50 protein-coding genes (2 of these 50 only partly in view) are annotated in these 57671 nt (G+C 71.1%); 25 read left to right on the forward strand and 25 right to left on the reverse strand.

The window, feature by feature from the left end:
• Nucleotides 1–656: the 3' end of a phosphoglucomutase (alpha-D-glucose-1,6-bisphosphate-dependent) gene (gene pgm / locus AB0259_RS08005; protein ID WP_366222438.1), read on the forward strand. Its footprint begins 985 nt before the window's first position; 656 of the gene's 1641 nt are visible here — the last part of the coding sequence; the start codon falls outside the window, past its left edge; it ends in the stop codon at nt 654–656.
• Nucleotides 657–704: 48 nt separating this feature from the next.
• Complete coding sequence (gene galE / locus AB0259_RS08010; protein ID WP_251578207.1) at nt 705–1682, forward strand: UDP-glucose 4-epimerase GalE; 978 nt, start codon at nt 705–707, stop codon at nt 1680–1682.
• Between the two features lie 25 nt (nt 1683–1707).
• On the opposite strand, the gene AB0259_RS08015 is transcribed toward galE, so the two are convergent.
• Nucleotides 1708–2646: a LacI family DNA-binding transcriptional regulator gene (locus tag AB0259_RS08015; RefSeq protein ID WP_366222716.1), complete on the reverse strand. Its 939-nt coding sequence runs from the start codon at nt 2644–2646 to the stop codon at nt 1708–1710.
• Between the two features lie 139 nt (nt 2647–2785).
• On the opposite strand from AB0259_RS08015, the gene galT reads away from it, so the two are divergent.
• From galT to AB0259_RS08030, 3 genes are all read left to right on the forward strand, one after another.
• A complete protein-coding gene (galT, locus tag AB0259_RS08020) occupies nt 2786–3931 on the forward strand; it encodes a galactose-1-phosphate uridylyltransferase (RefSeq protein WP_366222714.1) in 1146 nt (381 codons plus the stop codon).
• Nucleotides 3928–5106, forward strand: coding sequence for a galactokinase (gene galK / locus AB0259_RS08025; protein WP_251578203.1), 1179 nt, complete (start codon nt 3928–3930; stop codon nt 5104–5106). The genes galT and galK overlap by 4 nt, the downstream gene beginning before the upstream one ends.
• Before the next feature lie 71 nt (nt 5107–5177).
• Nucleotides 5178–6839: an ABC transporter ATP-binding protein gene (locus AB0259_RS08030; RefSeq protein WP_366222435.1), complete on the forward strand. Its 1662-nt coding sequence runs from the start codon at nt 5178–5180 to the stop codon at nt 6837–6839.
• 187 nt (nt 6840–7026) lie between these two features.
• Here AB0259_RS08030 and AB0259_RS08035 read toward each other — a convergent pair whose 3' ends face one another.
• The 3 genes from AB0259_RS08035 to AB0259_RS08045 form a co-directional block, all read right to left on the reverse strand.
• Nucleotides 7027–7986: an ABC transporter permease gene (locus tag AB0259_RS08035; RefSeq protein WP_251578200.1), complete on the reverse strand. Its 960-nt coding sequence runs from the start codon at nt 7984–7986 to the stop codon at nt 7027–7029.
• Nucleotides 7983–8987, reverse strand: a complete 1005-nt coding sequence (locus AB0259_RS08040) for an ABC transporter permease (protein ID WP_366222432.1) — start codon at nt 8985–8987, stop codon at nt 7983–7985. Before AB0259_RS08040 ends, AB0259_RS08035 begins: the two co-directional genes overlap by 4 nt.
• 85 nt (nt 8988–9072) lie before the next feature.
• Complete coding sequence (locus tag AB0259_RS08045) at nt 9073–10743, reverse strand: ABC transporter substrate-binding protein (RefSeq protein ID WP_366222430.1); 1671 nt, start codon at nt 10741–10743, stop codon at nt 9073–9075.
• Between the two features lie 149 nt (nt 10744–10892).
• On the opposite strand from AB0259_RS08045, the gene AB0259_RS08050 reads away from it, so the two are divergent.
• The 3 genes from AB0259_RS08050 (at nt 10893) to AB0259_RS08060 (ending at nt 12904) form a co-directional block, all read left to right on the forward strand.
• A complete protein-coding gene (locus AB0259_RS08050; protein WP_251578194.1) occupies nt 10893–11756 on the forward strand; it encodes a spermidine synthase in 864 nt (287 codons plus the stop codon).
• An 88-nt stretch (nt 11757–11844) separates the two neighbouring features.
• Nucleotides 11845–12372 (forward strand): hypothetical protein, encoded by a 528-nt coding sequence (locus tag AB0259_RS08055; protein WP_064003759.1) that lies wholly within the window; start codon nt 11845–11847, stop codon nt 12370–12372.
• Nucleotides 12373–12415: 43 nt separating this feature from the next.
• Nucleotides 12416–12904 (forward strand): SprT-like domain-containing protein, encoded by a 489-nt coding sequence (locus AB0259_RS08060; protein ID WP_251578190.1) that lies wholly within the window; start codon nt 12416–12418, stop codon nt 12902–12904.
• On the opposite strand, the gene AB0259_RS08065 is transcribed toward AB0259_RS08060, so the two are convergent.
• Nucleotides 12891–13550 (reverse strand): 2-phosphosulfolactate phosphatase, encoded by a 660-nt coding sequence (locus AB0259_RS08065; protein WP_251578188.1) that lies wholly within the window; start codon nt 13548–13550, stop codon nt 12891–12893. The two genes, AB0259_RS08060 and AB0259_RS08065, sit on opposite strands and share 14 nt — an antisense overlap.
• A complete protein-coding gene (locus AB0259_RS08070; protein ID WP_366222428.1) occupies nt 13547–16006 on the reverse strand; it encodes a glycoside hydrolase family 3 N-terminal domain-containing protein in 2460 nt (819 codons plus the stop codon). The genes AB0259_RS08065 and AB0259_RS08070 overlap by 4 nt, the downstream gene beginning before the upstream one ends.
• An 89-nt stretch (nt 16007–16095) precedes the next feature.
• Between AB0259_RS08070 and AB0259_RS08075 the strand changes: the two genes are divergently transcribed.
• The gene (locus tag AB0259_RS08075; protein WP_366222427.1) at nt 16096–16599 is read left to right on the forward strand and encodes a hypothetical protein; all 504 of its coding nucleotides are present in this window, start codon (nt 16096–16098) and stop codon (nt 16597–16599) included.
• 57 nt (nt 16600–16656) lie between these two features.
• On the opposite strand, the gene AB0259_RS08080 is transcribed toward AB0259_RS08075, so the two are convergent.
• The 6 genes from AB0259_RS08080 to AB0259_RS08105 all read right to left on the reverse strand — a co-directional run bounded on the left by AB0259_RS08080 (nt 16657) and on the right by AB0259_RS08105 (nt 22343).
• Entirely contained in the window at nt 16657–18036 is a 1380-nt protein-coding gene (locus tag AB0259_RS08080; RefSeq protein ID WP_366222713.1) for an FtsX-like permease family protein, read from the reverse strand.
• Between the two features lie 86 nt (nt 18037–18122).
• Entirely contained in the window at nt 18123–18884 is a 762-nt protein-coding gene (locus AB0259_RS08085) for an ABC transporter ATP-binding protein (protein WP_251578182.1), read from the reverse strand.
• Nucleotides 18885–18986: 102 nt separating this feature from the next.
• On the reverse strand, nt 18987–19628 hold the full coding sequence (locus AB0259_RS08090; protein WP_366222425.1) for a response regulator transcription factor: 642 nt from the start codon (nt 19626–19628) through the stop codon (nt 18987–18989).
• Between the two features lie 19 nt (nt 19629–19647).
• Nucleotides 19648–20811, reverse strand: coding sequence for a histidine kinase (locus tag AB0259_RS08095; protein ID WP_366222424.1), 1164 nt, complete (start codon nt 20809–20811; stop codon nt 19648–19650).
• A gap of 59 nt (nt 20812–20870) precedes the next feature.
• Entirely contained in the window at nt 20871–21818 is a 948-nt protein-coding gene (locus tag AB0259_RS08100; RefSeq protein ID WP_366222423.1) for a diacylglycerol kinase family protein, read from the reverse strand.
• A gap of 66 nt (nt 21819–21884) precedes the next feature.
• The gene (locus tag AB0259_RS08105; RefSeq protein ID WP_251578174.1) at nt 21885–22343 is read right to left on the reverse strand and encodes an Lrp/AsnC family transcriptional regulator; all 459 of its coding nucleotides are present in this window, start codon (nt 22341–22343) and stop codon (nt 21885–21887) included.
• A 117-nt stretch (nt 22344–22460) separates the two neighbouring features.
• Here AB0259_RS08105 and AB0259_RS08110 point away from each other — a divergent pair, with 117 nt between their 5' ends.
• Nucleotides 22461–23870, forward strand: a complete 1410-nt coding sequence (locus AB0259_RS08110) for a DUF6421 family protein (protein ID WP_366222422.1) — start codon at nt 22461–22463, stop codon at nt 23868–23870.
• A 42-nt stretch (nt 23871–23912) separates the two neighbouring features.
• Here AB0259_RS08110 and AB0259_RS08115 read toward each other — a convergent pair whose 3' ends face one another.
• A complete protein-coding gene (locus tag AB0259_RS08115; protein ID WP_251578170.1) occupies nt 23913–24557 on the reverse strand; it encodes an Atu4866 domain-containing protein in 645 nt (214 codons plus the stop codon).
• Between the two features lie 75 nt (nt 24558–24632).
• A complete protein-coding gene (locus tag AB0259_RS08120) occupies nt 24633–26048 on the reverse strand; it encodes an MFS transporter (protein WP_366222420.1) in 1416 nt (471 codons plus the stop codon).
• A 66-nt stretch (nt 26049–26114) separates the two neighbouring features.
• On the opposite strand from AB0259_RS08120, the gene AB0259_RS08125 reads away from it, so the two are divergent.
• Nucleotides 26115–27182: a low specificity L-threonine aldolase gene (locus AB0259_RS08125; RefSeq protein WP_366222419.1), complete on the forward strand. Its 1068-nt coding sequence runs from the start codon at nt 26115–26117 to the stop codon at nt 27180–27182.
• A 3-nt stretch (nt 27183–27185) separates the two neighbouring features.
• On the opposite strand, the gene AB0259_RS08130 is transcribed toward AB0259_RS08125, so the two are convergent.
• Entirely contained in the window at nt 27186–27812 is a 627-nt protein-coding gene (locus tag AB0259_RS08130) for an NUDIX hydrolase family protein (RefSeq protein WP_251578166.1), read from the reverse strand.
• Nucleotides 27813–27904: 92 nt separating this feature from the next.
• Here AB0259_RS08130 and AB0259_RS08135 point away from each other — a divergent pair, with 92 nt between their 5' ends.
• Nucleotides 27905–28561: a dienelactone hydrolase family protein gene (locus AB0259_RS08135; RefSeq protein WP_366222418.1), complete on the forward strand. Its 657-nt coding sequence runs from the start codon at nt 27905–27907 to the stop codon at nt 28559–28561.
• Between the two features lie 3 nt (nt 28562–28564).
• On the opposite strand, the gene AB0259_RS08140 is transcribed toward AB0259_RS08135, so the two are convergent.
• Entirely contained in the window at nt 28565–29650 is a 1086-nt protein-coding gene (locus AB0259_RS08140; RefSeq protein ID WP_366222417.1) for a PucR family transcriptional regulator ligand-binding domain-containing protein, read from the reverse strand.
• 173 nt (nt 29651–29823) lie between these two features.
• Between AB0259_RS08140 and codB the strand changes: the two genes are divergently transcribed.
• The 5 genes from codB to AB0259_RS08165 all read left to right on the forward strand — a co-directional run bounded on the left by codB (nt 29824) and on the right by AB0259_RS08165 (nt 40191).
• Nucleotides 29824–31155, forward strand: a complete 1332-nt coding sequence (gene codB / locus AB0259_RS08145) for a cytosine permease (RefSeq protein WP_251578160.1) — start codon at nt 29824–29826, stop codon at nt 31153–31155.
• Nucleotides 31152–32687 (forward strand): amidohydrolase family protein, encoded by a 1536-nt coding sequence (locus tag AB0259_RS08150; protein WP_366222415.1) that lies wholly within the window; start codon nt 31152–31154, stop codon nt 32685–32687. Before codB ends, AB0259_RS08150 begins: the two co-directional genes overlap by 4 nt.
• Before the next feature lie 326 nt (nt 32688–33013).
• Nucleotides 33014–34651 (forward strand): ABC-F family ATP-binding cassette domain-containing protein, encoded by a 1638-nt coding sequence (locus tag AB0259_RS08155; protein ID WP_366222413.1) that lies wholly within the window; start codon nt 33014–33016, stop codon nt 34649–34651.
• Between the two features lie 59 nt (nt 34652–34710).
• Nucleotides 34711–39408, forward strand: coding sequence for an ATP-dependent helicase (locus AB0259_RS08160; protein WP_366222411.1), 4698 nt, complete (start codon nt 34711–34713; stop codon nt 39406–39408).
• Nucleotides 39409–39417: 9 nt separating this feature from the next.
• A complete protein-coding gene (locus AB0259_RS08165) occupies nt 39418–40191 on the forward strand; it encodes a DNA-formamidopyrimidine glycosylase family protein (protein WP_251578153.1) in 774 nt (257 codons plus the stop codon).
• Between the two features lie 11 nt (nt 40192–40202).
• Here the strand turns inward: AB0259_RS08165 and AB0259_RS08170 are convergent, their stop codons facing one another.
• Entirely contained in the window at nt 40203–40502 is a 300-nt protein-coding gene (locus AB0259_RS08170) for an antibiotic biosynthesis monooxygenase (RefSeq protein WP_251578152.1), read from the reverse strand.
• The gene (locus AB0259_RS08175; protein ID WP_251578150.1) at nt 40502–41167 is read right to left on the reverse strand and encodes a YitT family protein; all 666 of its coding nucleotides are present in this window, start codon (nt 41165–41167) and stop codon (nt 40502–40504) included. The genes AB0259_RS08170 and AB0259_RS08175 overlap by 1 nt, the downstream gene beginning before the upstream one ends.
• A 96-nt stretch (nt 41168–41263) precedes the next feature.
• Here AB0259_RS08175 and AB0259_RS08180 point away from each other — a divergent pair, with 96 nt between their 5' ends.
• From AB0259_RS08180 to AB0259_RS08195, 4 genes are all read left to right on the forward strand, one after another.
• On the forward strand, nt 41264–41671 hold the full coding sequence (locus AB0259_RS08180; RefSeq protein WP_251578148.1) for a transferase: 408 nt from the start codon (nt 41264–41266) through the stop codon (nt 41669–41671).
• Between the two features lie 66 nt (nt 41672–41737).
• On the forward strand, nt 41738–42256 hold the full coding sequence (locus AB0259_RS08185) for a thermonuclease family protein (RefSeq protein WP_251578146.1): 519 nt from the start codon (nt 41738–41740) through the stop codon (nt 42254–42256).
• Between the two features lie 25 nt (nt 42257–42281).
• Nucleotides 42282–42971: a LysR substrate-binding domain-containing protein gene (locus AB0259_RS08190; RefSeq protein ID WP_251578144.1), complete on the forward strand. Its 690-nt coding sequence runs from the start codon at nt 42282–42284 to the stop codon at nt 42969–42971.
• A gap of 42 nt (nt 42972–43013) precedes the next feature.
• Nucleotides 43014–43739: a GMP synthase gene (locus tag AB0259_RS08195; protein ID WP_366222409.1), complete on the forward strand. Its 726-nt coding sequence runs from the start codon at nt 43014–43016 to the stop codon at nt 43737–43739.
• Nucleotides 43740–43828: 89 nt separating this feature from the next.
• Here AB0259_RS08195 and AB0259_RS08200 read toward each other — a convergent pair whose 3' ends face one another.
• The 7 genes from AB0259_RS08200 to AB0259_RS08230 form a co-directional block, all read right to left on the reverse strand.
• The gene (locus AB0259_RS08200) at nt 43829–44650 is read right to left on the reverse strand and encodes a tryptophan-rich sensory protein (protein ID WP_251578140.1); all 822 of its coding nucleotides are present in this window, start codon (nt 44648–44650) and stop codon (nt 43829–43831) included.
• Nucleotides 44651–44726: 76 nt separating this feature from the next.
• Nucleotides 44727–46445, reverse strand: coding sequence for a malto-oligosyltrehalose trehalohydrolase (gene treZ, locus AB0259_RS08205; RefSeq protein WP_251578138.1), 1719 nt, complete (start codon nt 46443–46445; stop codon nt 44727–44729).
• Nucleotides 46442–48790 (reverse strand): malto-oligosyltrehalose synthase, encoded by a 2349-nt coding sequence (gene treY, locus AB0259_RS08210; protein ID WP_366222406.1) that lies wholly within the window; start codon nt 48788–48790, stop codon nt 46442–46444. The genes treZ and treY overlap by 4 nt, the downstream gene beginning before the upstream one ends.
• Nucleotides 48790–51000: a glycogen debranching protein GlgX gene (gene glgX, locus AB0259_RS08215; RefSeq protein WP_366222404.1), complete on the reverse strand. Its 2211-nt coding sequence runs from the start codon at nt 50998–51000 to the stop codon at nt 48790–48792. The genes treY and glgX overlap by 1 nt, the downstream gene beginning before the upstream one ends.
• Before the next feature lie 69 nt (nt 51001–51069).
• Nucleotides 51070–51546, reverse strand: a complete 477-nt coding sequence (locus AB0259_RS08220; protein ID WP_366222403.1) for a glutaminase — start codon at nt 51544–51546, stop codon at nt 51070–51072.
• A 5-nt stretch (nt 51547–51551) separates the two neighbouring features.
• A complete protein-coding gene (locus AB0259_RS08225; protein ID WP_251578130.1) occupies nt 51552–52235 on the reverse strand; it encodes a GTP pyrophosphokinase family protein in 684 nt (227 codons plus the stop codon).
• Between the two features lie 9 nt (nt 52236–52244).
• Nucleotides 52245–53267 carry a LacI family DNA-binding transcriptional regulator gene (locus tag AB0259_RS08230; RefSeq protein WP_251578129.1) on the reverse strand — a complete coding sequence of 341 codons (1023 nt, stop codon included), beginning with the start codon at nt 53265–53267 and terminating at the stop codon, nt 52245–52247.
• A 151-nt stretch (nt 53268–53418) separates the two neighbouring features.
• Here AB0259_RS08230 and AB0259_RS08235 point away from each other — a divergent pair, with 151 nt between their 5' ends.
• The 4 genes in view from AB0259_RS08235 to AB0259_RS08250 are tightly spaced (at most 8 nt apart) and all read left to right on the forward strand, a layout consistent with a single transcriptional unit that may run on beyond the window.
• Nucleotides 53419–54708, forward strand: coding sequence for an extracellular solute-binding protein (locus AB0259_RS08235; protein WP_366222401.1), 1290 nt, complete (start codon nt 53419–53421; stop codon nt 54706–54708).
• A gap of 2 nt (nt 54709–54710) precedes the next feature.
• Nucleotides 54711–55724 (forward strand): sugar ABC transporter permease, encoded by a 1014-nt coding sequence (locus AB0259_RS08240; protein WP_366222399.1) that lies wholly within the window; start codon nt 54711–54713, stop codon nt 55722–55724.
• Between the two features lie 8 nt (nt 55725–55732).
• Nucleotides 55733–56608: a carbohydrate ABC transporter permease gene (locus AB0259_RS08245; RefSeq protein ID WP_251578987.1), complete on the forward strand. Its 876-nt coding sequence runs from the start codon at nt 55733–55735 to the stop codon at nt 56606–56608.
• Between the two features lies 1 nt (nt 56609).
• On the forward strand, nt 56610–57671 hold the start of the coding sequence (locus AB0259_RS08250) for a glycoside hydrolase family 3 N-terminal domain-containing protein (protein ID WP_366222397.1). 1230 nt of this gene lie beyond the right edge of the window; 1062 of the gene's 2292 nt are visible here — the first part of the coding sequence; its start codon is at nt 56610–56612; the stop codon falls past the right edge of the window.

Here is a 57671-nt window from a genome sequence, read left to right on the forward strand (position 1 = left end):
CGATCGACTACCTCTACCGCCACCGCGAGGGCTGGCCGCAGGATGCTGCGATCGGCAAGACCCTCGTGTCGTCGATGATCATCGACCGGGTCGCCGCCTCGCTCGGTCGCACGCTGCTCGAGGTCCCCGTGGGCTTCAAGTGGTTCGTGCCGGGTCTGCTCGACGGTTCCGTCGCCTTCGGCGGCGAAGAGTCCGCCGGCGCGTCGTTCCTCCGCAAGGACGGCACGGTCTGGACGACGGATAAGGACGGCATCCTCCTCTGCCTGCTGGCGGCGGAGATCCTGGCCGTCACCGGCAAGACCCCGTCGCAGCGGTACGCCGAGCTCGAGGCCGAGTTCGGCGCATCCGCCTATCAGCGCGTCGACGCCCCCGCCTCGCCCGAGCAGAAGGCCGCTCTCTCCAAGCTGTCGGGCGACGCCGTCTCGGCGAGCGAGCTGGCCGGCGACCCCGTGACGGCGAAGCTGTCGCACGCGCCCGGCAACGGGGCGGCGATAGGCGGACTCAAGGTTCAGACCGAGTACGCCTGGTTCGCCGCACGCCCGTCCGGCACCGAGGACGTCTACAAGCTGTACGCCGAGAGCCTCAAGGGACCCGAGCACCTCGCACAGGTGCAGGAGGAGGCCCGGACGGTCGTCGCGGCGGCGCTGGGTTCCTAGGGCTGCGCGCGTCGGGAGCGTCCGTCCCGCGCCAGTAGGCTCGGCACCATGAGTTGGCTCGTCACCGGAGGCGCTGGGTACATCGGCGCGCACATCGTCCGCGCTCTCGCCGAGGCGGGTCTCGACCCGGTGGTCCTCGACGACCTGTCGAGCGGGCACGCGTCGTTCGTGCCCGAGGGGGTCCCCTTCGTCCAGGGCACGATCCTCGACCAGGCGCTCGTCGCGGACACCCTCCGGAACCACGGCGTCGAGGGCGTCATCCACGTCGCAGGTTTCAAGTACGCGGGCGTCTCGGTGCAGCGCCCCCTGCACACCTACGAGCAGAACGTCGAGGGCACCCGTGTCGTCCTCGCGGCGATGGCGGATGCCGGGGTCACGAACATCGTGTTCTCGTCGAGCGCGGCCGTCTACGGCACGCCCGACGTCCCGCTCGTCACGGAGGACCTGCCGAAGCGTCCCGCCTCGCCCTACGGCGAATCGAAGCTCATCGGCGAGTGGCTCATCGCCGCGCAGGGCGTCGCGACCGCGGCATCCGATACACCCCTTCGCCACACCTCGCTGCGGTACTTCAACGTCGTCGGCTCGGGCGACCCGTCCGTCTACGACACGAGCCCCCACAACCTCTTCCCGATCGTCTTCGAGATGCTGCTGAAGGGCGAGACCCCGCGCATCAACGGCGACGACTACGACACCCCCGACGGCACGAACGTGCGCGACTACGTCCACGTCGCCGACATCGCGGCCGCACACGTCGTCGCCGCCCAGCGCCTGCGCGCGGGCGAACCGGTCGAACCGGCCTACAACCTGGGTTCGCAGAACGGCCTGTCGGTGCGCGAGATCATGGATGCCGTCGCCCGCGTCACCGGCATCGCGTTCACCCCCGAGATCGCACCGCGCCGGGCCGGCGATCCCGACCGCATCGTCGCCACCGGCGAGCTCGCCGCCCGCGACCTCGACTGGAAGATGCGCTACACCGTCGACGAGATGGTGCGCACGGGCTGGGACGCGCGTCGCAACGCGGGCTGAGCCGCGCTGATCGTCGCCGACCGCGTCAGCCCGACGCGCGGGCGATGAGCCTCGTCGGGACGACCGTGCGCGTCGGCGCCTCGCCGTCGAGCGTCGCGGCGAGAGCGGCGACGGCGGCCTCGCCGAGCGCGGCGAAGTCCTGGCGGACGGTCGTCAGCGGTGGGCGGTAGTCCGCGGCATCCGCCACATCGTCGAACCCGATGACGGCGACGTCGTCGCGTCCGGCCTCGGCGAGCGCGCGCAGGACACCGAGCGCCATCTGGTCGTTCGCGGCGAACACGGCGTCCACGCCGGGGTCCGCGGCGAGGACGACACCCGCCGCGTGTCCGGATGCCGCGCCCCAGTCCCCGCGCAGCGGCTCTCGCGGCGTCAGCCCCTCGAGCGCGCTTCGCCAGCCGCGCTCGCGCTCCGCGGCGGCGAACGAACCGGTCGGACCGGCGACGTGCGCGATCGTACGGCGGCCGGCATCCTTCAACCGGCGTGTGGCCGCCTCGGCTCCGCCCGCGTGGTCGGACTGGACGGTCGCGAACCCACCGCCGGGCGAATCGACGGCGACGAGCGCGAGCCCCGTCGGCGGGCTGACGCCCTCGGCGATCGCGGTCGCCTCGTTGAGGACGATCGCGCCGTCCACCCCGAGGTCGTGCAGCCGGTCGAACGCGTCGGCGATCTCCGCGCGTTCGGCCAGGGAGACGAGCGTGACCGCCAGGTCGCGCCGGGCGGCGGCGGACGCTACGGCCTCGAGCATCCGGGAGTTCCCGACGGTCGCCAGGGTCGCAACGATCACGCCGATCGTGCCGGAGCGCCCGGTGCGCAGCGCCCGGGCGGCGCGATGCGGGCGGTAGCCGAGGTCGGCCATCGCCGCCTCGATACGGGCCCGGGTCTCGGGATCGACCCGCGGGCTGCCGTTGACGACCCGCGAGACGGTCTGTCCCGAGACGCCCGCAGCTGCGGCCACGTCGGCCATCGAGACGCGTCGCTGCACGGCATCCTCCCGGTGCGGCCCCGGCACCGACTCCGGAGATCCGCGTGATGTTGACGATAACACGACCCTCGGCTACCGTGTTGACGTGAACACGACGGAGTTCGAGCCCACGCCCGCGGAGATGACCGAGCTCGGCGCCGGCGTCGTCAAGCGCAGCACCCGCCTCGCCGACGGCCGCGAGCTGATCTACTTCGACGACCCCGGCACGGCCCTCGGCCCCGAGCGCGCCGTCGACGCCCGCGACCTCGGCGCGCGGCCGGAGACCGCCACGATGCGCCAGGACGTCCTCACCGGGGACTGGGTGTCGGTGGCGGCCAACCGGCAGAACCGCGCGTTCCTGCCGCCCGCCGAGCTCGACCCTCTGGCACCGCAGTCGGACACGAACCCGTCCGAGATCCCGTCGGTGTACGACGTCGCCGTCTTCGAGAACAAGTCGCCGTCGTTCGGCCCCGCCCTCGCGGAAGCGACCGATGACGTGCCCGCGGCGACCGACCCACCGCGCGGGCTCGACGACCTGGCCCACCTCGGGCTCGGCCGCACCCGCACGAGCGTCGGCCGCACCGAGGTCGTCTGCTTCTCCCCCGCGCGCACCGGCTCGTTCGGTACGCAGACCGTCACCCGCGCCCGCACCGTGATCGAGGCCTGGGCCGACCGCACCGCCGCCCTGTCGGCCCTTCCCGGCATCGAGCAGGTCTTCCCCTTCGAGAACCGCGGCGAGGCGATCGGGGTGACGCTGCAGCATCCGCACGGTCAGATCTACGCCTACCCGTACGTCACCCCGCGCACGACCCGCCTGCTGGATTCGATCGACCGGACCGCTCCCGACCTCTTCCAGCGCATCCTCGAGTTCGAGCAGGCCGGTCCCCGCGTCCTGCTGCGCGGCGAGCACTGGACGGCTTTCGTGCCCTTCGCCGCGCGCTGGCCGCTGGAGATCCACATGCTCCCGCACCGTCACGTCGCCGACTTCGCGGCGCTCTCGGAGCCCGAGAAGGACGAGCTCGCGCCGCTGTACCTGCGCCTGCTGCGCGGCGTCGACGCGCTCTACGACTCCGAGACCCCCTACATCGCCGCCTGGCACCAGGCGCCGGTCCACGTCGGCCGCGACACCGTGCGACTGAGCCTGCAGCTCACGAGTCCCCGTCGCGCCGCCGACAAGCTCAAGTTCCTCGCCGGATCCGAGGCCGCCATGGGCGCCTGGATCGGCGACGTCCCCCCGGAGGACGCCGCCGCGCGCCTCCGCACCGCCATCGAAGGGATCACCCTGTGACCGCTGCCGGCGAGGCCCACGGCCTCTTCTCGACCCTCACCGGCAGCGAGCCGGTCGGCCTCTGGTCGGCGCCCGGGCGCGTCAACCTGATCGGCGAGCACACCGACTACAACGACGGGTTCGTCTTCCCGTTCGCGACGCCCCACCGCACGCACGTCGCGCTCGGCCGTCGCTCGGACGGCCGCATCCGCGTCGTCTCCACCTTCGACACCGAGCCCGTCGAGGTGGCCCTCGCCGACCTCGACGCGCTGTTCCCCGGCCGCCGCGACGAGGTCGTCGAGTGGGCCCGGTACCCGCTCGGTGTCGCGTGGGCGCTGCTGCAGGCGACCGGGACGGATGCCGCATCCGTCACCGGCGTCGACCTGGCCTTCGCGTCGGACGTCCCCGTCGGCGCCGGTCTGTCGTCGTCGGCGGCCATCGAGGGAGCGACCGGATCTGCCCTCAACGACGTGTGGGGGCTCGGCCTCGACCGCGTCGCTCTCGCGCAAGCCGGACGCCGCGCCGAGAACGAGGCGGTCGGCGCCCCGACCGGGATCATGGACCAGATGGCGTCGATGCTCGGTGAGACGGATGCCGGCACCTTCCTCGACTGCCGAAGCCTCGACGCCCAGGTGGTCGCCCTCGGCTTCGACGCCGCGGGGCTGGAGCTCATGGTCATCGACACGCGCGTCGCGCACGCGCACTCGACGGGCGGTTACCGCGAGCGGCGGGAGGCCTGCGAGCGCGGCGCGGCGGCGATGGGTGTTCCCGCACTGCGCGACGTGAGGGTCGATGAGCTGCCCCGGGTCGAAGAGCTCGTGGACGAGGTCACCTACCGCCGCGTGCGTCACGTCGTCACGGAGGACCAGCGTGTGCTCGACACCGTCCGCACCCTCCGTGAGCAGGGCCCCCGCGCGATCGGCGAGCTGCTGTATGCGTCGCACGCCTCGATGCGCGACGACTTCGAGATCTCGGTGCCCGAGCTCGACCTCGCCGTCGAGACGGCGCGCGAGAACGGCGCGATCGGCGCACGGATGACCGGCGGCGGCTTCGGCGGCTCCGCGATCGCACTCGTCGAGCGTGCCGCCGTCCCGGCTGTGCGCGACGCGGTGCTCGCTGCCTTCGCCGCGGCCGGGTACACCGAACCGCACGTATTCACCGTGCGACCGTCCGAAGGCGCCCGCCGCGACGGCTGACCGGCGTTACGGCTCGGTAAAGCCGGCGATCCACCCGTGCGCCGTCGGCGGGTGGAGGGCAGGATGGACCCATGCCCTTCGCCACCACCCCCGCCGCCGGCACGCCCCTCCTCCAGGTGCGCGACCTCGCGGTCGAGTTCCAGACCATCGACGGAGCGGTGCGCGCCGTGGAGGGTGTCGACCTCGACCTGGCCGCCGGTGAGACGGTCGCCATCGTCGGCGAGTCGGGCTCGGGCAAGTCGACGACCGCGATGGCGGTGATCGGCCTGCTGGCCGGCAACGGCAAGGTCGCGCAGGGCAGCATCCGCCTCGACGGGCAGGAGCTCGTCGGAGCGTCGGAGGCGACGATGCGCGGCATCCGCGGAGCCCAGATCGGACTCGTGCCGCAGGACCCGATGTCGAACCTCAACCCGACCTCGAAGATCGGCACGCAGGTCGCCGAGACCCTCCTCGCGCACGGGCTGGCGACGAAGAAGGACGTCGACCGGAAGGTCGTCGAGACCCTCGCGGCAGCAGGGCTCCCGAACGCCGAGGAGCGCGCGAAGCAGTACCCGCACGAGTTCTCGGGCGGCATGCGCCAGCGCGCGCTCATCGCCATCGGGCTCGCCTGCAACCCCCGTCTGCTCATCGCGGACGAGCCCACGAGCGCGCTCGACGTGACGGTGCAGAAGACGATCCTCGACCAGCTCGGCCGCATGACCACCGAGCTCGGCACCTCGGTCCTCCTCATCACGCACGACCTCGGGCTCGCCGCCGAGCGCGCCGCCCGTGTCGTCGTCATGCACCGCGGGCGCATCGTCGAGCAGGGCCCCGCCCGGCAGATCCTCGAAGAGCCGCAGCATCCGTATACCCAGTCCCTCGTGAAGGCGGCCCCGTCCGTCGCGGTCGCGCGTCTGCGGCCCGAGGCATTCACCGCGCCGACCCCGGATGCCGCGGCGAAGCCGGTCGACAACATCGTCGAGGTCGAGGGGCTCACCAAGCTCTACAACGTTCGTGGCCAGAAGGAGGACTTCGCGGCCGTCAAGGACGTGTCCTTCTCGATCCCCCGCGGCGAGACCGTCGCGATCGTCGGCGAGTCCGGCTCGGGCAAGACGACGACGGCGCGGATGCTGCTGAAGGTCGTCGACCCGACGGAGGGGACGATCCGCTTCGACGGCACGGATGTGGCATCCCTCAGGGGACGTCAGCTGCGGGAGTTCCGTCAGAAGGTGCAGCCGATCTTCCAGGACCCGTATTCGTCGCTGAATCCGATGTTCACGATCGAGCGCATCGTCCAGGAGCCCCTCGACTTCTACAGCCGCGGCTCCGCGAAGGACCGTGCCGCTCGGGTGCGGAAGCTGCTCGACGATGTCGCGCTGCCGGAGTCGGCGCTGCGTCGCTACCCGTCGGAGCTCTCGGGCGGCCAGCGCCAGCGCGTCGCCATCGCGCGCGCCCTCGCACTCTCCCCCGAGCTCATCGTCTGCGACGAGCCCGTGTCGGCCCTGGACGTGCTCGTGCAGGACCAGATCCTCTCGCTGCTGCGCGACCTGCAGACCGAGTACGGCCTGAGCTACCTGTTCATCTCGCACGACCTCGCCGTCGTGCGCCTCATCAGCGACTACGTGTGCGTCATGAAGGACGGCGCACTCGTCGAAGCCGCCTCGAGCGAAGAGATCTTCACCAACCCGCGCGACCCGTACACCCGCAACCTGCTCGCCTCGATCCCCGGCAACGAGCTCGACATCGCCGTCTGACCCGCGAGAACCGAACTCGGAACCGCCCCGGAGGGTGGCCGGCGAAGCGATCCCCCGCAGCGGCTACCCCTCGCTGATCAAGGAACCGCCGAGTTGCCCAGTCCGCCCGAGAGGTAGGCCGCGACGAGACCGGAGACCACGACGACGAGCGGCGCGATCACGGCGATCAGCCGCCGCCGGCTCATGCTCAGCGCCCGCGGGTGCGGGGGTCCATGGCCTCGCGGAGCGCCTCGCCGAACAGGGTGAACCCGAGGGCGGTGATGGCGATGCAGATGCCGGGGAGGAACGCGAGCCACGGCGCGATGGCGAGCTCAGCCTGCGCGTAGGTGAGCATGCGCCCCCATTCCGCCGTTTCGGGGCGGCCGCCGCCGAGGCCGAGGAACGACAGAGCGGCGGCGTCGATGACGGCCGTCGCCAGCGACAGCGTGCCCTGCACGATGACCGGGCCGACCGCATTGGGCAGCACGTGCGTCATGGTGATGCGCCCGCGACCGAGGCCGAGGGTCTGCGCCGAGAGGACGTAGTCGGCCGAGCGCTGCTGCAGCATCGAGGCGCGCAGCAGGCGCGCGAAGATCGGGACCTGTGCGACACCGATGGCGATCATGACCGAGTTCTGGTTCTGCCCGAGGATCGCCGCGATCGAGACGGCGAGGAGCAGGCTCGGCACCGAGAGCAGGATGTCGACGAGTCGCATGATCAGGTTGTCGACCCAGCCGCCGAACGTACCGGCGATGAGCCCCAGCAGCATCCCGCCGATGAGGCCGTAGGCCGTGGAGACGACACCGATGACGAGGGACGCCCGGGCGCCCCAGATGAGCTTCGACAGGACGTCGCCGCCGAACCGGTCGAGGCCGAGCGGGAACGAAGCGATCTCGCCGGGTCCGGGGATGAAGGTCGGGGTGATCTCGCGTGCGCCGGGCAGGGCCGTCTCGGGATACGGCGCGAGCAGCGGCGCGAGGAGGGCCACGAGGACGAACAGCAGCACGATGGCGAGACCCGCCCAGGCGGTGGGGCTGCGGCGCAGGCGCCGGAACACGTCGTGCCAGAAGCCGCCGCGCGGCGCGCCGCCGCTGCCGGCCTTGAGGTCGACGGCGGTCGCGTCCTCAGCGGGGCTGCCGCCGGCTGCGGGGGGAAGGACGGTGCTCATGAGACCCTCACTCTCGGGTCGATCAGGCTGTACGAGACGTCGACGAGCAGGTTGATGAGCGCGTAGACGACCGCGATGAAGATGATGAAGCCCTGGAGGACCGGGAAGTCGCGGTTGAAGATCGCCCCCGCGAGGAACGACCCGATGCCGGGGAACGCGAAGACGGTCTCGGTGAGGATCGCCCCCGACAGGAGCAGACCCGCCTGCAGGCCGATCGTCGTGATCACCGGCAGCATCGCGTTGCGGAGGATGAACCGGTTGCGCAGCAGCGCCCCCGGCACGCCCTTCGCCTTGCCGGTGCGCACGTAATCGGCGTTCTGGACTTCGAGGACGGATGCCCGGGTGATGCGCACGATGATGGCGAGGGGGATCGTGCCGAGCGCCAGCGCGGGCAGGATCAGGTGCAGGACGGCATCCCAGGCCGCGTCGAACTCCCCGGTGATGAGACCGTCGAACACGTAGAAGTTCGTGTAGTGGGTCGCGTCGATGCGGGGGCTCTGACGCCCGTCGGAGGGCAGCCAGCCCAGCTGGACGGCGAAGACGTACTTGAGGATGAAGGCCAGGAAGAAGACCGGCACGACGATGCCGAGCAGGCTGAACACGACCGCGGCGCTGTCGGCCGCCTTGCCGTGGCGGCGCGCTGCCCAGTACCCGAGGGGCACACCGACGCCGACGGCGATGACCAGCGCGGCGATCGAGAGCTCGATCGTCGCGGGGAAGCGGCGGAGGAACTCCTCGAGCACCTGCCGACTGGTCTGCAGCGAGCTGCCGAAGTCGCCGGAGAGGAGCCTGCCGATCCAGGTGAAGTACTGCTCGAGGAGCGGCCGGTCGAAGCCGTAGAGCTCGTTGATGCGGGCCACCGCTTCGGGGGTCGACTTCTCGCCGAGCAGGGCCTGGGCGGGCCCTCCGGGGAGGGTCCGCACCCACCAGAACAGGAGGATGCTCAGGCCGAGGAGGGTGGGGATCAGCAGCAGGAGTCTTTTGCCGATGGTTCGCAGCACGGGTGTCGCTTTCGTGGAGGGCGGTGCGGGGCGGGAGGATCTCCCGCCCCGCACCGGTCAGGCGGCCGAAGCCACCCCGATCGGCTTACTTCGTGAGGACGATCTCGCTGAACACCTCATCGTTCACCGGGCTCGCCGGGTAGCTCTCGACGCGCGGGTCGAAGGCCAGGGTGGGAGCCGGGTGGGCGAGCGGGACACCGGGGATGAACTCGGCGACCTGCTCGTTGATGTCGGAGTAGACCTGCGTCTGCTCGTCGAGGTCCGCGATCCCGCGGGCGTCGGTGAGAGCCTCGAACAGCTCGGGGTTGTCGAAGCCCCACTCCGCCGACTTCTGGCCGAAGAAGACGCCCAGGAAGTTGTCGGTGTCGTTGTAGTCGCCCGTCCAGCCGAGCAGGTGGATGCCGTGGTCCGTGCCGCCGGTGATGAGGTCGAGGTATTCGCCCCACTCATTCGACTGCGGCGTGGTCTCGACGCCGACCTCGTTCAGCTGCGACGAGAGGACGGTGAAGATCTGCTCGGGGTCCGGCATGTACGGACGCGAGACGTTGACCGGGTAGTTGAAGGTCAGCGTGAGCGGGTTGGACTCGTCGTAGCCGGCCTCGGCGAGCAGCTGCTTCGCCTTCTCGGGGTCGTAGTCGTACGTCGTGACGTCGGCGTTCCAGCCGTTCACGGTCGGCGGCATGAACTGCGTCGCCTTCTCGGTGCCCTCGGGGAGGACCTGCGAGATGAGCGCATCCTTATCGACCGCGTAGGAGAGCGCCTCACGGACCTTCGGGTCCTGCAGCTCGGGGACCGCCTGGTTGAAGGCGAGGTACAGGATCGTGAACGGCGGACGCGACACCATGGTGTAGCCGTCCTCTTCGAGAGCGGCCGTGTCGGCGGGGCCGACGAGGTCGTAACCGTCGATCGAGCCGGACTCGAGCGCCTGGCGGCGTGCGGTCGGGTCGTCGATCACGCGGAAGATGATCTCGTCGATCTGGCCGGCGTCGCCCCAGTAGTCCTCGTAGGAGCTCAGCGTCAGCTGCTCGCCCGGCGACCACTCGTCGAACTTGTAGGGGCCGGTGCCCACGGGGTGGCCCATCGCGTACTCGCTGAGCGTCGGAGCCTCGGCGGTGCCGCCGACCTCATCCGCGCTGTACTCCTCGAGAGCGGTCGGCGACTGCATCCCGAAGGCGGGGAGCGAGAGCGCCGCGACGAAACCGGCGAACGGCTTCTTCAGGGCGATGGTGACCGATGTGTCTCCATCCGGGGTGCAGGAGTCGTAGACGGCGGTGTCGGGGCTCGACGCGTAGCCCTTGAAGAGCTTGTTGTAGTAGTAGCCGAGCGCCTCGCTGGCGGCCAGGCCCTCCCAGTTGTACCAGCGGTCGAAGTTGAAGCAGACGGCCTCCGCGTTGAACGGGGTGCCGTCGTGGAAGGTGACGCCTTCCTTGAGCGCGAAGGTGTAGCTCAGCGAGTCGTCCGAGGTCTCCCACGACTCCGCGAGCAGCGGCGCCGGGTCGGCCGTGCCGGGCTCGGTGCCGACGAGGCCCTCGAAGATCTGACGCGAGACGCGGAAGGTCTCGCCGTCCTGGGCGAACGCGGGGTCGAGGCTGGCCGGGTCGGCCGACGCGCCGAAGACGAACGTGCCGTCGACGTCGGCCGCGCCTTCGCCCTCGCCGCTCTCGCCGCGCTGACTGGCGCACGCGCTGAGCGCGAGCGCACCGATGATGAGGGCCGCGGCGCCCGCGACCACCCGCTTCCTGGAAATGGGGAGCATTGCTGTGCACCTTCCGATGAGGCTCGTCGGCAACGCGCCGGGTGGGCGGCGCTGCCGAAGGGATGCCGCTGACGCTACCTGCCGCACTGCGGGCAAGCGGTTACATCTGCATCTCGATCGTGTTTCTTCCTGCGGGCTACCGTAGACGAATGGCCCGCTCCCGCGACCCGATCGACCCGCCTGTCGCGAGACTGTCCGACGGGCGGCAGGCGCGCATCGTGCCCGGCCGCTTCGCCGGCGGGTGGGAACTCATCGTCGACACGACGCCGCAGTCGCACGTCGACCTCGACGATCCGTCGCACCTGCACTTCGAGTACGTCGCCCGCATGGGCGCCGTGATCGACCAGATCGGGATGCCGGGCGAACCCCTCACTGCCGTGCACCTCGGCGCGGGCGCCATGACCCTCCCCAGGTACGTCGAGCACACGCGTCCGGGGTCGCGTCAGCAGGTCATCGAGCTCGAGCAGGCGCTCATCGACCTGGTCCGCGAGCATCTGCCGCTCCCGCGCACGGGGCAGCTCCGGGTACGCATCGGCGACGCGCGCGACGTCGCGGCACGCCTGCCGGCGGGCGTCGTGGGCAACGCCGACCTCGTCGTCTCGGACGTCTTCGCCGGTGCGCAGACACCCGCGCACATCACGAGCGTGGAGTATTACCGCATCCTGGCGGGGCTCCTCGCCCCCACCGGCATCCTGCTGGTGAACATCGCCGACGGCAGCGGGCTGGCCTTCGCGCGGCGCCAGGTCGCGACGGTGCGGTCGGTGCTCGAGCACGTCGTGCTGCTGGCCGAGGTGCGCACCCTCAAGAGCGGCCGATTCGGCAACATCGTCATCGCCGCGTCGCCGGCGCCGCTGCCGATGGACTGGCTGCCCCGGCTCATGGCGGCGGGGCCGCACCCGGCGAAGGTCGCCCACGGCGCCGAGCTCGAGGCGTTCGCGCGCGGTGCGCGGATCATGACGGATGCCGACGCCACCGCGTCGCCGAAGCCCGCGGCATCCGTCTTCGACCGCTGAGGCCACGACGCGCGGCGCGCCCTCAGCCGATTCCGGGCACCGCCCGGCGACACTGGAGGCACACGTCGCTGGGTGGGAAGGAATGGCCGTGGGCTTCATCAAGGGATACGACCCGGAGACACTCCGAGAGATCGTCGACCTCGACGAATGCCAGGCTCGGCTCGTCGAGCTCGGCGAGCAGCGCAGCCTCGCGGCGATGCTCGAGAAGGTCTGGCTCCTGAAGGTCACCGGGCGTCTCGACGACGCTCTCGTCGTCTCGGAGGAGTCCGTCCGCCTCGCGCGGATGGCCGGCACGCGCAAGGACCTGCTGCGGGCCCGCATGCTGCACGCCACCGTCCAGCAGTTCCGCGGCGCGTACGCGGCGGCGATCCACGAGCTCAACACGTGCGTCGAGGAGGCCGAGGGCCAGGGCTGGGCCGCGGTCGCCGCGTTCGGCTGCCAGCACCGCGGCAAGGTGCACTTCGACGCGGGAGACGACGCCTCAGCGCGGGCGGACTTCAAGAAGGCGCTCTTCCTGCGCCAGGAGGCCGGTGCCCCCGAGGAGCAGCTGGAGTCCACACTCCTCGCGATCGACGCCGTGGACCGGCGCCGCAACCGTTCCACGGTCGCGAGCTGAGCCGTTACGGGCGAGTGTCGTACATCCGTTCTATCGTGCTGGCATGAGTGATCTCATCGACGTCCGCCGCGAGGCGGAGTCCCTGCTGGGGCAGCTGCTCGACGACTCGTGGAGCTTCGCCTTCGACAACGCGAAGCGACGCGCGGGCGCGTGCGACTACCTGCGCAAACGCATCACGCTCTCGCGCTACCTGGCTGTGCGGTACGACGCGGAGACCAACCGGCAGACGATCCTGCACGAGATCGCCCACGCGATCGCCGGCGCCGCTGCGGGCCACGGCGCGGATTGGAAGCGCGTCGCGCGCTCACTCGGCTACACCGGCGGGGTGACGCACCGCGGTGAGACGGCGACGGAGCTCGCCCCCTGGGTCGGGGTGTGCCCCGCCGGTCACGTCGCCTACCGGCACCGCAAGGCGACGCGCGCGACCTCGTGCGCGCGCTGCGCACCGACCTTCGACCCGCGTCACCTCATCACGTGGCGACGCCGGGAGATCACCGCCGAGACCCGACGCGCGGCCCTCACTCCGCGCTGACCGCCTCGTACGCGCGCCACACGCCGTCCCGCAGGACCGGCACCGCGTCGTCGGCGTCGTGGACTGCGGCGGCGAGCACCTCGGCGCGCCGGTCGACCTCGAGGAGCTCCTGCCCCGATCCGCTCGCCGTCAGCAGGTGTCGGACGGCGGAGCGCAGGCCGCGGAACGACTCGGACGCCGCGGCCGCCTCCGGCGAGGAATGGTCGAGCCCGAGCGCCTCGAGGGCGGCGAAGACCGCGCCGGCCCCAAGCTGGTCCTCGACGGAGAATCGGAGCATCGCAGCATCCTTCGGTCCGGAGAGCTCCCCCGCGGCGATCACGTTGACGCTCGTCCGCGCAGCGCGGCGGTTCTGTTCGGCCAGCACCGCACGGGCGACCGCCGTCGCATTGCGAAGGCACCCCAGGAAGACGACCGCACCGGCGTCGGCAGCCGCGGAGGCGACGGCGGCACCGTTGCGGGAGACGGCGTGCGCGGTGTCGTCGTGCGGTACCGCCTCGCCGCCGGCGACCTGCGCCGACACGGTCGACGAGAAGCGCAGCACGTCGACGACCACGACGACGTCGGCGGGGGCGAGCCGGCGGAGGCCCTCCTGCCCCCAGTCGAAGCGCAGCTGGTAGCGGGACTGGTCGAACGGGCTCGCGGTCATCCCTCCAGCGTACGAGCGTCGACGACCGGCTTCAGCGCCACAGCGAGCCGCAGCACATTCCGCGCCGTGCGCTGCAGCTCACCGCGGGTGATCCCCTCCGCCCGGGCGAGGGAGTCGAGGATCGTCGTGTCCGCGTACGCCTGCGGCGCACCGTCCTTCTTCACGCCGCCCGGCATGAGGACGTCCACCTGCGCGCGGACCCGGTACGCGTTGTCCTCGAGGGCGGGGAAGTCGGGGTCGACGGACTCCTCGATCCACCAGTCGGTGATGACGGTGCCCTCATAACCCCACTCCTCGCGGAGGACGACCGTCACGAGGTCGTGGTGATAGTGCGCCCACACGCCGTTGATCTGGTTGTAGGAGGTCATGATCAGGCGGGGCGCGGCCTCGCGGACGCAGATCTCGAAGCCGCGCAGGTAGATCTCCCGAAGGGCCCGCTCGGAGACCCGCGAATCGTTGCGGGTGCGATTGGTCTCCTGGTTGTTGGCGGCGAAGTGCTTCGGGCAGGCCGCGAGCCCGGCACTCTGCACACCGCGCACGACGGCCGCGGCGATGCGTCCCGAGACGACCGGGTCCTCGCTGAAGTACTCGAAGTTCCGGCCGCACAGCGGGTCCCGGTGGATGTTCATGCCGGGGCTCAGCAGGACGTCCGAGCCCTTGCGCAGCATCTCCTGCCCGTGCAGGGCGGCGAGCTCCTCGATGAGGGCGACGTTCCAGGTCGAGGCGAACGCCGTCCCCGACGGCAGCAGCGAGGCGTATGCGGACAGCCGGATGCCGCTCGGACCGTCGGTCGTGGTGATCGGCGGCACCCCCTTGGCGCGCAGCGACTCGGACACCCCGCCCAGCACACCGGCGTTGCCGGCGGCTCCCAGCGGGCTGTCCATCGTGACGTCGCCGCGGGCGAGCAGTGAGAGCTCCTCGTCGCTGAGCTGCGCGACGAAGTCATCGAGGGACGCGCTGCCGCGCGCGACGTCGGAGAGATCGATACCCCGGTCCCCCGTCGGCGGGATCTCGGCGGGCAGAGCGGAGAGGATCCGCTCTGCCCGTGAGACCGTGCGCCGGGGCACGGTCTCACGGGCGATGACGGCGGAGCCGTCTGCAGCACGGGCGAGCGTGAGGCGCTCGAAGGCGTGGACGGGGGCGGCGACCTCGGCGGCGGTGCGCACCACCCGGGTCTCGGGCACCTCGAACCCGGCGACGCGCGAGGCCGAGCGCACGTCGGTCCCCACGAACACGGGGTACGCGCCCGCCTCGAGGACCCACGCGTTCCGGGTGCCGGTCACACCGCTGTCGTCGTACGACGCGAGGTCGTCGAGACGCACTCCGAGGCGGATCGTCTCGCTCTGCCCCGGCGCGAGCAGCCCCGTCTTGGCGAACGCCGCCAGCTGACGGGCGGGCTTGCCGAGGGCTCCATCGGGGGCACCGGTGTAGACCTGCACGACCTCCTTGCCGGCGCGCTCCCCGGTGTTGGTGACGACGACATCGAGGGTCAGGGTGCCGGCGTCCGTGGTCGACGTCGCCGACAGGTCGAAGGTCGTGTACGACAGACCGTGTCCGAAGGGGAACAGCACGCGGTCGGGCGCGAAGGTCTCGAAGTAGCGGTAACCGACGAAGACGTCCTCGGCGTAGACATTGACGTCGAGGCCGCCGAAGTTCGAGGAGCTCGGGTAGTCCTCGTAGCTGCGCGCGATGGTGTCGGTGAGCTTGCCGCTGGGCGTCGATTCGCCCGCCAGCACACCCGCGACCGCGCGGGCGCCCTCCATGCCGCCCTGCCAGGCGAACAGGACGGCGCTGATCCGGTCGCCGTAGTCGACGATCCACGAGAGGTCCATCACGTTCCCCGCGTCGATGACGACGACCACGCGGTCGAAGTGAGTGGTGACGGCGTCGAGGAGGGTGCGCTCCGCCGAGGTCAGGTAGTAGCTCCCGGCCTCGAGGATGCTGTCGCGCGCCTCGCCGGCCGCGCGACCGATGGCGACGACCGCGGTATCGGCGCGAGAGGCGGCGGCTGCGACGTCGACGTCGTCGATCGGCATCTCCGGGAAGTGGTGCGGCCACTGGCCCCAGTCGGCGGTGAACACCGGACGGTTCTCGGCGCACCAGGTCGAGTAGACGGTCGCGAGTTCGTCGTCGACGCGGACGCCCGCGTCGCGGAGCCCCGCGAGCAGGTTCCAGATGTAGGGCACCTTCACGTCGCCGCCCGAGCCGTAACCGACGGCGAACCAGTCGACCTGGACCCGGCCGAACACGGCGACGGCGCGCTCGCCCAGCGGCAGGGTGCCGTCGTTGGTCAGGAGTACGACCCCCTCGGCCGCGGCCGTGCGCGCGATCTCGGCGAGCGCCGGGTCGAGGGTCGGGTCGGTGTCGAGCAGCATCGACGAGATCTGCGCGACGGACTCGACGGGGGCGAGGGTGTGCGAGCGGTCGCCGGATTCGATGGCGGGTTCGAGAGGCATGGGGGTCTTTCGCGGAGTCGCCGGAGCGAGGAGGGCCTGAGAGCGCTCCCAACGTATCCGGTACCACGGAGGAATGCGAGAGTGGACGCATGCGGATCCTCCTCAAGCTCGAGCTCGACTGCACCGCCGACGCCGCCTGGCGCGCCCTGCACTCCCCGCGCGCGGTGACCGAGCTGTACGGGCCGCTGCTCGACATGGGTCCCATGGCCGCGGCGCTTCCGACCTCGTTCGAGCCTGGAGCCGACGTGCCGGTCGAGATCCGCGCACTCGGCCTCATCCCGGTCGGTCAGCAGCTCATCCACGCGAGCGACCGGTACACCGAGGACACGAACGGTCCGGTGCGGATCTTCCGCGACAGCGGCATCCCCCTCACCGGTCCCCTCGCAGCCCTCGACGTCTGGGACCACCAGATGGCGGTGAGCCCTCTGCCGGGCGATCCGTCGAAGACGCTGTGGCGTGACCGCCTCACGATCGGCGGCTCTGCGGCGCTGCCCCTCTGGCCGCTGCTGTGGGCGGCGTGGCAGTACCGCGGCATCCGCCTGCGTGCGCTCGCGCCCACGTGGTCCTACGACCCGCCCGCTGCCGAGGCCTGACGGACGGATGCCGCCCCTCCCCGTGACCCGGACAGATCACGCGGAGGGGCGACGGTCTCACTCCGACAACGCCTCGACGGGAGCGGTGCGCGTCGCGATCCGCGTGGGGGCGACCGCGGCCGCCAGGGTCAGCGCGGCCGTCGCCACGACGACGATCGCCACGGGAAGCCAGGGGACGGCCGGCGCGACGAACGTCGGCGACATCCACAGCGGCGGGACGGCGACCGACCCGAGGAGCGACTGCGCCGCGACCCAGCCGTAGAGGACACCCAGGGTCAGGCCGAACAGCAGCGCCGTGACGGTGACGTGGGCAGCCTCGATGAGCACCATCCGACGGATCTGCGCCGACGTCAGCCCGAGCGCGCGCAGCAGACCGAGCTCGCGCTTGCGCTGGACGACACCGATCGTGAGGAGGTTCACGAGGCCGACGGCGGCGATGACCGCGCTGACGGCGACCAGGCACATCATGACCGTCGAGAACACGTCCATCATCTCGTTGAAGGACGGGTCCGGCTCGCCGCCGCCCGAGGCCGTGACGAGGGCCTTGGCGGATTCGGCGGCGACCGCGAACATCACGACGAGCGCGACACCCATGACGACGCCGATGGCCATGCGGCTCGAGCGCTCCGGGTAGCGGACGGCGTTCTCCGCCGCCAGCCGCGCGGTGACGGACCTCCCGAACAGGCGCCCGGTCGCTCGCAGGAGCGGAGGCATGATCGAGACCGCGCTGATCGCGACGGCCGTGAAGCTGAACAGACCGCCGAAGAAGGCGACGAGCACACCGACGGGGCTGAGGAGACCGAGCAGCAGCCCCCCGCCGAGGAGGAGGGCGCCCAGCGCACCCAGCACGATGGCCGTGGTCTTGCGACCCCGACCCTCGGCGATCTCCTCGCGGGAGCGCTCGACGGACCCGCCGAGGGCCTCCAGGGGCGTGACGGTGAGCACGCGTCGCGACCCGGACCAGGCAGCGACCCACGTCGTCAGGGCGACGGCGATCGTCGGGAGGAGGAGCACCGGCTGCACGGGCGACCAGTCCGACGTGACCCCGAGGGCCCGATCGAGGAAGGGAACCGCGGCAAGCATCGCGAGGGTCGTCGCACCGAGCCCGAGGAGGGCGCCGATCGCGCCGACGGTCAGTCCCTGCCGCGCGACCTCGCTCCGCTGCGACCGGGCGGTCGCGCCGATCAGCCGCAGGAGGGCGATGCGCCGGGTGCGGCCGGCGATGATGGTCGAGAACGTGTTGGCCGTCACGATGGCGGCGACGTAGACGGCCACGGCGAGCAGGATGCCGCTCAGCAGAGCCAGCACGACGATCATCGTGTCGGATGAGCCGTACATCGGGTTGGCCCTGAGCACCGCGGAGATGTACCCGGTCGCGGACAGCAGGACGACACCGAAGGCCGTCGAGATGGCCGAGACGAGGATCGTCGCGCCCATCCCCCGCTCCCGCAGCCATGCGAGACGGGACGAGCGGGCAGCGCCGGGCACGGTGGCGACGGCGGCGGCCGGAGCGGTGAGGGTGGTCACGCCGTCACCTCCGTGCTGAGCATGTGGGCCGAGATCTGCTCGGCGCTCTGACGCGGCTTGTCGGCGACGATGCGCCCGTCGCCGAGGAAGAGCACGCGGTCGGCGTACGACGCCGCGACCGGGTCATGGGTGACCATTGCGATGGACTGACCGTGCTCGGCGCTCGCCGCAGCGAGCAGCGAGAGGACCTCGCGTCCGCTGCGGGAGTCGAGGTTGCCGGTCGGCTCGTCGGCGAACACCAGGTCGGGAGCGGTCGCGAGGGCGCGGGCGATCGCGACGCGCTGCTGCTGACCGCCCGAGAGCTGGTGCGGGCGGTGTCGCAGGCGGGGCCCGAGGCCCAGGGTCTCGACGAGACCGTCGATGCGCGTGCGCTCCTGCGAGGTCGGCCGGCGGCCGTCGAGGTCGAAGGGCAGCAGGATGTTGCCGATCGCGTCGAGGGCCGGGACGAGGTTGAAGGACTGGAAGACGAAGCCCACCCGGCGCCGGCGCAGGATCGTCAGCTCGACGTCGGAGAGGCCCGTGATGTCGGTGTCGCCGATCCAGACGCGGCCGGACGCGGGGGCATCCAGTCCGGCCATGATGTGCATGAGGGTGGACTTGCCCGAGCCCGAGGGTCCCATGATCGCGGTGAACTCCCCGCGGCGGATGCCGACGGTCACGTCATCGAGCGCGCGGACGATCGACTCGCCCCCGCCGTAGGTCTTGGTCAGGTGCTGGACGCGGGCGGCGAGGCCCAGGTCGGTGGTCGTGATCTCCATGCCTCCGACGCTACGGAGCAGGCCATCCGCGCCGCGTCGGCCTGACGGCGCCTCCGCATACATCGCGAGGATGATCCGGCATCCGCCATCGGGGCGGCCGCGTCAGGCCAGGCCGTGCTCGAACGCGAAGACGACGAGCTGCACGCGGTCGCGCAGGCTGAGCTTGGCGAGGATGCGACTGACATGGGTCTTCACGGTGGCCTCGGAGAGGAACTCCCGCGCCGCGATCTCGCCGTTGGACAGCCCTCGCGCCGCGAGCTGGAAGATCTCGCGCTCGCGCTCGGTGAGGGAGCCGAAGGACGGCGGGACCGGTCGGGTCTGCTCGCCGAGCGACGCGAACAGGTCGCGGGTCGCTGCGGCGGCGATGACGGACGACCCGGCGTGGACGGTGCGGATCGCCGCGAGCAGGAACTCGGGATCGGCGTCCTTCAGCAGGAACCCGCTCGCCCCGCGCTGGATGGCGCGTGCGGCCGCCTCGTCGAGGTCGAAGGTCGTCAGCATGACGACCTTGGGCGGATCCGGGTCGGCGAGCAGCGCCTCGGTCGCGGCGAGGCCGTCCATCACCGGCATCCGGATGTCCATCATGACGACGTCGGGGCGGGTCGCGCGGACGACCTCGATGGCCTGCGCGCCGTCGGAGGCCTCGCCGACGACCTCGAGGTCGGGCTGCGAGGCGACGACCATGCGGATGCCGGCGCGGAAGAGGGCCTGGTCGTCGACGAGGACGACGCGGATCGGGGTCATGCGGGGTCTCCAGAGGGGATCATGCGGCGGGCGCGCCGATCGGCAGCGACCCCGACACGAGGAAGGACGAGCCGGCCGGCGCGGCGTCCAGACGGCCGCCGATCAGCTGCGCCCGCTCGCGCATGCCGATGAGCCCGTGCCCGGGGGCGCGCTTCTCGCCCGCCGGCGCGGCGACGAGGTCGTTGCGCACCGAGAGATCGACGCGGTCGGGATGCCACGCGAGCGCGACGTCGACCCCGCCGTCGCCGCCGTGGCGGATCGCGTTGGTCAGGGCCTCCTGCAGGATCCGGTACACGGCGAGCTGCACCGACGCCGGAACCTCGGCCGTGGGAGCGGGGTCGACGTCGACGCGCAGCGGCGTGCCCGCCGCCCGCACCTGCGCATACAGCTGCTCGAGGTCGGCGAGCGTCGGCTGCGGCCCTTCGGCCTGCGAATGGCGCATCTGAGTGAGCAGCAGCCGCACGTCCGACAGCGCCGCACGCGCCGTCGACGAGATGGTGCCGAGGGCGTCGGACTGCGCCGCCGGATCGGATGCCGCGGCGTACCGCGCACCGTCGGACTGCGCGATGATGACGGCCAGTGAGTGCGCGACGATGTCGTGCATGTCGCGGGCGATGCGCGTGCGCTCCTGCTCGGCGGCCGTCTCGGCCTCGGCGCGCGACTGCGCCGCACGATTCGCCCGGGCGCGGAGCGCCGTGCGGACGAGGGCGCCCGCGGTCCACGAGAGACCGAGCGCGAAGAGGGCGGCCAGCAGGACGAAGATCAGGGTCGGGATGTCGGACAGCGAGCCCGTGCCGATGAACGCCCACCGGAAGAGGTAGGCCGTGATCGTCCCGGCGCCGAGGACGACGGAGGAGAGCCCCAGCCAGAAGACGCGGCGGGATCCATAGGCCGCCGTCGAGTACAGGACGGCGAAGATAGCGATGTCGGCGAAGCTCGGACCGCGGCCGAACCCCATCTGCACCACGGCGCCGACCCAGGCGACGGCGAGGGCGAAACCGGGCGAGAACCGTCGCAGGCCGAGGGCGCCGGCCATGAGGAAGACGACCGGGATCGCCGACCACCCGCCGATGGGTGACGACATCGTCCCGGTGTTCAACTCGTACGGCAGCGCCACCAGCGCGAACAGCACCGCGACGGCCGCATCGACGGCGGCCTGATAGGGGCGGAGCTTGCGGAACACTCCCCCGACGCTACGCGGTCGGGCCGGTGGCGGCATCCGCCCCCGGATGTATCCCGCGGTCAGTCGCGCTCGGCGGGGAGGTAGACCCGCAGCCCGTCGGGCACCGCGCGCACCCGCATCCGGAACCCGTCGGCGCCCACCTTCTCGAGCTCGCCGTCGTGCACCCAGATGTCCGGGGCGCTTCCGGCGCCCACCTCGAGGATGAAGTCGTCGTCGAGGATGCGTTCCAGATCGGATGCCGGGGGCATCACCCGGAGTGCGCGGAGGACCTTGACGGTGTTCCTCCCGAAGGCGAGCGACGCGACGGCCCGCAGCCGTGAGCCGCGCGCGTGATGCACACGGACGTCGATGACGGCGTCGTGCAGCGTCGCCCGCTGCATCGTCGCGATCCGCTCGGGGTCGTTGCGGCCCACCCCGGCGAACACCGACCACACCCGGGCCCGCTTGCCGCCGCGCGCGACGTCGACAGGGTGCGCGCCGTGGACCTCGCGCCAGGCGGCCACGGCGCCGCCCCACCACTTGCCGAGACTCGTGCGGCGCTCGCGCTCGGCGAGGAACTCGGGGTAAGCGCCGAGCGAGACAGCGTTGAGGACCGTGATCGGCTCGCTGCCGTCGACCGACACCTCGGCGACCGCGACGGGACGCACGTGTCCCGCCGCATACGCGTCGAGGCCGGCGTCGACGTCCTCGATGCCGGCCGATCGTGCGAAGTGGTTGAACGTGCCGTTTGGGAGGACGAGCAGGGTGAGGTCGTGGCGACGGGCGAGGTGCGCGGCGCGCGAGACCGATCCGTCGCCGCCGAGGATCGCGAGGACCTGGGGCGCGTGGTCACCGGCCACGGCCGCTGCGACGACCTCGTCGAGGGTCTCGTCCTCACCCAGACGGTGCACGGTGGCGCCCGGCATCCGTCGCTGCACATCGGGGACGCGGTCGGGCCGCCCCAGCGAGGCACCCGACCGGGCGTTGGCGACGACGAGGACCTCGGAACCGATGGGGGTGTCGCTCATCCCGCCACGCTAGGGGGCGCCCTGCGCCCCGCGCCTCCCCTTGACACCCCGGCGGCGGCGGCAGCGTCAGGCCGGGGACAGGGGGCGGTGCTCGAAGAAGGTCTGAAGGACGACGGTCGTGCGCGTGTTGACCGAGGCGGCGGAGCGGATGTCGCGGATCAGCCGCTCGAGGTCGCGCGGGGTGGCCACGCGCACGAACAGCATGTAGGCCGCGTCGCCGGCGATGGAGTGGCATGCCTCGATCTCGTCGAGGTGCGCGATGAGTTCGGGCGCGTTGTCGGGCTGGCCGGGATCGAGCGGGGTGATCTCGACGAACGCCGCGAGCGGCTTGCCCGCGACCTCGGGGTCGATGACCGCGCGGTAGCCCGCGATGAGGCCGCGCGCCTCGAGGCGGCGGACCCGCGCCTGCGTCGCGGAGACCGAGAGTCCGGCGACCGCGGAGAGGTCGGCGAGCGTCGCCCGGGCGTTGGCCGACAGGGCCGCGATGATCGCGGTGTCGGCGGTGTCGGTCTCGTCTGCGGCCACGCTCCGACGGTACCGCAGACGACATCGCACAGGATCCTTCCGGTGAGAGGCTCGAAATGCAGGAAATATTCTCGTAAGATCGTCAGGAAACCGTGAGGAGCCGATAGGAGGTCCGCCATGAGCACCGTCACCACGTCGACGATCATCGGAATGCCCGAGGTCGTCGAGGACGCCCGTCAGGCGGAGACCTCCGCGGCCTGGACGATGCTGCGGGATGCCGCGACCGCCCTCCAGGAGCTGCAGATCGCCGACGGCTCGGTGCCCGAGGCCGTCGACCACGACGCCGCCCGCGGTCACGTCGAGGCGATCACCGCCGGCATCCGATCGCTCGCCCCCGCCTTCCCGCATGATGCGGCCTACCTCGAGGCGAGCGTCCGGGACTTCAAGCGCTGGGTGTCCGAGGGCTTCGGCGTGCCCGACTTCCTCGACTCGCTCGTCGCCTTCCAGCCGCAGGAGCACCGCATCGACGGGCTCCGCCACCTCGTCGTGTTCCCGATGTACACGCAGAACGGCACCCGCGACCGCAAGGTCGAGGCCGTGCTCGTCGAGACGATCTGGCCGGAGTTCATCGCCGAGCTCGAGCAGACCTACACGAACCGGCTGTTCGTCTCGTTCCGTCTGCTCGACTTCACCCCCGGGTACGACACCAACTCGGCGGTCCTCTTCCCGGAGACCGTCGCCATGCGCGAGATCCCGACGTTCACGTGGGGTGCGATCTTCCAGGACCGCGAGGCGGCACGCTACCGCCGCGTCGTGCGGGCGGCATCCGAGATCACCCGCCTGGAGCTGCCCGAGGCCGCCGCCCGGCTGCTCGACGATCAGCGGCTGGCGGAGAAGACCTTCGTGATGTGGGACCTCATCCACGACCGCACCCACATGCGGGGCGACCTGCCGTTCGACCCGTTCATGATCAAGCAGCGGATGCCGTTCTTCCTGTACTCGCTGGAGGAGCTGCGGTGCGACCTGACCGCGTTCCGCGAGTGCGTCGCCATCGAGAAGGACCTGTCGGCGAAGGCGCAGCTGACGGATGCCGAAGCCGAGATGCTCGAGCACGCGGGCCTCGTGCAGTACGCCGTCCTCTTCGATCGCATCTTCCGCTTCGCGATCACCGGCACCCGCGTCCGCAACTACGACGGCCTCGGCGGTCAGCTGCTGTTCGCCTGGCTGCACCAGCGCGGCGTCCTGCACTGGACCGACACGTCGCTCGCGTTCGAGTGGGACCGCGTCGCCGACGCCGTGATCGCGCTGAGCGACGCGATCGACCGCCTCTACTGGGAGTCGATCGACCGCCCCAAGGTCGCCCACTGGCTCGCCGCCTACGACCTCGTCCGCCAGACGGTCACCCCCCACCCCGCCTCGCAGTGGGCGCGCGGCCTCTCTGACGAGATCCTCGCGGGACCCCCGAAGGGCTACACCGACGCCGTGATGGACGACGAGTTCCCGCTGTCGATGTTCTTCGAGGCCCTCGAGAAGAAGATGCGTCCCGTCATCGCCGGCGTCGCCGGCATCCGGGCCACCGACGCCTGATCCGCCGGCGGCCGGCTCCGGGGGGATGCCGGCCGCCGCGGATCAGTGCACCGGGCGGAGGACGAAGCCCGCGTGATGGAGGACGTCGCCGTGGAACTGGCCGAAAGCCCAGAATCCGGTGTCGTCGAGATAGGTGACCCGATCCCCGTCGATCCAGTAGCGGCCCGTGTAGGCGTCACGACGGCCGCCGCGCGTCTCCGTGTACCGTCCGTTCGACAGCAGGTGCTGCGTCATATCGCGGATGGTGTCGCGGTAGGCGCCCAGCCTCCCGTCCGCAGAGACACCCGAGCCCTCATCCTCAGGCCGCACCGGCACGCCGTCTCTGACCAACACCGCACCGTCGACGACCACGGCACGCAGCTGCCGTGGGTGGACGACGAGCTGATGGCGGATGCTGCTCGCCGAGACGGAGCCGGCGACGAGGGCGAACGAGGCCGGGTTGCCCGGAACGAGGTCGAAGGCATCGGATGCCGGTGGTTCCGCCTCGTCGAACACCGTGTCGACCAGGAGCGGAACGACCGACGCCCCCGAGCCGTCGATGCGTATCGGGTCCGGTGCGGCCCGGGCGACGATCCGCCCGCCCTCGGTGGCCAGATCTCCCGTCCTGACGTGTTCAGGGCTGACATGGACGCGCGCATCCGTGATCACCAGGGCGGGGATCGCGGTGTCGGTCGCGGTGTTCGTCATACTCTCAGTCTCGCCGAAGGGCGCCTACGCGGAAGGCCGCGTCACGGCCACCTACGACGCGCGCCCTTCGCGGGCTCAGTCCGCGGCGACGCCGCCCGCGGCTTCGCGGGACGAGGACGGGATGCCGGGACCCCCGGCATCCGCTTCGGTCGTCTCGGGCGCCTCGCGGTACTCCGCGGACAGGGTCCGATACGAGCGGGTCAGGAACGCGGCGAGCGCCGCCGCCACCATGATCAGCCCGCCGACGAGGAAGATCAGCGCGATGCCGCGCATCTCCCCCTCGCCGAGCAGCCACGACCAGGTGCGTCGGCCCTCGTCGGTGCGCAGATAGGGGATGACCCAGAACTCGGCGATCGGTGCGATCGCGAACGACGTGATCGGCCCGGTCGACACCTCGAGCGCCGTCGCGGCGCCGAACACCCGGCCCTGCCGCTCGAACGGGACGACCTTCTGGATCACCGTCTGCTCGGCGGACTCGATCACGGGGATGAGGGTCATGTACGCCCAGATTCCCAGCGCGTACAGCCACCACCACTCGCGCAGCGTGAACACCGCACCGAGGAGCCCCATGACGGCGACCGCCAGCAGGAGCGTGCGGATCGGGTTCTTCCCGAGGCCCTTCGCCGCGATGATGCCGCCGCCGATGAGGAAGCCGGTCGCCGTCACGGCCAGCACGGCACCCCAGATCCTGACGTCGAACAGCTCGAGTCCGTAGGGGTCCATCAGCGCCATGTAGAGGCCGCCGATGAGGTTGTTGAACGTCGAGAAGAGGATGAGCGCGAACAGTCCCGGGACGGCACGGATGGCCGCGGCCGCTCCTCGGATGTCGAGGATCTTCGACCCCGGATCGGGCGTCGGTTGATCCTCGGGGATGCGGACGAACAGCAGGTGGACGAGCGGCACCGCCGTGAAGGCGATCGCGACGGCGAGCGTCCATCCCATGCCGACCAGGCCGATCGCGAGGCCCGACAGCGCGCTCGTCACGATGAAGGCGATGCCCTGCACGGTGCCGACGAGCCCGTTGGCGTTCGCATGGCGTTCGGTGGGCACGAGGAGGGTCACCGTGGTGGACAGGGCGATGTTGCGGAGGTTCTCCACCACCGCGCCGATGAGGATGATGCTCGAGAACAGCCAGAACCAGGGGCCGCCGAGGTCGAGGATCGCGGACTCGGGCTGCGCGAGGTAGATGGCCCCGGCGGCGAGGAAGGCGGCCAGCGTGAACACGCCGGAGAACACCATCACGGCGTGCTTGCGGTACCGGTCGACGAGCGTGCCGAACACCATGCCGAAGATCGCGAGCAGCAGCATGTACGCGCCGCCGATGATGCCCGTCGCGAGCACCGACTCCGTCTCGAGGTAGACCCAGAAGGTCAGCGCGAACCAGAGGAAGCTCGTGGTGACGTTCGCGACGGCCGTGTTCACGAGCACGTGCAGGAAGGTGCGCATACCGCCCGGCGGAACCGTGCGCGTCGGAGTCGTCGCGTCGCTCATGCGGTGAGGGTAGCGCCGGGCGCCGACACGGGGAAGACAGAGGCCGCGGCGACCTAGGCTGGAGGGGTGACGACGCTCCACGACCCGACGATCCGTTCCTTCGCCAGCGACAACTACTCGGGCGTGCACCCCGAGGTCCTCGCCGCCCTCGCCGCCGCCAACGACGGGCACCAGATCGCCTACGGCGAGGACGTCTACACGGAGCGTCTGCAGCAGGTCTTCGCGCGTCACTTCGGCGAGGAGGCGCAGGCGTTCCCGGTCTTCAACGGCACCGGAGCGAACGTCACCGGCCTGCAGTCGATGCTGCCGCGGTGGGGAGCCGTGGTCGCGGCATCCACCGCCCACATCAACGTCGACGAAGGCGGCGCTCCCGAGAAGGTCGCCGGCATCAAGATCCTCAACGTGCCCACCGACGACGGCAAGCTGACCCCCGAGCTCGTCGACCGCGAGGCGTGGGGTTGGGGCGACGAGCACCGCGCGCAGCCGCTCGTCGTGTCGATCACCCAGTCGACCGAACTGGGCACGCTCTACACCCCCGACGAGATCCGCGCCCTCGCCGACCACGCGCACGCGCGCGGCATGCGGCTGCACCTCGACGGCGCGCGCCTGTCGAACGCCGCCGCAGCCCTCGACCTGCCGATCCGGGCCTTCACGCGCGACGCGGGAGTCGACGTCGTGAGCGCCGGCGGAACGAAGAACGGCGCCCTCGCTGCGGAGGCGATCGTCGTGCTCGACCCCGCGGCATCCGCAGGTCTCCCCTTCCTGCGCAAGCTCAACATGCAGCTCTCCTCGAAGATGCGCTTCGTGTCTGCACAGCTGATCGCGCTCTACGAGGACGACCTCTATCTGCGCAACGCACGTCACGCGAACGGGATGGCGGCACGCCTGCGCTCCGCGGTCGAGGCGGGTCTCGCGGACGGGTCGATCGCCGGGGTGCGCTTCAGCCAGCCGACGCAGGCCAACGGCGTCTTCGCGATCCTGCCCGACGGCGTGGCCGACCGGCTGCGCGAGTCGTTCCGCTTCTACGACTGGGACGCCTCGAAGAACGAGGTGCGCTGGATGTGCTCGTTCGACACGACCGAGTCCGACGTCGACGCGTTCGTCGCCGAGCTCTCCCGCCTGACGCGCGGCTGACGCCTACCGAAGCGCGCCGACCGAGGCGAGCGCCTGGCGCACGAGCGTCGAGCGACCACCCTCCATCTCGGCGGCGAGGGCGTCGGATGCCGCTTCCTCGGGCGACATCCAGGTGACCTCGAGCGCGTCCTGGCGCGGTTCGCACGTTCCCGTCACCGGCACGACGAAGGCGAGCGACACCGCGTGCTGCCGGTCGTCGTGGAACGCGCTCACGCCGGGGATCGGGAAGTACTCGGCGACCGTGAACGGCGCCGGCTGCGGCGGCAGGAGCGGGAAGGCCATCGGGCCGAGGTCGTTCTCGAGGTGGCGGAACAGCGCGTCGCGCACGGTCTCGCCGTAGCGCACGCGGCCCGACACGATGGTGCGCGAGATCTCGCCCATGGGCGTCGCGCGCAGCAGGATGCCGACCTCGGTCACCGCTCCCATGCCGTCCAGCCGCACCGGCACGGCCTCGACGTAGAGCATCGGCAGACGACGGCGGGCCTCCGCGAGCTCGACGTCGCTCAGCCATGCGGGGTTGCCGGCGGAGCCCGGGCGGCCCATCGAGGAGCCGAGCCCCCGCAGCGGATCGCGCGCGGATCCCTCGTCGTCGCGCTCGTTCGGGTCGGGGTCGGGAGTGCGGACGGCCATGCCTCCATGTATACCCGAGCGGATGCCGCGCCGCCCCGCACGGGCCCCCGGCAGCCCGCCCGGGTGTCGGCAGCCTGGTGCAGGATGGACGCATGGTCGCCGCTCCGCTGGATCCCGACGCCGTCCTGTGGTCCGCGCCCGCCGAGGACCGGGGCGAGCGGCCGCTGCTCGTCCTGCTGCACGGGTACGGCTCGCACGAGGGCGACCTGTTCGGGCTCGTGCCGCATCTGCCCGCGGAGTTCGTGGCGGCGGCGGTGCGCGCGCCGCTCGCGCCGCGCTTCCCGATGCCCGGGTACTCCTGGTTCACGATCGACGGCGTGGAGAGCCGCGACCACGACGAGGTCATCGCGTCGACCGAGGCCGTCTGGGACTGGGTCGACGCTGTGCGGGGGGACGCGGCATCCGTCGGTCTCCTCGGCTTCTCGCAGGGCGGCGTCATCGCGCTGCAGATGCTGCGGATGCGGCCGCGCGATGCGGCGTTCGCGGTGAACCTGGCGGGTTACGCGTTCCCCGAGCCGTCGGCCGGCGACACGGAGCTGGCCCAGGTGCGCCCACCGGTCTTCTGGGGGCGCGGCGCCCGCGACGAGGTCATCCCGCCCCGGTTCGTCGACCACACGGCGCAGTGGCTGCCCGGGCACGTCGACCTCAGCGGGCGCGTCTACCCGGACCTCGCGCACAGCGTCTCGGCCGAGGAGCTCGCCGACGTGCGCGTGTTCCTCGAGAAGCAGGTCGCGAAGCGCGCGGGCTGAGCGTCACCCCGCCGCGGCGAGCGCGACCAGGAACGCGGCACGACCCCGCGTCTCGAGCGGGCTGAGTCCGGTGAGCGCCTCGATGCGACCGACGCGCTTGCGAACGGTGTTGACGTGGACGAACAGCTCCTCGGCGGCCGCCTGCACCGAACCGTCGAGGCGGCAGAGGTGTTCCAGCGTCTCGACGAGCGCCGTGCGATGACGGGCGTCGTAGTCTGCGACCGGGGCGAGGAGCCGGTCGCGGAAGGGGGCGAGCTGCTCCGGAGTGAGGCGCTCGATCAATCCGTCCCACGTGGCGAGATCCCGCGGACCGCGCGACGCACCATGACGAGACGCGAGGGATGCCGCGGCCACCGCCTCCCGAAGCGCACCGGCGAGCGCGCCGGGGTCGGCGGGACCGCTCCAGCCGACGTCCGCACCGAGCAGATCATTCGGCGGCGGACCGGGCCGGGTCGCAGGCACGATCGCGATCGAGTGACCGCCGGTCGTGCCGACGAGCGAGCGGCCTCCGGGCCGCAGGACTCGCCCCCGAGCGGCGAGCACCCAGACGCCGGGCACGGCGCCGAGGGCCGCGTCGAGCTGTTCGCGGAGGACGACGGGACTGGCGAGACCTCGGCGGACCATGTCGAGGATCGCCCCCACCGATTCGCGCGCGAGCTCCTCGGCGTCATGCCGCTGCTGCTCGTGGGCGATCCGTCGCGTGATCTCGAGGAACGGGACGTCGGGCGGGACCGACAGAACGGCGATCCCCGCCGCATTCGCCGCCGCGATGAGCGGTCGAGGAACGGCCGAATCCACAACGCCGAGGGCGTAGCCGATGGCAGCGGGACGGGTGCGGAGGACACTGGCGACGAAGGCGCGCTGCGATGCGGCATCCCGCATCGAGATCCCCGAGGTCAGCACGAGTTCACCGCCCCGCAGATAGGGGGAGGGATCGAGGAGGTCGGTCGGCAGTCCCCACCGCACCGTGCGATCGAGGCCGACGGGAGCCCCGACCAGATCGACCCGCGGCTGCCCCCAGTGGATGAGATCCGAGACGCGGAGGACATCGACATCCGCGTCGCCGAGGCTCGGAACGACGGAGGTCATGCCGCCCACGGTACGACCGGACCGTTTCCCGTCGATGACGCGCCCGTTTCCGGCGGGTGGAGATCCGCACACCGCGCACACCGACGACCTGTCACCCGATCCACTCTTCGACCTCGCGCAACGGATCCGAAACACAGCGCCGGTGTGATGTGACCACTCGGAAAGGAGTGCTCATGACCTCGACCACAGCCGCACCCGCCGCACCGGAGCGCGTCGACCGCGACTACCCGCTCGGTCGCGTCCCCCGCAGCGCCCGTCAGGGGTGGTTCGCCATCCTCGTCGTCGTCGCGGGCTTCATCTTCTTCACGCCCACCATGGTCACCGGGGGCCAGGTCGCGGGCGCGTTCGGCTTCGCCGCCTTCGTCGGCCTGGCCGCGATCGCCTCGGTCGTCCTCGCGCTCTACATCGCGACACTCGGCGCGACGAGCGCCGCGACCGGCCTGTCGACGGTCCTGCTCGCACGCCTCTCCCTCGGCCGCGTCGGCGGCAAGTGGGCCTCGATCGTCCTCGGCGGCACGCAGGTCGGCTGGTACGGCATCACCGTCGGCATCTTCGCCGACCTGCTCGCCTCCGCGATCGGCTGGGAGGTCTCGTGGCCGCTCGCGATCTTCGGCGGGCTGCTGATGGCGACGACCGCCTACTGGGGCTTCAAGGGCATCGAGATCCTGTCCTGGGTCTCGGTCCCCCTCATGTTCGCGCTCTGCATCTGGATCACCGTGGTCTCGGTCGACGAGGTCGGCGGCTGGGGTGCGATGTTCGCGACGACGGGAGACGGTTCGCTCTCGCCGGGTCTGGCCCTCACGATGATGATCGGCACGTTCATCTCCGGCGGAACGCAGGTCGGCAACTGGACGCGATTCGCGAAGAGTCCCCGCACGGCATTCCTCATCTGCCTCGGCGTCCTCCTCGTCATCGAGACCGCCATGCTCGTCTTCGGCGGCATCGGCGCGATCGCGTTCGGCGAGCCCGACTTCACCGCCCTGCTGTTCACGATGGGGCTCGCGCTCATGGGCGTCCTCCTGCTGACCTTCAACCTCTGGACCACGAACGACAACACGGCCTACGCCTTCGGCGTCGCCGGTGCCGAGCTCGCGAACCGCAACGACAAGCGCCCCTTCATCGTCATCGGCGTCATCGTCGGCATCGCCCTCGCGGTCACCGGTGTCGCGAACGCCCTGACCGGATTCCTCGTGACCCTCGGCACCGTCATCCCGCCGCTCGGCGGGGTCATCATCGGCACGTACCTCTTCGTGTGGCGGCGACGCGACCCGGGCACCGACGTCACCCGCGTGGGCGCGTTCGTCTGGCCGGGCATCATCGCGTACCTGCTGGGCACGGCGGCCGCCGCGTTCGGCGCCTTCACCGGCATCGGCAGCCCCGCCGTCCAGGGGATCATCGTGGCCATCCTCGCCGCACCGCTCTGCCACGCGGCGGCGCGCCGCATCACGGGCGCCCCGACGGCCGATGCGGGATCCGAGCCCGTCGAGACGGAGGCCCGCGCATGACCGGGACCTTCATCCGGGGCGCCCAGGTGATCACGATGGACGCCGCCACAGGGTCGTCACCCGTGCCGCGGGACCTCCGCATCGAGGACGGCGTCTTCGTCGAGATCGGCACGGAACTCGCCCCGCATCCGGGTGACCAGGTCATCGAGGGGGCGGGCACGCTCATCACACCCGGCTTCGTCAACGCGCACACCCACTCGTGGGAGTACCTCTACAAGGGTCGCTACGACAACATGCCGCTCGAACTGTGGATGCTGTACTCCTATCCGATCCTGGGCGGCACCCCGACGCACCCCGACATCGTGCGGCTGCGGACGCTCATGTTCGCGATGGAGTCGATGAAGAACGGCGTCACGACCCTCGTCGACGACGTCCTCGAAACCCCCGGTCAGGACCTCGACCAGCTCGCGGCCGTCGCAGGTGCGTACGAGAGCATCGGCATCCGGGCGAACGTCTCGGGCCACGTCATCAACCGGCCCTTCGTCGACACACTGCCCTTCGTGACCGACTGGCTCCCCGACGAGCTCGTCGAGCAGGTGCGGGCGCAGCCGGTGCTGACGGCCGACGAGTACCTCGATTACTCTCGCACCGCCTTCGAGCGTCACCACGGAACCGCCGGCGGGCGCCTCCGGTACATGCTCGCGCCGTCCGGGCCGCAGCGGTGCACCGACGATCTGCTCGTCGGCGCGACCGAGCTCGCGGCCGAGTACGACGCCGAGGTGCACATCCACGTGCTCGAGACGAAGACGCAGGCGGTCACCGGTGACGAGCTGTACGGCGGGCAGACCCTCGTCGAGCACCTCGACACCATCGGCGCGATGAGCCGTCGGACGACCTTCGCGCACGGCATCTGGGTCACCGACGAGGACATCGAGCGCATCGCTCGACGCGGGACGTCCGTATCGCACAACACGATCTCGAACCTGAAGCTCGGCTCCGGCGTGCTGCCATGGCGGCGCTACCACGATGCGGGCGTCAACCTGGGCCTCGGCACCGATGGCTGCTCGTCGAGCGACACCCCTCGTCTGATGGAGGTCATGAAGACGGCCGCGCTGCTGCACAAGGTGTCCGAGCCCAATCCGGCCCGGTGGTCCACGGTCGACGAGGTGCTGACCGCCGCGACCATCGGCGGTGCGCGGAGCGCGGTCCTCGACCGCACCGTCGGGTCGATCGAGGTGGGCAAGCGCGCCGACCTCGTCATGTTCGACACCGGGACGCTCGCCTTCCTCCCGACGAACAGACTCGAGAACCACCTGGTCTACAGCGAGAACGGCTCGTCCATCGTCCGTGTCATGGTCGACGGCGTGACGACCGTCGAGGACGGCCGCCTCACTCTCATCGACGAGGACGCCGTCATCGCCGCCTTCCGCGCCGAAATGCCCGCCATCCGCGCGGAGCAGGATCGGCTGGACCGCGTGAACGACGCATTCGCACCGGCGTTCTCGCGCATGTACGAGCTCGCGTCGGGCCGGCAGGCCGCGGTCAATCGTTGGACCGGCGACGAACGCGCCTGGGTGCACGAGCGGGTCTGATGCCGAGCGGATGCCGGGGCTCGCCGCCGTGGAGATCATGGCGGCCCCTGGCATCCGCTCGTCGTGGTGGCTACCATGGTCAAGTCCCTGTCCCGAGTGTGAGGAAGAGCCGTTGAAGGCTGTCGACGCGATCGCGCTGTGATCCCGCGCTGACCCGTCGACCCTCCTCGAGGACGATTCCGACGGTCCGCCCGGTGATCGATTCACCGACCGGCGCGGACCGTCCTCCTTCGACCGCAGCACCCTCCCGCTGCACGGATGCATGAAGCGCTGCACCCGGATCGTCGACGCAGGCGTCCGCGCACCCCCATCGCAGGGAGGCGCTCATGCCCACCACTCTCACCTCCGCGGTCATCCTCGACCGCATCACCTACACCTGGCCCGACGGGACCGTCGCACTGAGCGATGTGTCCGGCGCCTTCGGTGTTGGCCGGACCGGCCTCGTCGGTCGGAACGGCAGCGGCAAGTCGACGCTGCTCAGGCTCATCGCGGGAACCCTCACCCCGGCATCCGGGTCGATCTCGACCGCCGGCCGTGTCGACCTGCTGCCGCAGCAGCTCACGCTCGACACCGGCCGCCGCGTCGCCGAGCTGCTGGGCATCGCACCCGTGCTCGACGCCGTCCGGGCGATCGAGCGCGGCGACGTCGACGAGCGGCACTTCGACACGGTCGGCGACGACTGGGACGTCGAGGCGCGCGCGACGGCCGCCCTCGCCGAGGTCGGCCTGCCGGACGGAGCGCTCGACCGCCGCGTGGGCGAACTGTCCGGCGGCGAGGCGGTGCTCGCCGCGCTCGTCGGCGTCCGTCTGCGTGGGGCGGAGATCGCCCTGCTCGACGAGCCGACGAACAACCTCGACCGGGATGCCCGGGCCCGCGTGCACGAGCTCGTGCGCGGATGGCGGGGCGCTCTGATCGTGGTCAGCCACGACGTCACGCTGCTCGAGGAACTCGACGACACCGCCGAGCTCTACGAGCACGAGCTGTCGGTGTTCGGCGGGCCCTACTCGGCCTGGCGCACCTGGCTCGACAGCGAGCAGGCGGCTGCCGTGCAGGCGGAGACAGCCGCGCGGCAGCTGCTCCGGCGCGAGAAGCGCGATCGACAGCAGGTCGAGTCGGCGATCGCCATGCGGAACGCGCACGGCAAGAAGCTCGCCGCGAAGAAGGCTGCGCCGAAGATCGTGCTGGGCGCGATGAAACGGTCGGCCGAGGTCACCGCCGGCAAACTGCGTGTCGAGGCGAACGAGAAAGTCGAGGCCGCCCGGACCGCCGTCGACACCGCCGGCAGGCGCGTGCGCGACGACGACACGGTGCACATCGACCTGCCCGACCCCGGCGTCGGCACCGGCCGCCGCATCGCGACGATCGGCGACGGCGAGCGGTCCTGGACCATCCAGGGACCCGAGCGCGTGGCGCTCGTCGGACCGAACGGCGCGGGGAAGACGACCTTGCTCGAGCGGCTCGTCGCCTCGGGGGCGCCCGATGCGACCGGTGCACGGGCGAGAGCGGGGCAGGGCGCGGACGACCGGGGTCCGGGACGCGCCGAGGCGCACACCGACCGGCTCGGGTACCTGTCGCAGCGGGTCGACGGCCTCGACGAGGCAGCGTCGGTGCTGGCGAACGTCCGCGCCGGAGCGCCCGGGGTCGGGGACGTCGAACTGCGGAACCGGCTCGCCCGATTCCTCATCCGCGGCGACACCGTGCTGCGGCCGGTGTCGGCGCTGTCGGGCGGCGAGCGGTTCCGCGTCGCGCTCGCCCGGCTGCTGCTCGCCGACCCGGCGCCGCACCTGCTGGTGCTCGACGAGCCGACGAACAACCTCGACCTCGACACGGTCGACCAGCTCGTCGACGCGATCTCGGCCTATCGCGGCGCCGTGCTCGTGGTCAGCCACGACGACGCGTTCTTGGAGCGGATCGGTCCGGACCTGACGCTGGAGCTGCGGGACCGGCGGATGACGGAGCTCTGACGTACGGGCCGGGGCGCAAGCCCCGGCCCGATGTCGGTGGTCCGCGTGATGATAGGAGGATGGCGGACGTCCTCGAACGGTTCAGCCCTGCGACGCAGGACTGGTTCCGAGGCGCCTTCCACGCCCCGACCGCTGCGCAGGCCGGCGCCTGGCAGGCGATCTCGGCGGGCAAGCACGCCCTCGTGGTCGCCCCCACCGGTTCAGGCAAGACACTGTCGGCCTTCCTCTGGGCGCTCGACCGGATCTTCCGCGACCGCGTCGCCGAGGCCCCGCCTGCCCATGACGAGAAGCCGAAGAAGAAACGAGCGGATGCCGCGTCCCCCCGCACCCGCGTCCTGTACGTCTCCCCCCTCAAGGCCCTCGGCGTCGACGTCGAGCGCAACCTCCGTTCGCCGCTGGTGGGCATCGGCCAGTCGGCGCGCCGCCTGGGGATACCGGCACCGGACGTCACCGTCGGCGTCCGCTCGGGCGACACACCCTCCGCCGACCGTCGCCGCCTCCTCGCGGATCCGCCGGACATCCTCATCACGACACCCGAGTCGCTGTATCTGATGCTGACCTCCCAGGCGGCTGAGACGCTGCGCGGCATCCACACGGTCATCGTCGACGAGGTCCACGCCGTCGCCGCGACCAAGCGGGGCGCCCACCTCGCCGTCAGCCTCGAACGGCTCGACGCGCTGCTCGACACTCCCGCACAGCGGATCGGACTGTCGGCGACGGTGCGTCCGATCGACGAGGTGGCCCGCTTCCTCGGCGGTGCGGCCCCGGTCGACATCGTCGCCCCGAAGGCGAGCAAGGCCTTCGACCTGTCGGTCGTCGTGCCGATCGACGACCTCACGAACCCGCCTCCCCCGCCCGGTGCCCCTGAGGAGGAGGAGCCCGTCGCGGCCGACGACGATGACGGCGACGGCGACGGCGCCAACTGGTACACGCCGCCGCAGTCGTCGGAGATGACGGGGTCGGTGTGGCCGCACGTCGAGGAGGCGATCGTCGACCGCATCCTCGCGCACCGCTCGACGATCGTGTTCTCGAACTCCCGCCGGCTCGCGGAGCGGCTGACCGGCCGCCTGAACGAGATCTACGCGGAGCGCGTCGGCATCGACGTGCCCGAGCAGACCGTTCCCGCAGCGATGATGGCCCAGGCGGGCTCGTCGGCGGGTGTCGAGGCGATCCTCGCGAAGGCGCACCACGGTTCGGTGTCGAAGGAGCAGCGCGCGCAGGTCGAGGACGAGCTGAAGTCCGGCGCCCTCCGCTGCGTCGTGGCGACGAGCAGCCTCGAGCTCGGCATCGACATGGGCGCCGTCGACCTCGTGATCCAGGTCGAGGCGCCGCCCTCGGCGGCATCCGGTCTGCAGCGCGTCGGACGCGCGGGGCACCAGGTCGGCGAGGTGAGCCGCGCCGCGCTCTTCCCGAAGCACCGCGGCGACGTCCTGCACACGGCGGTCGTGACCGAGCGGATGCTGGCGGGACAGATCGAGGCGATCGCGGTCCCGCAGAACCCGCTCGACATCCTCGCGCAGCAGACGATCGCGGCCTCCGCCGTGGCCGTCCTCGACGTCGAGGGCTGGTTCGAGACCGTCAAGCGGTCGGCCCCTTTCCGCTCTCTGCCCCGTTCGGCGTATGAGGCGACGCTGGACCTGCTCGCGGGACGCTATCCCTCCGACGCGTTCGCAGAGCTGCGCCCGCGTGTCGTCTGGGATCGGGATGCCGGAACGATCACCGGCCGACCGGGAGCGCAGCGGATCGCGGTGACCAGCGGCGGCACGATCCCCGACCGCGGGCTGTTCGGGGTGTTCATCTCGGGCGAGAGCCGCAACGCGCGTGTCGGCGAGCTCGACGAGGAGATGGTCTACGAGTCCCGTGTCGGCGACGTCTTCACGCTGGGCACGACCAGTTGGCGGATCGTCGAGATCACCCACGACCGCGTCAACGTCCTGCCGGCCTACGGACAGCCCGGCAAGCTCCCGTTCTGGCACGGCGACGGCCTCGGCCGCCCCGCCGAGCTCGGCGAGGCACTCGGGAAGTTCTCCCGCGAGCTGTCGACGGCGAAGCCCGAGAAGGCGACGGAACGCCTGCGCGAGTCGGGGCTCGACGACAACGCGATCGGGAACCTGCTCGCCTACATCGGCGAGCAGCGCGAGGCGACCGGCAGCCTTCCGACCGACAGGACACTGACCGTCGAGCGCTCACGGGACGAGGTCGGCGACTGGCGCGTCATCCTCCATTCCCCGTACGGCATGCACGTGCACGCGCCGTGGGCGCTTGCGGTCAACGCGCGCATCCGGGAGCGACTGGGCGTGGAGGGGGCGGCGGTCGCGAGCGACGACGGCATCATCGCGCGCGTGCCCGACACCGATGCCGAGCCACCGGGCGCCGAGCTCTTCGTCTTCGACGCGGACGAGCTCGAACAGCTCGTGACCTCGGAGGTCGGCGGTTCCGCGTTGTTCGCGTCGCGCTTCCGCGAGTGCGCCGCGCGGGCACTGCTCCTGCCGCGCCTGAACCCGAACAAGCGGTCGCCGCTCTGGCAGCAGCGCCAGCGCTCCGCGCAGCTGCTCGAGGTCGCCAAGGAGCACCCGACCTTCCCGATCATCCTCGAGACCCTCCGCGAGGTGCTGCAGGACGTCTACGACCTGCCCGCCCTGCTGCGCATCGCACGGAGCATCGCGGACCGCCGCATCCGCCTCGTCGAGACGACGACGAGCTCACCGTCGCCGTATGCGCGCGATCTGCTCTTCGGATATGTCGGCGCGTTCATGTACGAGGGCGATTCCCCCCTCGCCGAGCGTCGGGCGGCCGCCCTGTCGGTCGATCCGGCGCTGCTGAGCGAGCTGCTCGGCAAGATCGAGATGCGCGAGCTGCTCGATCCCGGCGTCATCGAGCAGTACGAGCGCGAGCTGCAGCGACTCGATCCGACGCGACGGGTCCGGGGTGTGGAGGGGGTCGCCGACCTGCTGCGCCTTCTCGGCCCGCTGTCTGGCGCGGAGGTCGCCGAGCGCCTCGAGGGCCTCTCGGCAGACCCTGATGCGCCCGCACCCGCGGCGACCGAGGCGGATGCCACCGCGCTGCTCGACGAGCTCGTCGAGGCACGCCGCGCCATCCGGGTCACGTTCGGCGGCGTGGCCCGTGTCGCCGGCATCGAGGACGCCGGGCGCCTGCGCGACGCGCTGGGCGCCGCGCTGCCCGTCGGCATCCCGACCGCCTTCCTCGAACCCGTCGCCGACCCGCTCGCCGACCTCGTCGCGCGGTACGCCCGCACCCACGGCCCGTTCCGCACGTCCGACGTCGCTTCACGACTCGGGGTCGGCGCCGCCGTCGCCCGGCAGACGCTGCAGCGGCTCGAGGCGCAGGGCCGCCTCGCGAGCGGCTTCTTCCTGCCCGCGGACTCCGCCCACACCGACGACCTGGAATGGTGCGACAGCGAGGTCCTGCGGCGGATCCGGATGCGGTCGCTCGCCGCGATCCGCGGAAGTGTCGAGCCCGTCGCACCCGAGGCGCTCGGCCGCTTCCTGCCGGTCTGGCAGCACCTGACGCGACCGCTCGAGGGTGTCGACGGCGTCCTCGCCGTCGTCGAGCAGCTCGCGGGTGTGCCGCTCCCGGCCAGCGCGTGGGAATCGCTCATCCTGCCCTCGCGCGTCCGCGACTACTCCCCCGCGCTGCTCGACGAGCTCACCGCGACCGGCGAGGTCCTGTGGTCGGGTCACGGATCGCTCCCCGGCCGGGACGGCTGGATCGCCCTGCACCCGGCGGACATGGCCTCCCTCACCCTCCCCGCCCCGGAGGACGAGCCGACGCCCTTCGAGCAGTCGATCCTCGACGCGCTGGGCGCCGGCGGTGCGTATTTCGCCTCGCAGCTCGCCGCGATGGTCGCATCGCCGAACGAACAGTCCGTCATCGACGCCCTGTGGAACCTCACCTGGTCGGGGCGGGTCACGAACGACACCTTCGCGCCGGTCCGCGGGCTGCTGGGAGGCGGGTCTCAGGCTCACCGCGTGACCCGCCGTACGCCGCGCACGCGGATGTTCCGCGGCACCCCGATCGCCGCGGCAGCACGCCCCGCCCCGCAGCGGCCCGCCATGGTGGGCGGTCGGTGGTCGCTGCTCCCGGCGCCCGACACCGACGCGACGTTGCGGGCGACCGCCGCGGCGGGCCTGCTGCTCGAGCGCTACGGCGTCGTCACCCGCGGGTCGGTGCAGTCCGAGGGCGTGCCAGGAGGGTTCGCGCAGGTCTACCGGATCCTCGCCGGATTCGAGGATGCCGGGCACTGCCGCCGCGGCTACTTCGTCGAGAAGCTGGGCGCCGCCCAGTTCGCCACCTCCGCCACCGTCGACCGGCTGCGCGAGTTCGCCTCCGTGCCCGAGCCGGCTCCCCTCACCGCCCGCACCCTCGCGGCGACAGACCCGGCCAACCCGTACGGGGCCGCGCTGAACTGGCCCTCCCTCGAGGGCGTGAACCACCGCCCCGGCCGCAAGGCGGGCGGACTCGTCGTCCTCGTGGACGGCGCCCTCGTGCTCTACCTCGAACGCGGCGGGCGCACCGCGCTCGCCTTCACGGACGACGAGGACGTGCTCGCCGCAGCCGCCCGCAGCCTCGTCGAGACGTCCCGGGCGCGCAAGCTCGACACCCTCACGATCGAGCAGGTGAGCGGCGCCTTCGTCTATACGACCGCCGCCGGCCGGGCGCTGCGCGACGCCGGCTTCGTCGAGGCCCCGAAGGGCCTCACGCTGCGGCGCGGCGCCCGCGAGCCGCAGCGGGCGTAGGGAGGCCGAATGCCCGAGGGCGACACCGTCTTCCGCGCCGCGCGAAAGCTCCACGAGGCACTCGCGGGTCACGAGGTGACCCGATTCGAGGTGCGCGTCCCGCGCAGTGCCACCGTGGACCTGCGCGGCGAGACGGTGCGCGAGGTCGTCCCCCGCGGCAAGCACCTGCTCATGCGCATCGGCGGGCAGACCCTGCACTCGCATCTCAAGATGGAGGGCCGCTGGCACGTCTACCGCCCGGGACAGAAGTGGCGCGCGCCCGCCTTCCAGGCGCGCGCGATCGTCGGCACGAGGCCCGCGGATGCCGTCGGCTTCGAACTCGCCATGGTCGAGGTCCTGCCGACCGCCGATGAAGGCCGCGTGGTCGGTCATCTCGGGCCGGACCCGCTCGCCGCGGACTGGGATGCCGCCGAGGCGGTCCGCCGGGTCTCCGCCGACGAGCGCGCCATCCACGTCGCGCTCCTCGACCAGCGGAACGTCGCCGGGTTCGGGAACGAGTACGCCAACGAGCTGCTGTTCGTGCGCGGCATCCGTCCCACCGCCCTCGCCCGCGACGTGGACGTGGCAGGGATCATCGACACCGGGGTGCGGATGATCCGCGCCAACCGCGACCGGCAGGGGCGGACCTTCACGGGTGACAACCGCCCCGGCAAGCAGACGTGGGTCTACGGGCGCGGCGGCAAGCCGTGCCGTCGGTGCGGCACCCTCATCCAGGGCTCCGAGCTCGGCGCCCGTGCGACCAGCGAGCGGGTCGTCTTCTGGTGTCCCGTCTGCCAGCCGTGACCCGGTGAGGCTCACTCCTCGGGCGGCAGCCCTTCGATGCGGTAGCGCCGTTCGATGCCCGCCGTCGCGCGACCCCACTCGCTCTCGACCGTGCGGCGTTGGTGCTCCCGGAACGCCTGCGCGTCGGTGAAGAGCTCCTCAACCGACCAGGCGCGACCTCCGCCGAGCGGCGTGATCTCGAAGAGCAGGCACCCGGGTTCGGCCCGCGTGCGCTCGATGTGCGCGTCGAGGTGGCGACGCACGGCATCCGCCTCTTCCTGCGTGTGACAGATCATCCGGCCGGACAGGCGGACTCCTCCGATGTCGACCATCAGTGACCGATGTACCGGCCGGGCCGGTGGTTGAGGGCGAGCACGAGATTCAGCACGACGGCCCCCGCAGCGCTGAGCAGGACGTTCTGCCACGGGACGACGAGGAGGGCGAGCAGGATGACGAGGACATCGAAGACCATCATGGTCCACCCGACGCGGATGCCGGTCGCATCCTGGATGATCAGCGCCACGACGTTGACGCCGCCGAGGCTGGCGCCGTGGCGGAAGACGATGAGCAGCCCGATGCCGGCGAGCAGGTTCCCGGCGACGGTGCCGAAGATCGGGTCGATGCGCTCGACGACGAAGAAGTGCTCGATGAGCACCGAGAACCCCGAGACGGCGCCGATGCAGACCAGGGTGCGGAGCGCGAAGTCCCAGCCGCGCTTCCAGACGGCGAGGACGCCGAAAGGCAGGTTGACCACCGCGAACAAGGCCCAGAAGGGCCACGAGACCGCATAGTTCAGCAAGAGCGAGAGGCCCGCGGTTCCGCCGGTGACCGCGGTGCTGAGGTGCAGCAGGAACAGGCCGAGCGAGACGGTGAAAGTGCCCGTCGCCAACCCCACGACGTCGTCGAGCCATGAATGCGGGGCGGCCTTCTGCTCGAACACGAGCGACGGACCTGTCTCGGGGGCGTCGGAGTCGATCGGGTCTGCGGGCACGGTCACCGAATCAGGTTACCCAGCGGAGGTCAACCCCATGATTTCGGCGCTGTCGGGGGAATGAAATGCCTTGTGGGACGTTGTATCCGTCAAGGAGGACCCGTGGGCAAAAACTACATCGACATCGAGAACGACCGAGGCGAGACGCTGCGCTACCGCAAGCACGCCAACGGCCGTGGCTTGATCGCGAACGGAGCCAAGGTGCACCCGAGCGCGGTCGTCGAAACGGGCGCCTACGTCGAACCCGGAGCGCAGATCGCTGCGGGGGCGCGGATCGGACGCGGCGTCTGGATCGAACCCGACGCCATGATCGGCCCGAATGCCGAGATCGCGCCTCACGCGCACATCGGCCCGGGAGCCGCGATCGGCGCAGGCGCGAAGATCGGCGTGCGCTGCTTCGTCGGAGCCGGCGCCCGAGTGGCGAGCGAATCGCTGATCGGCGACGACGAGAGCATCGGCGACGGCGAACGAGTGGCCACCGACCGTCGCGGACTGCGTCTGGCAGCCTGACATGATCACACGACCCGACCCTCACCGGTCGGGTCGTCTGTCGTCGGGTGCGGTTAGCCTCGGCGGGTGAGTGTTCGCCGTCCCCGTCGCCTTCTCCCCGCGGTGGTGGTCGTCGTTCTGCTGATCCTGGGGTTCTGGGTCGCGTCGTCCGCCCTCCCCGCCGAGGACCCTGCCGGCGTTCCCGAGGGTGCCGTCTCCTACACCGTCGAGCGGATCGTCGACGGCGACACGATCGTCGTGCGGGACGGCGGAGCCTCGGTCCGCGTCCGCCTGATCGGCATCGACACCCCCGAGGCCCGGCCCGAGCCGGAGTGCGGAGCGGATGCCGCGACCACCCGGCTGCGCGAGCTCGCCCCCGACGGGAGCCGGCTCTGGATGACCGCGGATCGTGAACCCGTCGATCGGTACGACCGGGAGCTGCGCTACCTGTGGACTGCCGACGGCGTCTTCGTGAACGAGGCGCTCGTCGCGGAGGGGCACGCCGAGACCCTGCGCATCCCCCCGAACACGCGGTACGCGACGGTGTTCGCCGACGCCGAGCGGACGGCGAAGGCGGAGCGGCTCGGCCGGTGGGGATCGTGCTGAGGCCCGCGCGGCTACGCTGACAGGCATGGCGACACGCGGAGGACCCCAGCGCAGGGGCGCCCGTCCCGCACCGTCGCGGCAGCGCCCGAAGCCCCAGCCCGCTCCTGCACCGCCGCCGCCCCCGGCGGGCCCGTTCCGGCTGGGAGCCGTCGCCGGCGCGACACCCGGCAAGTGGATCGACGTGTGGAAGACGCGGATGCCGCGCACGCCGCTCGAGCTCGTCCCCCTGCTCGGGGCGGAGCAGCGCGCCGCGTTCGTGCGCGGCGAGGTCGACGCCGCGATCGTGCGCCTGCCGATCGATCGGGACGGGCTGCATGTGATCCCGCTCTACGAGGAGACGACCGTCGTCGTGTGCGCGGTCGACTCCCACCTGACCGCGGCGGACGAGCTCACCTCCGAAGACCTCGCCGGCGAGGTGCGGATCGTCCCGCTCGACGATGTGCTGGCCTTCGACGTGCCGGGCACCGAGGCGCCGCGTTTCGCGCCGCCCGAGACGACGGGTCAGGCGATCGAGACCGTCGCCACCGGCGTCGGGATCGTGGTCGTGCCCATGTCGCTCGCGCGCCTGCATCACCGCAAGGACGTGACGTTCCGGCCGCTCGCCGGAGCCCCGGCATCCGCTGTCGCCCTCGCCTGGCCCGCCGACGCGACGACCGAGCTCGTCGACGTGTTCGTGGGCATCGTCCGGGGCCGCACCGCGAACTCCTCGCGCTGACACACGACGTTCCGCTTCCGACCGGGCATTTAGACTGGGGGGATGGCTCCGCTCGTCTACCTCTGCGTGCGCCCGCAGGTGGATGCCGCGGACGGCGAGTACGCGTCGTTCCAGCACGCGATGGGCGTCGACGACGCGGGCCTCGAGCGCTGGAACCTGGTCGAGGACGCTCTTCCCGACGACGCCTTCGATCGCTGGCGCGGGTTCGTCGTCGGCGGGAGCCCGTTCAACACGACGGACGCCGACGACACCAAACCCGTCGAGCAGCGGCGGATCGAGACGGGACTCGGCGCCGTCGCTCGGGCGGCTGCGTCCGGCCGGACGACCGCGCTCTTCACCTGTTTCGGGATCGGCGTCGCGTCGCGCGCGCTGGGCGGCGAGGTGACGCGGGACTATCCGGAGGGGACGGGGCCCACCGGCATCCGCCTCACCGAGGAGGGGCGACGCGATCCGCTGTTCGGCGACCTGGCCGCGGAGTTCAGCGCGCTGACGGCGCACAAGGAGGGCATCTCGCGGTTGCCCGAGGGAGCCGTGCTGCTGGCGACGAACCACGACTGCCCCGTGCAGGCGTACCGGCTCGGTCATCGGCTCTACGCGACGCAGTTCCACCCGGAGGCGACCGGCGTCGCCTTCACCGAGCGCATGACGATCTACCGCAACCACGGCTACTTCGACGCGAACGACTTCGACGCCGTCGCCGCACGCGTTCTCGCCGCAGACCTCGACGAGCCGCAGCGCCTGCTCCGCCGCTTCGCCGCGTCGTTCTGACCGGGTCGCGCGACGTCCGCACGACGGCTGGTGCCGGTGTGCACCCCCGAGCCGCGTGAGACGACACCGGCCCCGCCAGTCGTGCGACGTCAGGCGCGGGCGAGGGCGAGTTCGCCGCGTCGTCCGCGGATCCAGAGTGCGATCGGGACGAGCACGACGACGGCGGCCGCGACGAAGGCCGCGATGGCGATCGGGGTGGACTGCGGCTCGCTCGCGGTGCGGGCGACGCCGATCCAGAGCAGCCCCCACGCCGAGGCGAGAGCCGGTGCGAGGCGGCCGCCGGTGCCGATCGCGCTGGCCGCGGCGACGAGGGCGACGACGATCAGGACGGCGACCCCCCACGCATTCGCGGCCTGACCCCACGACTCGGGGGCGACCTCTGCCGCCAGCCAGGCCGTCATGTTGGCGACCGTCGCGACCGTGACCCACCCGAGGTGGAGCCCGACGGTGACGTCGGTGAAGAACGTCTCGGCCACCGTCCGCGGCGGGCTCAGGACGAGCAGACGCATGGTCCAGCCGAGCGCGGCGAGAAGCGCGGCGATCGTGACGACGGTGAGCAGGAGCGTGGTGTACTGCGCCGCGAGCAGCCACAGACCGTTGAGGACGGCGGTCAGCGCGATCGGGTAGCCGACGCGACGCTGGCGCTCGCTGCCGCGCTGCGAGGGCAGCGCCTGCCACACCGTGTACGCGATCATGAAGGTGTAGATGACGCTCCAGATCGAGAACGCCGAGCTCGCCGGCGCGAGCACGGTCGAGGTCGCGGAGAGCGCACCGCCCTGCAGATCCTGCACCGGGGTGCCGCCGAAGACGCCCGAGCCGAACAGCGCGGCGATGATCATGAAGGTCACCGCCGAGATGACGACGACCTGGCGCGTGAGGTCGGAGGAGCGGGTTGCGGTGGAGCTCGTCATCGCGTCACGGTACGTCGCGACGACGCGGCGCAGCGAGCTCTTGACAGTCGGATGCCGGGGCGCAGGCGCCGCAGCATCACTCCCCGATGACGACGGCCGAATCCGGCGCGACGACCAGCCGGTCGCCCTCGTGCCCCGGCTCCGCGGAGGCGATCCAGACCTCGCCGCCGGGGACATCCCACGGCTCCGACGACAGGTTCACGACCACGCGGGCCCCGCCTCGCCGCAGCACGTAGCGGTGACCCGACGCGGTCGGGAGCACCTCGGCATCCCGCCCACCCGGACCCGGGTGCGTCAGCTCCGGTCGCGAGCGCCGCAGATCGGCCAACCGCCGGTACAGATCCAGCAGGCGCGCGTGGTCACCGACCTCGGCCTCCGACCAGTCCAGCTTCGACCGCTCGAAGGTCGCGGGGTCGTTCGGATGCGGCACGACGGACTCGTCCCAGCCCATCTTCACGAACTCCTCGATGCGTCCCTTCGCGGTCGCCTCGGCGAGTTCGGGTTCCGGGTGCGACGTGAAGAACTGCCACGGCGTGGACGCACCCCACTCCTCCCCCATGAACAGCATCGGCGTCCCCGGCGCCGTCAGCGTCAGCACCGCCGCCACCGCCAGACGATCCGTCGACAGCGTCGCCGTCAGGCGATCTCCGGCCGCGCGGTTGCCGATCTGATCGTGATCCTGGGCGTAGGTGACGAGCCGCCAGGATGCCGACTGCTCGGGCACCGGCTTGCCGTGGTCGCGCTCGCGGAACGACGAGTACGTCCCATCGTGGAAGAAGCCCTTCGTCCACACCTTCGGCAGCGCCTGCGGGTCGGCGAAGTCCTCGTAGTATCCGACCGCCTCGCCCGTCAGCGCGACGTGCACCGCGTGATGCCAGTCGTCCGACCACTGCGCGGTGAGGCCGTACCCGTCCGCCTCTCGCGGCAGGAACATCACCGGATCGTTCATGTCGCTCTCGGCGATGAGCGTCAACGGCCGCCCGACGTGCGCGCTCAGCGCGTCCGTCCGCTCGGCGATCTCCTGCAGGATGTGCGTCGGCTGCGCGCCCGACTCGTGCAGGGCGTGCACGGCATCCAGCCGCAGACCGTCGACGTGGAAGTCCCGCATCCACATCAGTGCGTTGTCGACGATGAAGGAGCGCACCGCCGCCTCGTCGAGGTTGAGGCTGTCGCCCCACGTGTTCCGCGACCCGTCACGCAGGTACGGGCCGTACTCGGGCAGGTAGTTGCCGCTCGGGCCCAGGTGGTTGTAGACGACGTCCTGGATCACCGCGAGGCCCGCGGCATGTGCGGCATCCACGAAGCGCTGATACGCGGCGGGGCCCCCGTAGGTCTCCTGCACGGCGTACCAGAGCACGCCGTCATAGCCCCAGTTGTGCGTGCCGTTGAAGGCGTTCACCGGGAGCAGCTCGATGTGCGTGACGCCGATGTCGATCAGGTGGTCGAAGCGATCGATCGCGGCATCCAACGTCCCCTCGGGGGTGAAGGTCCCGAGGTGGAGCTCGTAGATCAGCCCGCCGGCGAGCTGCCTCCCGGTCCACGCCTGATCCGTCCACGAGAAGGATCCCGCGTCGAACCACGCCGACGCCTCGTGCACCCCGCGAGGCTGCCGACGCGACCGCGGATCCGGCCGCAGGTCGTCGCCGTCACCGAGGACGAAGCCGTACTCGTCGCCGTCCGCGAGTGCGACGTCGGCCCGCCACCATCCGTCGCCCGCCGCCGTCAGCGCGACGTCTTGCGCTCCGGGACGGCGCAGCCGCACCCGCTCGACGCGCGGAGCCCAGACCTCGATCACGATGCGTTCCCCTCGATGTCGTCCGCCGGCGCCAGCAGCGCGACGGGATAGGTGTCCAGCAGATCCGCGAGGCGCACACGCCCGCCCTCGATGCGCCGGCCGGTGAGCACGTCGACCAGCCCTTCAGCACGGGTCAGCAGTTCGGTGTCACCCCAGCCACCCCGGCGAGCCAGTCCCGCGGGCAGGCGGGTCGCCACGGCGACGACGCCGCCGCGGTCGAACGCGACAGCGTGCTCGGCCGCCTCCCCCGCCGCCGCCATCGGCGTGTAGCGGGTGAACAGCTCGGGATGATCGCGCTTCAGCCGCAGCGCACGGGAGACGACGAGGAGCTTCGCCGCACCGGAGCCGTCGATCGGCGGCATCCATCCCTCATCGAGCCGCGCCAGCAGCCGGCGCCGCTCGGCGAAGTCCACCTCCCGACGGTTGTCGGGGTCGACGAGCGAGTGGTCCCACAGCTCGGTGCCCTGGTAGACGTCCGGAACGCCCGGGCCCGCCAGCTGCAGCAGCTTGAGCGACAGCGAGTTCGACCGACCGAACTGCGCGATCTCGTCGACGAACCCGTCCACGATCGGCCGGGCGTCGCCGAAGGCGGCGTCGACGAGGTCGTGCATCTTCTCCTCGAACGCCTCGTCGGGCTCCGACCAGGTCGTGCTGACCCCGGCTTCACGAGACGCCTTCTCGGCGTAGGCGTGCAGTCGCTCCCGCGAGGCGGGCCAGGCACCGACGATCGCCTGCCACAGCAGGTTGTCGAAGGGTCCGTCGCCGGTCGACGAGACCTCGCGCAGCGCGCCCAGCACCTGGGTCCACCGCTCCGGCATCTCGGCCAGCACCGACAACCGCGCACGCACGTCCTCGCTGCGCTTCGTGTCGTGCGTCGAGAGCGAGGTCATCGCCGCCGGCCACGCCGCCTGACGGTGAGCGGATGCCGCATGGAACCCGCCGGCGTCGACCGCCCACTCCGTTGGGTCGCCGCCCACCTCGGTGAGCGTGCCCAGCCGCGTGAAGCGGTAGAAGGTCGTGTCCTCGACGCCCTTCGCCATCACCGGACCGGTCGTCTGCATGAACCGGCGCGTGAACTCCGCCTCGGGCGCCGCGACGAGCCGGGCGGAGATCGCCTCGAACGCCTCCGCCAGCTCGGGTCGTCGCGACGACGCGAGCGCGACCGCGGCGTCGACCTCTTCGGCCCCAGCCGGAAGGTAGGCGCGGTACACCGGGAACGCCGCCAGCAGCTCGGCGAGCGCGTCGAGCCACTGCTCGTCGTTCGCGCCGCCGCGCTCCTCCGCGGGGACGAGCGCCGCGAGTCGCAGCACCTCGGCGTGCAGCCCGTCGGTCGCCCAGGCGAGCTTCGCCTCGTGCATCATGTCCGCGTAGTCGACGGCCTTCCCGTCCCGCAGCCGGGTGTCGAGGGCGGTCAGCCCCTCCTCCCCGGCGGGGTCGATCAGCACGCGGTCGAGGACCGCCATTGCGTCATACCCCGTCGTGCCCTCCGTCGCCCACCAGGCGGGCAGCTCCTCACCGTGCTCGAGGATCTTCTCCACGAGCACGTAGGCGCCGCCGGTGGCGTCCGCGAGCAGGTCGAGGTACCCGCCCGGGTCGGACAGGCCGTCCGGGTGGTCGACACGCAGGCCGTCGGCGAGGCCGTCGGTGATCCACCGCACGATCTCGACGTGAGAGGCGTCGAAGACCGCCGGGTCCTCGACGCGCACCCCGGCGAGCGTCGTGACGGCGAAGAAGCGCCGGTAGTTCAGCTCCGCGTCGCCGCGCCGCCAGAACAGCAGCTCGTAGTGCTGCCGTTCGAGGACGTCGCGCACGTCGCCGGCGCCCGTCCCCTCCGCGAGCGGGAACTCGTGGTCGAAGTAGCGCACGACCCCGGCCGCGGCGTCGATCTCGATCTCGCCGTCGTCGATCGCCTGATCGAGTTCGCGCCCCAGGATGGGCAGCCGCAGTCGTCCGCCGAGCGCCCAGTTGACGTCGAACGCGGCAGCGTGCGGCGACTCCTGACCACGGCGGAGCACGTCCCACCACCACGGGTTCTCGCGGGGATCGGAGACGCCTTGGTGGTTGGGCACGATGTCGATGAGGATGCCGAGGCCCGCCGCGCGGGCCGCCTCCGCGAACCGCTGCAGACCGTCCGGTCCGCCCCGCTCCGGGTCGACGACGGTCGGGTCGGTCACGTCGTACCCGTGGTCCGAGCCGCTCGTCGCCTGCAGGAGCGGCGACAGGTACGCCCAGTCGACGCCGAGGTCGCGCAGGTAGTCGGTGATCTCGGCCGCGGCATCCAGGTCGAATGCCTTGCGGATCTGCAGCCGGTACGTGGACCGGGGTGCGTTCTCGCGCCCGGGCATCAGTGGGGCAGCTCGATCTGCGGCGCCTCGGCCGGGATCACATCGACGGCGCCGGTCAGGGCGGCGAGCGAGGCGGCGACAGAGGGATCGGGTTCGACCGTCTCCTCCTCGTGGTCGCGCAGCACCACGAGCGCGCGCCCCCCGACCGAGACGGTTCCGCCCGGGTCGACGATCGGCGCGTCCGCCGCACCGCCGGCGGTGTCGACGATGATCTCCCACCGCGGGCTCGCCGATGCCGTCGGCACCGTGAAGTCGATCGCCTCGTCGCCCGCGTTGAAGAACACGAAGAAGTGCCGGTCGTGGATCTCCTCACCGCGGCGGTCCCGCTCGCGGATGCCGTCGCCGTTGAGGAACACGCCGACCGCACGGCCGAAGCCGCTGTCCCAGTCCTCGGGCTGCATCTCGGAGCCGTCGGGGCGGATCCACGCGATGTCGGGGAGCGGTGCCCCCTCCTCGCGGCGCACCGGACGGCCGTCGAAGAAGCGGCGACGACGGAACGTCGGGTGATCCCGGCGCAGGCGTGCGAGCACCGAGGTGAACTCGATGAGCGGCTGGTCGATCGAGGTCCAGTCGATCCAGGTCAGCTCGTTGTCCTGCGCGTATCCGTTGTTGTTGCCGTTCTGCGTGCGGCCGAGCTCATCGCCGTGCGAGATCATCGGCACGCCCTGGCTCAGGAGCATCGTCGCGAGGAAGTTCCGCTGCTGACGCGCCCGCACACGCAGGATGTCGGGGTCGTCGGTCGGGCCTTCGACGCCGTGGTTGTACGAGCGGTTGTGCGATTCGCCGTCGTTGTTGTCCTCGCCGTTGGCCTCGTTGTGCTTCTCGTTGTAAGAGACGAGGTCGCGCAGGGTGAACCCGTCGTGCGCGGTGACGAAGTTGATGGATGCCACCGGCCACCGGCCGTCCTGCTCGTACAGGTCCGCCGAGCCCGTGAGGCGCAGCGCGAACTCGCCGAGAGTCGACGGCTCACCGCGCCAGAAGTCGCGGACGGTGTCGCGGTACTTTCCGTTCCACTCCGTCCACTGCGGCGGGAAGTTGCCGACCTGGTAGCCGCCGGGGCCGATGTCCCACGGCTCGGCGATCAGCTTGACCTGGCTGACCACCGGATCCTGCTGCACGAGCTCGAAGAACGCCGACAGGCGATCGACGTCGTAGAACTCGCGGGCGAGGGTCGAGGCGAGGTCGAAGCGGAACCCGTCGACGTGCATCTCGAGCACCCAGTAGCGAAGCGAATCCATGATGAGCTGCAGCGTGTGCGGGTTGCCGACGTTGAGGCTGTTGCCCGTGCCGGTGTAATCCGTGTAGTACCGCTTGTCGTCGTCCTCGAGCCGGTAGTAGGCGAGGTTGTCGATGCCGCGCATCGAGAGGGTGGGGCCCATGTGGTTGCCCTCGGCGGTGTGGTTGTAGACGACGTCGAGGATGACCTCGATGCCCGCCGCGTGCAGCGCGCGCACCATCGCCTTGAACTCCTGCACCTGCTGGCCGACGCCGCCGGCAGCCGAGTACGTGTTCTGCGGTGCGAAGAAGGCGATCGTGTTGTATCCCCAGTAGTTGGAGAGGCCCTTCTCCTGCAGCGTCGAGTCGTTCACGAACTGGTGCACCGGCATGAGCTCGAGGGCCGTGACGCCGATCTTCTTGAGGTGCTCGATGACGACCGGGTGCGCGATCGCGCTGTACGTGCCGCGGATGTCCTCGGGGATGTCGGGGTGCGTCATCGTGAGCCCCTTGACGTGGGCTTCGTAGATGACGCTCTCGGCGTACGGCGTCTTCGGCTGGCGGTCGCCCTGCCAGTCGAAGTAGGGGTTCACGACGACGCCCTTCATCATGGCGGCGGCGGAGTCGTTGTCGTTCGTCGAGTCGGGGTCGCCGAACGTGTAGCTGAAGACCGACTGGTCCCATTCGATCTGGCCGTCGACGGCCTTCGCGTACGGGTCGAGCAGCAGCTTGTTCGGGTTGAACCGCTGACCGTTCTCGGGGTCGTACGGGCCGTGGACGCGATAGCCGTAGCGCTGCCCCGGCTGCACGGACGGCAGGTAGGCGTGCCAGACGAAGGCGTCCACGTCGATGAGCTCGACGCGGGTCTCCTCGCCGCTCTCGTCGAACAGGCAGAGCTCGACCTTCTCAGCGCACTCGCTGAACAGGGCGAAGTTCGTCCCATTGCCGTCGAAGGTCGCTCCCAGGGGGTAAGCGGAACCGGGCCAAACCTGCATGCGTACTCCCGTGTTAGGTGGAAGGCCACAGTACCCAGGCGAGGTTTTCGGCTCGGGGCCCTTGACAGGTCAGCGCAGCGACAGCATGTCGTCGAGATAGTCCGCGAGCGGCCGCGTCGGCCCCGTCGTGCTCCACGCGACGTGGGGCACGCCGTCCACGAGCGACAGGATGCCGGAGCTCTCCCCGCGGTCGACGGCTGCGGCATCCATCTCGGTCCACCCCAGGTGCAGCACCTCGCCCTCGGCGAAACCGCCGCGGAAGGCCGCCGCCGCCCGCTCCGACCGTGCTCGCTGCGCCTCGGCGGTGTACCCGCGGACCGCATCGTGCCGGGCCCGCAGCACCTCGCCGGTCGCGAACACGCGGTCGTCTCCGATCAGCAGGACGCCGACGTGCCAGGCCTCGGTCATCGGGAGGATGCGCGGGGCACGACCGAGTCCAAGGATGCGGCGGTTCGCCGCCCAGTCGCCGAGTCGCTCCCGCGGCGAGCCGGCGAGCCGCGCGCGCGCCGCATCGAGCAGGCCGACCGTGGTCACGGCATCCGTCATCGTCGTCAGACGAGGCGGGTCGCCGTCGACGCAGCGCCGCCGCGGATCTGCTGGTGCAGCCGCGCCATGCGCGCGTCGAGCTCGGCGGCCGCGTCGGCGGCGTCCTTCAGCTGACCCAGGAGGTGCTCCGGCACCTGTCGCTCGTACTTGTAGTAGATCTTGTGCTCGAGGCTCGCCCAGAAGTCCATCGCGATGGTGCGGAACTGCACTTCGACCGGCACGTCCACGCGCCCCGTCGACAGGTACACGGGCACCTCGAGGATCGTGTGCAGGCTCTTGTAGCCGTTGCCCTTTGGCGTCGCGATGTAGTCCTCGACCTCGCGCACCGTGATGTCGTCCTGAGCCGTGAGCAGGTCGAACAGCCGATAGACGTCGCTGACGAAGCTGCAGGTGATGCGGATGCCGGCGATGTCGGTGATGTGCGCGCGCACGGAGTCGAAATCGGGCTCGATGCCCCGACGCTGGATCTTCTCGACGATGCTGTCGGGCGACTTCACCCGACTCGAGACGTGTTCGATCGGGTTGTAGTCGTGCATCTCATGGAACTCCTCGCGGAGGATCGAGATCTTCGTCTCGATCTCCTGCAGCCCGAACCGGTACTCCATGAGGAACCGCTGGAACTCGTCGCGCATCGCTCGGAGGGAGGACGCCGACACCGTGATCTGCTGCTCGTCGAGCGGAGTGGACATGCTGCGACGCTATCGGGAACCACTCTGAGCGTGCTGTGAGGGCGGCGCCGTCGTCGCGCGCGGCACGAGCGCCGTCGGCAGCCGCAGGTGCGTCGCCGCCGGGGTGGCCCCACCCATGAGCTCGAGCAGCATCGTGACCGCTTCCGCACCGAGGCGCTGCATGGGCTGGCGCACCGTGGTGAGCGCCGGCTCCGACTGCGACGCGTCGGGGACGTCGTCGAAGCCGATGACCGAGAGGTCGTCCGGCACCGACAGGCCGTGTTCGTGCGCGACGCGGATGACGGTCAGCGCCGACACGTCGTTGGCGGCGAACACCGCGGTCGGCCGGTCGGCGCGACGCAGGAGGCGTGTCGCGGCTTCGCGCGAGATGTCCTCCACGTACTCCCCGACCCCCACCAGGGTCGGATCGAAGGGGATGCGGGCGTCCTCGAGCGCGCGGCGGTACCCGCCCTCGCGCAGCATCGACGACCGCAGGTCCGGGCGGCCCGCGACGAACCCGATGCGCCGATGGCCGAGAGAGAGGAGGTAGGCGACCGCGTGACGGGCGCCCGCGAAGCTGTCGGATTCGACGGTGGGGAGGTCGGCAGGTCCGGTGTGGGGGTCGATCGCCACCACCGGCACCTCCGCGCTCACGTTGACGACGGTCGGCGTCACCATGATCACGCCGTCGACGAGCGTCCCGCTCAGCCGGCTGAGCGATCGCCGTTCCCACCCCTGGCTCGACACCTGCCGCGACCCGCTGTACGCGAGCAGGTCGAGACGCGAATCGCGCAGCGCCGCCCCGACGCCCTTCAGAACCTCCGCCGAGAAGGGCTCGAAGTCCGCGACGAGCACGCCGACGACCCCCGTCCGACGTGCGCGCATGCTGCTCGCCACGAGGCTCGACTCATAGCCGAGCTCCTCGACGGCACCCAGCACGCGCTGCACCGTCGCCGGCGCGACACCGTAGCGACCGTTGACGGCTTTCGAGACCGTGGCGACCGACACACCGGCCGCCGCGGCGACATCGTGGATGGTGGTGCGCCTGCGCATGCCTCGAAGCGTAGCCCCATGGAAAACATTTTCGAAAACGTTTGACGCCGACCACAACAATTCCGACACTGGAGCAAGCCCGGCACGCACCGCCGGGACCACCCGCACCTCGACGACCGAGCGTGCACTCAATGAGGAGATTGGTGATCACATGAGGACCAGACGGTTCGCAGTGGGACTCGCGGCCTTCGCGGCGGCGACCCTCGCGCTCAGCGCGTGTTCGGCAGGCAACGGCGGCGCCGGCGGGGGCGGCGACGTCGAGATGACGCTGTGGCAGAACTCGACCACCGGCCCGGGGCAGCAGTTCTGGAAGGACGCGATCGCCGCCTTCGAGGCCGAGAACGAGGGCGTCACGATCACGATGCAGTCCGTCCAGAACGAGGACATGGACGGCAAGCTCCAGACCGCGCTGAACGCGGGCGACCCGCCCGACATCTTCCTGCAGCGCGGCGGCGGCAAGATGACCGCGATGGTGAACGCCGGCCAGCTGATGGACCTCACCGACCTCATCTCGGACGACGTCCGCAGCGAGGTGTCGGAGGGCTCCTTCGCCGCGGAGACCTATCAGGACAAGGTGTGGGCGATGCCCCTCTCGGTCCTGCCGGGCGGCTTCTTCTACAGCCAGGACGCCTTCGACGCGGCCGGCATCGCCGAGAACCCCAGCACCATCGACGACCTCAAGACCGCAGTGGAGGACCTGAAGGGCACCGGGATCGCCCCGATCGCCCTCGGCGCCAAGGATGCCTGGCCCGCCGCCCACTGGTACTACTTCTTCGCCCTGCGCGAGTGCAGCCCGCAGGTGATCGAGGAGACCGGCGACTCGAAAGACTTCAGCGACGAGTGCTGGACGCGCGCCGCCCAGGACCTCACGGACTTCGCCGCCATCCAGCCGTTCAACGAGGGCTTCCTCACCACCCCCGCCCAGCAGGGCGCCGGCAGCTCGGCGGGCCTCATCGCCAACCGCAAGGCCGCGATGGAGCTCATGGGCGCGTGGGACCCGGGCGTGATCGCATCGCTCACCCCGGACGAGAAGCCCCTCCCCGACCTCGCCTGGTTCCCCTTCCCCGAGATCTCGGGCGGTGACGGCGAGCCCGGCTCGATGATGGGCGGCGTCGACGGCTACTCGTGCGCCGCGCAGGCGCCGAAGGAGTGCGCCGACTTCCTCAACTTCATCGCCGGCTCCGAGCAGCAGACGAAGTACTACGAGGCCTTCCAGTCGCCGCCGGTCAACTCGGTCGCGCAGGAGGCGGTCGAGGAGCCGTACCTGCAGCAGATCCTCGAGGCGTACAACAGCGCCCCGTTCGTCTCGCAGTGGCTCGACACGGTGCTCGGCCAGAACGTGGGCAACGCGCTGAACGTCGCGGTCGTCGACATGCTCGCGGGCAACAGCGACCCCGAGAAGTTCATCGCCGCCGTCAACGCCGCAGGCGCCCAGGGCTGAGCATGACCGTTCGCGAGATGTCCGTCTCGGACACCCCTGCTCTCGCGGCGCACGCCGGGGGCGGCGACTCGTCGCCCCCGGCACGGCCGCGGTTCCGCCGCCGGCGGGGCCTCGGCTGGTCGGGGCGCCTCGAGGTGCTCCTGCTCGCCGGGCCCGCCGTCGTCTTCTTCGTCGGGTTCGTGATCCTGCCGGTGCTGATGGCCGCGTACTACGGCTTCTTCCGCTGGTCCGGGTTCGGGCCCGCCACCGAGTTCGTCGGGCTGAAGAACTACATCACGATCTTCAGCGACCCGAACTTCCAGAGCGCGCTGCTGCACAACGCCTTCATCGTCGTCATGTCGATCGTCCTGCAGGGCCCGATCGCGATCCTGCTGGCGCTGCTCCTCAACCGCAAGATGCGGGGACAGTCCGTCATCCGGGTCCTCATCTTCGTGCCGTACGTGATCGCCGAGGTCGTCGTCGGCGCCGGGTTCAGCCTGCTGCTGTCGACCAACGGCGCCGCCAACGGGATGCTCGAGAAGCTCGGGCTCGGCGGGCTCGCGCAGGACTGGCTCGCCGACCCGGCGATCGCCATCTGGACCCTCATGGCGATCCTCACGTGGAAGTACGTCGGCTTCGCCGTCATCCTCTTCCTCGCCGGGCTCCAGGGCATCCCCGAGGAGCTCTACGAGGCGGCCGCGATCGACGGCGCGTCGTACTGGCAGATCCAGCGCCGCATCGCGCTGCCGCTGCTGGCGCCGACGCTACGCATCTGGGCGTTCCTGTCGGTCATCGGTGCCCTGCAGCTGTTCGACCTCGTGTACATCATCTGGGGGCAGTACGTCTCGTCCGTCGCCGGCACCAACACGATGGCGATCTACATGGTCGTCACCGGCCGCAACGCCGGGAACTTCGGCTACGGCAACGCGGTCGCCGTCGTGATCTTCGTCATCTCGCTCATCGTCGCGCTCTTCTATCAGCGCTTCGTGCTCCGCCGCGACACGGCAGGGGCGATCACAGAGAGGGGTGTGCAGTGAGCGCCACCATGACCCTCGTCACGGCACCGCCCGTCGACACCCGCCCGCGGCGCGCGCCGAAGAAGGCACTGCCGTGGGGCTCCCCCGTCGTCTACTTCGTCGCCCTCGTCGTCATCGCCCTCATGCTCGGGCCGGTGATCTACATCATCCTGGGCGGCTTCCGATCGAACTCCGCGATCACGGTCGACCCGGCGGGCTTCCCCGACCCGTGGAACGTCGAGAACTACGTCGGCGTGATCACGAGCGGTCAGTTCTGGGGCCAGGTCGGCAACTCGACCACGGTCGCCCTGGCCACGACGATCGGCGCGGTCGCGCTCGGGCTCGCCGCGAGCTACGTCATCGCGCGCTACAGCTTCCGCGGCCGCGGCGCGCTCTACGCGCTGTTCGCCTCGGGGCTCATGTTCCCCATCACGGTCGCGATCACCCCGCTGTACATCGTGATCCGATCGCTCGGGCTCATGAACTCGTTGCCGGGGATCATCCTCCCGCAGATCGCGTTCGCGCTCCCGACGACGATCATCATCCTGGTGCCGTTCCTGCGTGCGATCCCCGACGAGATCCAGGAGGCGGCGTCGATCGACGGATGCAGCCGACTCGGGTTCTTCTGGCGGATGGTGCTGCCGTTGGCCGTCCCGGGCGTGATCACCGTCGGCATCCTCGCCTTCATCGGCAGCTGGAACGCGTATCTGCTGCCGCTGTTCATCCTCAACAACGAGGCCTCGTTCACGCTCCCGCTGGGCGTGCAGGCGTTCTCGTCGCAGTACTCCGTCGACACGGCGCGCGTGCTGGCGTTCACCTCGCTCTCGATGCTCCCGGCACTGCTGTTCTTCAGCCTGTTCGAGCGGCGCATCGTCGGCGGCCTCACCGGAGCCGTGAAGGGCTGACATGACGGACACGACCGGGCGCGCTTCGGCGCGCGTGCGCGAGCTGCTGGCGCAGATGACCCTCGAGGAGAAGGCGGCGCAGCTCGTCGGCTACTGGGTCGACCAGGGCGGCGAGGTCGTCGCCCCGTTGGCCGACGAGATGGTGACGACGACCAGGTACGCGGATGCCACGACCCACGGCCTCGGCCACCTCACCCGGGTCTACGGCACGCGCCCCGTCGATCCGGTCGAGCGGGCCGCGTGGCTGTGGCGGGAGCAGCGGCGCCTGCAGACCGAGACACGTCTCGGCATCCCCGCGATCGTCCACGAGGAGTGCCTGACCGGCCTTGCGGCATGGCAGGCGGCGACCTACCCCACCCCGCTGGCGTGGGGAGCCTCGTTCGACCCCGATCTCGTGGCCGACATGGCCGTCGCGATCGGCGAGTCGATGCGGGAGCTCGGCGTGCACCAGGGCCTCGCCCCCGTCCTCGACGTCATCCGCGACCCCCGGTGGGGACGTGTCGACGAGTGCATCGGCGAGGATCCGTACCTCGTGGGCTCGATCGGGACGGCGTACGTCCGCGGACTGCAGTCGACCGGGGTGGATGCCACGCTGAAGCACTTCGTCGGGTACTCGGGCTCGCAGTCCGGCCGCAATCACGCGCCGGTCCACGCGGGCCCCCGTGAGATCGCGGACGTCTTCCTGCCGCCGTTCGAGATGGCGCTGCGCGACGGCGGCGCGCGGTCGGTGATGAACAGCTACGCCGAGATCGACGGCGTCCCGGTGGGGGCGAACCCGCACTACCTGGACGAGGTCCTGCGCGGCCGACTGGGCTTCGAGGGGCCGGTCGTGGCGGACTACTTCTCGGTCGCCTTCCTCCACTCGACGCACGGCGTCGCCGCCGACCTCGGAGAGGCGGCCGAACTCGCGCTGCGGGCGGGCATCGACGTCGAGCTGCCGACCCTCGACGCCTTCGCCGGTCCGCTGCTCGAGCGGATCCGCTCGGGGGTCGCCCCGGAGGGGATCCTGGACCGCGCCGTGCTTCGCGTGCTCGCGCAGAAGGAACGACTCGGCCTGCTGGAC

The organism is Microbacterium sp. NPDC080005, from assembly GCF_040702445.1.
Lineage (GTDB): Bacteria > Actinomycetota > Actinomycetes > Actinomycetales > Microbacteriaceae > Microbacterium > Microbacterium oleivorans_D.

Excerpts from the sequence above, each read along its gene's own strand:
- galE (WP_251578207.1), top strand. The coding sequence starts at position 705 with ATGAGTTGGCTCGTCACCGGAGGCGCTGGGTACATCGGCGCGCACATC.
- AB0259_RS08015 (WP_366222716.1), bottom strand. The coding sequence starts at position 2,646 with ATGGCCGACGTGGCCGCAGCTGCGGGCGTCTCGGGACAGACCGTCTCG.
- galT (WP_366222714.1), top strand. The coding sequence starts at position 2,786 with ATGACCGAGCTCGGCGCCGGCGTCGTCAAGCGCAGCACCCGCCTCGCC.
- AB0259_RS08030 (WP_366222435.1), top strand. The coding sequence starts at position 5,178 with ATGCCCTTCGCCACCACCCCCGCCGCCGGCACGCCCCTCCTCCAGGTG.
- AB0259_RS08035 (WP_251578200.1), bottom strand. The coding sequence starts at position 7,986 with ATGAGCACCGTCCTTCCCCCCGCAGCCGGCGGCAGCCCCGCTGAGGAC.
- AB0259_RS08045 (WP_366222430.1), bottom strand. The coding sequence starts at position 10,743 with ATGCTCCCCATTTCCAGGAAGCGGGTGGTCGCGGGCGCCGCGGCCCTC.
- AB0259_RS08050 (WP_251578194.1), top strand. The coding sequence starts at position 10,893 with ATGGCCCGCTCCCGCGACCCGATCGACCCGCCTGTCGCGAGACTGTCC.
- AB0259_RS08060 (WP_251578190.1), top strand. The coding sequence starts at position 12,416 with ATGAGTGATCTCATCGACGTCCGCCGCGAGGCGGAGTCCCTGCTGGGG.
- AB0259_RS08065 (WP_251578188.1), bottom strand. The coding sequence starts at position 13,550 with ATGACCGCGAGCCCGTTCGACCAGTCCCGCTACCAGCTGCGCTTCGAC.
- AB0259_RS08070 (WP_366222428.1), bottom strand. The coding sequence starts at position 16,006 with ATGCCTCTCGAACCCGCCATCGAATCCGGCGACCGCTCGCACACCCTC.
- AB0259_RS08075 (WP_366222427.1), top strand. The coding sequence starts at position 16,096 with ATGCGGATCCTCCTCAAGCTCGAGCTCGACTGCACCGCCGACGCCGCC.
- AB0259_RS08080 (WP_366222713.1), bottom strand. The coding sequence starts at position 18,036 with ATGGGCGCGACGATCCTCGTCTCGGCCATCTCGACGGCCTTCGGTGTC.
- AB0259_RS08085 (WP_251578182.1), bottom strand. The coding sequence starts at position 18,884 with ATGGAGATCACGACCACCGACCTGGGCCTCGCCGCCCGCGTCCAGCAC.
- AB0259_RS08090 (WP_366222425.1), bottom strand. The coding sequence starts at position 19,628 with ATGACCCCGATCCGCGTCGTCCTCGTCGACGACCAGGCCCTCTTCCGC.
- AB0259_RS08100 (WP_366222423.1), bottom strand. The coding sequence starts at position 21,818 with ATGAGCGACACCCCCATCGGTTCCGAGGTCCTCGTCGTCGCCAACGCC.
- AB0259_RS08110 (WP_366222422.1), top strand. The coding sequence starts at position 22,461 with ATGAGCACCGTCACCACGTCGACGATCATCGGAATGCCCGAGGTCGTC.
- AB0259_RS08115 (WP_251578170.1), bottom strand. The coding sequence starts at position 24,557 with ATGACGAACACCGCGACCGACACCGCGATCCCCGCCCTGGTGATCACG.
- AB0259_RS08120 (WP_366222420.1), bottom strand. The coding sequence starts at position 26,048 with ATGAGCGACGCGACGACTCCGACGCGCACGGTTCCGCCGGGCGGTATG.
- AB0259_RS08130 (WP_251578166.1), bottom strand. The coding sequence starts at position 27,812 with ATGGCCGTCCGCACTCCCGACCCCGACCCGAACGAGCGCGACGACGAG.
- AB0259_RS08135 (WP_366222418.1), top strand. The coding sequence starts at position 27,905 with ATGGTCGCCGCTCCGCTGGATCCCGACGCCGTCCTGTGGTCCGCGCCC.
- AB0259_RS08140 (WP_366222417.1), bottom strand. The coding sequence starts at position 29,650 with ATGACCTCCGTCGTTCCGAGCCTCGGCGACGCGGATGTCGATGTCCTC.
- codB (WP_251578160.1), top strand. The coding sequence starts at position 29,824 with ATGACCTCGACCACAGCCGCACCCGCCGCACCGGAGCGCGTCGACCGC.
- AB0259_RS08150 (WP_366222415.1), top strand. The coding sequence starts at position 31,152 with ATGACCGGGACCTTCATCCGGGGCGCCCAGGTGATCACGATGGACGCC.
- AB0259_RS08155 (WP_366222413.1), top strand. The coding sequence starts at position 33,014 with ATGCCCACCACTCTCACCTCCGCGGTCATCCTCGACCGCATCACCTAC.
- AB0259_RS08160 (WP_366222411.1), top strand. The coding sequence starts at position 34,711 with ATGGCGGACGTCCTCGAACGGTTCAGCCCTGCGACGCAGGACTGGTTC.
- AB0259_RS08165 (WP_251578153.1), top strand. The coding sequence starts at position 39,418 with ATGCCCGAGGGCGACACCGTCTTCCGCGCCGCGCGAAAGCTCCACGAG.
- AB0259_RS08170 (WP_251578152.1), bottom strand. The coding sequence starts at position 40,502 with ATGGTCGACATCGGAGGAGTCCGCCTGTCCGGCCGGATGATCTGTCAC.
- AB0259_RS08190 (WP_251578144.1), top strand. The coding sequence starts at position 42,282 with ATGGCGACACGCGGAGGACCCCAGCGCAGGGGCGCCCGTCCCGCACCG.
- AB0259_RS08195 (WP_366222409.1), top strand. The coding sequence starts at position 43,014 with ATGGCTCCGCTCGTCTACCTCTGCGTGCGCCCGCAGGTGGATGCCGCG.
- AB0259_RS08200 (WP_251578140.1), bottom strand. The coding sequence starts at position 44,650 with ATGACGAGCTCCACCGCAACCCGCTCCTCCGACCTCACGCGCCAGGTC.
- treY (WP_366222406.1), bottom strand. The coding sequence starts at position 48,790 with ATGCCCGGGCGCGAGAACGCACCCCGGTCCACGTACCGGCTGCAGATC.
- glgX (WP_366222404.1), bottom strand. The coding sequence starts at position 51,000 with ATGCAGGTTTGGCCCGGTTCCGCTTACCCCCTGGGAGCGACCTTCGAC.
- AB0259_RS08220 (WP_366222403.1), bottom strand. The coding sequence starts at position 51,546 with ATGACGGATGCCGTGACCACGGTCGGCCTGCTCGATGCGGCGCGCGCG.
- AB0259_RS08225 (WP_251578130.1), bottom strand. The coding sequence starts at position 52,235 with ATGTCCACTCCGCTCGACGAGCAGCAGATCACGGTGTCGGCGTCCTCC.
- AB0259_RS08230 (WP_251578129.1), bottom strand. The coding sequence starts at position 53,267 with ATGCGCAGGCGCACCACCATCCACGATGTCGCCGCGGCGGCCGGTGTG.
- AB0259_RS08235 (WP_366222401.1), top strand. The coding sequence starts at position 53,419 with ATGAGGACCAGACGGTTCGCAGTGGGACTCGCGGCCTTCGCGGCGGCG.
- AB0259_RS08240 (WP_366222399.1), top strand. The coding sequence starts at position 54,711 with ATGACCGTTCGCGAGATGTCCGTCTCGGACACCCCTGCTCTCGCGGCG.
- AB0259_RS08245 (WP_251578987.1), top strand. The coding sequence starts at position 55,733 with ATGACCCTCGTCACGGCACCGCCCGTCGACACCCGCCCGCGGCGCGCG.